Source organism: Spirochaeta isovalerica (assembly GCF_014207565.1).
GTDB lineage: Bacteria > Spirochaetota > Spirochaetia > DSM-2461 > DSM-2461 > Spirochaeta_F > Spirochaeta_F isovalerica.
On the sequence record NZ_JACHGJ010000009.1, the window covers coordinates 1 to 57,671 of the forward strand.

The 57,671-nt window shown below is 47.1% G+C and carries 46 protein-coding genes and 1 tRNA gene (1 of these 47 running past the window's edge); 15 read left to right on the top strand and 32 right to left on the bottom strand.

Going from position 1 to position 57,671, the window contains the following annotated elements:
* Window positions 1-226: 226 nt before the first annotated feature.
* Window positions 227-2,149, bottom strand: a complete 1,923-nt coding sequence (locus tag HNR50_RS18195; protein WP_184748229.1) for an AAA family ATPase — start codon at window positions 2,147-2,149, stop codon at window positions 227-229.
* Window positions 2,150-2,339: 190 nt separating this feature from the next.
* A complete protein-coding gene (locus HNR50_RS18200) occupies window positions 2,340-3,509 on the bottom strand; it encodes an MFS transporter (RefSeq protein WP_184748230.1) in 1,170 nt (389 codons plus the stop codon).
* A 518-nt stretch (window positions 3,510-4,027) separates the two neighbouring features.
* Here HNR50_RS18200 and HNR50_RS18205 point away from each other — a divergent pair.
* A complete protein-coding gene (locus HNR50_RS18205) occupies window positions 4,028-5,362 on the top strand; it encodes an integron integrase (RefSeq protein WP_184748231.1) in 1,335 nt (444 codons plus the stop codon).
* Here the strand turns inward: HNR50_RS18205 and HNR50_RS18210 are convergent.
* Both HNR50_RS18210 and HNR50_RS18215 read right to left on the bottom strand, forming a co-directional pair.
* A complete protein-coding gene (locus tag HNR50_RS18210; RefSeq protein WP_184748232.1) occupies window positions 5,259-6,503 on the bottom strand; it encodes a cation:proton antiporter in 1,245 nt (414 codons plus the stop codon). The genes HNR50_RS18205 and HNR50_RS18210 overlap by 104 nt on opposite strands.
* 9 nt (window positions 6,504-6,512) lie before the next feature.
* Window positions 6,513-7,442 carry a sensor domain-containing diguanylate cyclase gene (locus tag HNR50_RS18215; protein ID WP_184748233.1) on the bottom strand — a complete coding sequence of 310 codons (930 nt, stop codon included), beginning with the start codon at window positions 7,440-7,442 and terminating at the stop codon, window positions 6,513-6,515.
* 21 nt (window positions 7,443-7,463) lie between these two features.
* Between HNR50_RS18215 and HNR50_RS18220 the strand changes: the two genes are divergently transcribed.
* The 9 genes from HNR50_RS18220 (at window position 7,464) to HNR50_RS18260 (ending at window position 17,164) form a co-directional block, all read left to right on the top strand.
* Window positions 7,464-9,404, top strand: coding sequence for a histidine kinase (locus HNR50_RS18220; protein ID WP_184748234.1), 1,941 nt, complete (start codon window positions 7,464-7,466; stop codon window positions 9,402-9,404).
* Entirely contained in the window at window positions 9,401-10,117 is a 717-nt protein-coding gene (locus HNR50_RS18225) for a response regulator transcription factor (RefSeq protein WP_184748235.1), read from the top strand. The genes HNR50_RS18220 and HNR50_RS18225 overlap by 4 nt, the downstream gene beginning before the upstream one ends.
* 91 nt (window positions 10,118-10,208) lie before the next feature.
* Window positions 10,209-11,222 (top strand): rhamnose ABC transporter substrate-binding protein, encoded by a 1,014-nt coding sequence (gene rhaS, locus HNR50_RS18230; RefSeq protein ID WP_184748236.1) that lies wholly within the window; start codon window positions 10,209-10,211, stop codon window positions 11,220-11,222.
* A gap of 124 nt (window positions 11,223-11,346) precedes the next feature.
* Complete coding sequence (locus HNR50_RS18235) at window positions 11,347-12,849, top strand: sugar ABC transporter ATP-binding protein (protein WP_184748237.1); 1,503 nt, start codon at window positions 11,347-11,349, stop codon at window positions 12,847-12,849.
* Window positions 12,846-13,826 carry an ABC transporter permease gene (locus HNR50_RS18240; RefSeq protein WP_184748238.1) on the top strand — a complete coding sequence of 327 codons (981 nt, stop codon included), beginning with the start codon at window positions 12,846-12,848 and terminating at the stop codon, window positions 13,824-13,826. Before HNR50_RS18235 ends, HNR50_RS18240 begins: the two co-directional genes overlap by 4 nt.
* A 3-nt stretch (window positions 13,827-13,829) precedes the next feature.
* Window positions 13,830-14,873, top strand: a complete 1,044-nt coding sequence (locus tag HNR50_RS18245; protein ID WP_184748239.1) for an ABC transporter permease — start codon at window positions 13,830-13,832, stop codon at window positions 14,871-14,873.
* Between the two features lie 4 nt (window positions 14,874-14,877).
* The gene (gene rhaM, locus HNR50_RS18250) at window positions 14,878-15,192 is read left to right on the top strand and encodes an L-rhamnose mutarotase (RefSeq protein WP_184748240.1); all 315 of its coding nucleotides are present in this window, start codon (window positions 14,878-14,880) and stop codon (window positions 15,190-15,192) included.
* Window positions 15,193-15,295: 103 nt separating this feature from the next.
* Window positions 15,296-16,012, top strand: coding sequence for a substrate-binding periplasmic protein (locus HNR50_RS18255; RefSeq protein WP_184748241.1), 717 nt, complete (start codon window positions 15,296-15,298; stop codon window positions 16,010-16,012).
* 159 nt (window positions 16,013-16,171) lie between these two features.
* On the top strand, window positions 16,172-17,164 hold the full coding sequence (locus tag HNR50_RS18260; protein ID WP_184748242.1) for a DUF6144 family protein: 993 nt from the start codon (window positions 16,172-16,174) through the stop codon (window positions 17,162-17,164).
* Here HNR50_RS18260 and HNR50_RS18265 read toward each other — a convergent pair.
* Genes HNR50_RS18265 through HNR50_RS18275 form a run of 3 tightly spaced genes read right to left on the bottom strand, consistent with a single transcriptional unit; the run spans window position 17,127 to window position 20,249 of the window.
* The gene (locus tag HNR50_RS18265) at window positions 17,127-17,984 is read right to left on the bottom strand and encodes a TrmB family transcriptional regulator (RefSeq protein ID WP_184748243.1); all 858 of its coding nucleotides are present in this window, start codon (window positions 17,982-17,984) and stop codon (window positions 17,127-17,129) included. The two genes, HNR50_RS18260 and HNR50_RS18265, sit on opposite strands and share 38 nt — an antisense overlap.
* Before the next feature lie 6 nt (window positions 17,985-17,990).
* Window positions 17,991-19,100, bottom strand: coding sequence for a TFIIB-type zinc ribbon-containing protein (locus tag HNR50_RS18270; RefSeq protein ID WP_184748244.1), 1,110 nt, complete (start codon window positions 19,098-19,100; stop codon window positions 17,991-17,993).
* A gap of 39 nt (window positions 19,101-19,139) precedes the next feature.
* The gene (locus HNR50_RS18275) at window positions 19,140-20,249 is read right to left on the bottom strand and encodes an SPFH domain-containing protein (protein WP_184748245.1); all 1,110 of its coding nucleotides are present in this window, start codon (window positions 20,247-20,249) and stop codon (window positions 19,140-19,142) included.
* Between the two features lie 324 nt (window positions 20,250-20,573).
* Between HNR50_RS18275 and ilvA the strand changes: the two genes are divergently transcribed.
* Window positions 20,574-22,097 carry a threonine ammonia-lyase, biosynthetic gene (gene ilvA / locus HNR50_RS18280; protein WP_246434092.1) on the top strand — a complete coding sequence of 508 codons (1,524 nt, stop codon included), beginning with the start codon at window positions 20,574-20,576 and terminating at the stop codon, window positions 22,095-22,097.
* Here ilvA and HNR50_RS18285 read toward each other — a convergent pair.
* From HNR50_RS18285 to HNR50_RS18295, 3 genes are read right to left on the bottom strand one after another with little or no spacing between them, the layout of a single operon-like run.
* On the bottom strand, window positions 22,083-23,285 hold the full coding sequence (locus HNR50_RS18285) for an anaerobic sulfatase maturase (RefSeq protein WP_184748247.1): 1,203 nt from the start codon (window positions 23,283-23,285) through the stop codon (window positions 22,083-22,085). The two genes, ilvA and HNR50_RS18285, sit on opposite strands and share 15 nt — an antisense overlap.
* 4 nt (window positions 23,286-23,289) lie before the next feature.
* Window positions 23,290-23,712 (bottom strand): PGPGW domain-containing protein, encoded by a 423-nt coding sequence (locus HNR50_RS22650; protein ID WP_184748248.1) that lies wholly within the window; start codon window positions 23,710-23,712, stop codon window positions 23,290-23,292.
* 4 nt (window positions 23,713-23,716) lie between these two features.
* Window positions 23,717-24,799 carry an aldo/keto reductase gene (locus HNR50_RS18295; RefSeq protein ID WP_184748249.1) on the bottom strand — a complete coding sequence of 361 codons (1,083 nt, stop codon included), beginning with the start codon at window positions 24,797-24,799 and terminating at the stop codon, window positions 23,717-23,719.
* Between the two features lie 93 nt (window positions 24,800-24,892).
* On the opposite strand from HNR50_RS18295, the gene HNR50_RS18300 reads away from it, so the two are divergent.
* Window positions 24,893-25,600, top strand: a complete 708-nt coding sequence (locus tag HNR50_RS18300) for a hypothetical protein (protein WP_184748250.1) — start codon at window positions 24,893-24,895, stop codon at window positions 25,598-25,600.
* 23 nt (window positions 25,601-25,623) lie between these two features.
* Here the strand turns inward: HNR50_RS18300 and HNR50_RS18305 are convergent, their stop codons facing one another.
* The 7 genes from HNR50_RS18305 to HNR50_RS18335 all read right to left on the bottom strand — a co-directional run bounded on the left by HNR50_RS18305 (window position 25,624) and on the right by HNR50_RS18335 (window position 39,352).
* Window positions 25,624-25,821, bottom strand: coding sequence for a hypothetical protein (locus HNR50_RS18305; protein ID WP_184748251.1), 198 nt, complete (start codon window positions 25,819-25,821; stop codon window positions 25,624-25,626).
* 83 nt (window positions 25,822-25,904) lie between these two features.
* Window positions 25,905-27,572 (bottom strand): GGDEF domain-containing protein, encoded by a 1,668-nt coding sequence (locus HNR50_RS18310; RefSeq protein WP_184748252.1) that lies wholly within the window; start codon window positions 27,570-27,572, stop codon window positions 25,905-25,907.
* A 119-nt stretch (window positions 27,573-27,691) separates the two neighbouring features.
* Entirely contained in the window at window positions 27,692-28,465 is a 774-nt protein-coding gene (locus tag HNR50_RS18315; RefSeq protein WP_184748253.1) for a DUF898 family protein, read from the bottom strand.
* Window positions 28,466-29,011: 546 nt separating this feature from the next.
* Window positions 29,012-30,499: a trypsin-like peptidase domain-containing protein gene (locus HNR50_RS22800; RefSeq protein ID WP_184748254.1), complete on the bottom strand. Its 1,488-nt coding sequence runs from the start codon at window positions 30,497-30,499 to the stop codon at window positions 29,012-29,014.
* Window positions 30,500-30,532: 33 nt separating this feature from the next.
* A complete protein-coding gene (locus HNR50_RS18325; protein WP_184748255.1) occupies window positions 30,533-32,728 on the bottom strand; it encodes a transglycosylase domain-containing protein in 2,196 nt (731 codons plus the stop codon).
* Complete coding sequence (locus HNR50_RS18330; protein ID WP_184748256.1) at window positions 32,715-38,624, bottom strand: Ig-like domain-containing alpha-2-macroglobulin family protein; 5,910 nt, start codon at window positions 38,622-38,624, stop codon at window positions 32,715-32,717. Before HNR50_RS18330 ends, HNR50_RS18325 begins: the two co-directional genes overlap by 14 nt.
* Window positions 38,625-38,638: 14 nt before the next feature.
* Window positions 38,639-39,352, bottom strand: a complete 714-nt coding sequence (locus HNR50_RS18335; protein ID WP_184748257.1) for a class I SAM-dependent methyltransferase — start codon at window positions 39,350-39,352, stop codon at window positions 38,639-38,641.
* 34 nt (window positions 39,353-39,386) lie between these two features.
* On the opposite strand from HNR50_RS18335, the gene HNR50_RS18340 reads away from it, so the two are divergent.
* Window positions 39,387-40,352, top strand: a complete 966-nt coding sequence (locus HNR50_RS18340) for a M15 family metallopeptidase (RefSeq protein WP_184748258.1) — start codon at window positions 39,387-39,389, stop codon at window positions 40,350-40,352.
* Here the strand turns inward: HNR50_RS18340 and HNR50_RS18345 are convergent.
* From HNR50_RS18345 to HNR50_RS18355, 3 genes are all read right to left on the bottom strand, one after another.
* Window positions 40,349-40,573 (bottom strand): hypothetical protein, encoded by a 225-nt coding sequence (locus tag HNR50_RS18345; RefSeq protein WP_184748259.1) that lies wholly within the window; start codon window positions 40,571-40,573, stop codon window positions 40,349-40,351. The genes HNR50_RS18340 and HNR50_RS18345 overlap by 4 nt on opposite strands.
* 75 nt (window positions 40,574-40,648) lie before the next feature.
* Window positions 40,649-41,686, bottom strand: a complete 1,038-nt coding sequence (locus HNR50_RS18350; protein ID WP_184748260.1) for an MraY family glycosyltransferase — start codon at window positions 41,684-41,686, stop codon at window positions 40,649-40,651.
* A 270-nt stretch (window positions 41,687-41,956) separates the two neighbouring features.
* A tRNA-Pro gene (locus HNR50_RS18355) sits at window positions 41,957-42,028 on the bottom strand.
* Between the two features lie 183 nt (window positions 42,029-42,211).
* On the opposite strand from HNR50_RS18355, the gene HNR50_RS18360 reads away from it, so the two are divergent.
* Window positions 42,212-43,153 carry a calcium/sodium antiporter gene (locus HNR50_RS18360; protein WP_184748261.1) on the top strand — a complete coding sequence of 314 codons (942 nt, stop codon included), beginning with the start codon at window positions 42,212-42,214 and terminating at the stop codon, window positions 43,151-43,153.
* Here HNR50_RS18360 and HNR50_RS18365 read toward each other — a convergent pair.
* Window positions 43,109-43,852, bottom strand: a complete 744-nt coding sequence (locus HNR50_RS18365; protein ID WP_184748262.1) for an arginyltransferase — start codon at window positions 43,850-43,852, stop codon at window positions 43,109-43,111. The two genes, HNR50_RS18360 and HNR50_RS18365, sit on opposite strands and share 45 nt — an antisense overlap.
* 36 nt (window positions 43,853-43,888) lie before the next feature.
* On the opposite strand from HNR50_RS18365, the gene HNR50_RS18370 reads away from it, so the two are divergent.
* Window positions 43,889-45,994, top strand: coding sequence for a peptidase U32 family protein (locus tag HNR50_RS18370; protein ID WP_184748263.1), 2,106 nt, complete (start codon window positions 43,889-43,891; stop codon window positions 45,992-45,994).
* On the opposite strand, the gene HNR50_RS18375 is transcribed toward HNR50_RS18370, so the two are convergent.
* From HNR50_RS18375 to moaA, 11 genes are all read right to left on the bottom strand, one after another.
* A complete protein-coding gene (locus tag HNR50_RS18375) occupies window positions 45,982-47,730 on the bottom strand; it encodes a tetratricopeptide repeat protein (RefSeq protein ID WP_184748264.1) in 1,749 nt (582 codons plus the stop codon). The genes HNR50_RS18370 and HNR50_RS18375 overlap by 13 nt on opposite strands.
* A 2-nt stretch (window positions 47,731-47,732) precedes the next feature.
* Window positions 47,733-49,796: a transglutaminase-like domain-containing protein gene (locus tag HNR50_RS18380; RefSeq protein WP_184748265.1), complete on the bottom strand. Its 2,064-nt coding sequence runs from the start codon at window positions 49,794-49,796 to the stop codon at window positions 47,733-47,735.
* Complete coding sequence (locus HNR50_RS18385; protein ID WP_184748266.1) at window positions 49,780-50,919, bottom strand: DUF58 domain-containing protein; 1,140 nt, start codon at window positions 50,917-50,919, stop codon at window positions 49,780-49,782. The genes HNR50_RS18380 and HNR50_RS18385 overlap by 17 nt, the downstream gene beginning before the upstream one ends.
* 105 nt (window positions 50,920-51,024) lie before the next feature.
* Window positions 51,025-51,963: an AAA family ATPase gene (locus HNR50_RS18390; protein ID WP_184748267.1), complete on the bottom strand. Its 939-nt coding sequence runs from the start codon at window positions 51,961-51,963 to the stop codon at window positions 51,025-51,027.
* Window positions 51,953-54,205, bottom strand: a complete 2,253-nt coding sequence (ptsP, locus tag HNR50_RS18395) for a phosphoenolpyruvate--protein phosphotransferase (protein ID WP_184748268.1) — start codon at window positions 54,203-54,205, stop codon at window positions 51,953-51,955. The genes HNR50_RS18390 and ptsP overlap by 11 nt, the downstream gene beginning before the upstream one ends.
* Before the next feature lie 23 nt (window positions 54,206-54,228).
* Window positions 54,229-55,041 carry a pyrroline-5-carboxylate reductase gene (gene proC, locus HNR50_RS18400; RefSeq protein ID WP_184748269.1) on the bottom strand — a complete coding sequence of 271 codons (813 nt, stop codon included), beginning with the start codon at window positions 55,039-55,041 and terminating at the stop codon, window positions 54,229-54,231.
* A 12-nt stretch (window positions 55,042-55,053) separates the two neighbouring features.
* Window positions 55,054-55,293, bottom strand: a complete 240-nt coding sequence (locus HNR50_RS18405; RefSeq protein ID WP_184748270.1) for a hypothetical protein — start codon at window positions 55,291-55,293, stop codon at window positions 55,054-55,056.
* Window positions 55,286-55,843, bottom strand: coding sequence for a tetratricopeptide repeat protein (locus HNR50_RS18410; protein WP_184748271.1), 558 nt, complete (start codon window positions 55,841-55,843; stop codon window positions 55,286-55,288). The genes HNR50_RS18405 and HNR50_RS18410 overlap by 8 nt, the downstream gene beginning before the upstream one ends.
* Before the next feature lie 103 nt (window positions 55,844-55,946).
* Window positions 55,947-56,435: a MogA/MoaB family molybdenum cofactor biosynthesis protein gene (locus HNR50_RS18415; protein WP_221439931.1), complete on the bottom strand. Its 489-nt coding sequence runs from the start codon at window positions 56,433-56,435 to the stop codon at window positions 55,947-55,949.
* A complete protein-coding gene (moaC, locus tag HNR50_RS18420) occupies window positions 56,425-56,922 on the bottom strand; it encodes a cyclic pyranopterin monophosphate synthase MoaC (RefSeq protein WP_281389149.1) in 498 nt (165 codons plus the stop codon). Before moaC ends, HNR50_RS18415 begins: the two co-directional genes overlap by 11 nt.
* A protein-coding gene (gene moaA / locus HNR50_RS18425; protein ID WP_184748274.1) for a GTP 3',8-cyclase MoaA crosses the window boundary here: on the bottom strand, window positions 56,912-57,671 show its 3' portion. The gene runs 227 nt beyond the window's last position; the window shows 760 of its 987 coding nt (coding positions 228-987); its start codon lies beyond the right edge, outside the window; it ends in the stop codon at window positions 56,912-56,914. The genes moaC and moaA overlap by 11 nt, the downstream gene beginning before the upstream one ends.

The following is a 57,671-nucleotide window of genomic DNA, read 5'->3' on the forward strand; positions in this document are numbered from 1 at the left end:
TTTTATTGAGTTTCATACAAGACTCCCTGAGATGATATAGATTAATTATATATTAGCATATAATTTTCCGAATTTGTATAATTTTGAAATATAACGTCGCCATAACGAGCCGACTCGCTTCTGTAGCGCAGCGGAAGAATTGGCGCTGCATTTGCCTCAGAGCGAAGCGGCGAGCAGATGCTGTGCCAAAGACTCGGTCTCTGTTCATGGCTTTGTTATATAGAGTTTACATATCAATCCCTTTTATTTGAAAGAGATGAAGTATTTTTCTTATTGTCATTGATAATTTATTACTTGGTTCATTGGATATATATTTAAGATAAGGAGTCGTACTATCATTAGGTAAATTATAATTACTACGTAATTTTGAAATAATTATATTTAGTGCAATTTTACCATCAACAACTGATGTCGGATCTTCGTCCCATTTTGTTTCCCACTGAGATTTGCTATTATATACTGTATTATCTATAAAAGTATCATTCAATTCTGTTTTTAAACCAGTTTGAATAATTGATTCCCAATCTGTTTCGGACTTTATTGTTTTAAGATTCAGGATTTTACCGACATGTTTTTTTATTTTATCTTCTATATTTAATAATGCCAGTTTTTTAATGCTAATATCTTTATTATCATCAATTACAGAATTTATTATTGTTTCAATATCTTCCAGTTTAATATCATCTTCTTCCAAACCATAAGCATTTCTATTATTATAGATCCAATTATAAATTGACTCAGCATCTATAAGAGAATTCTCCAATTCATGCATATCAATGCATAGAAATGAGTTAATAAAAAAAGGTTCATCAATTTGCTTCAATTCTTCAATAGAGTCAATACTATCACCATCAACTAAGAATACGACCTTTGTATCAGAAAGTTCATTTTTAACATCCTGGATATTCTTGTATATTTTGATAACTTCATCACAAGAGCCTGCAGATCGTATTTCAATACCATTTAACGCAGAAATCTTTTTGAAAAGTTGCTTATCAGTATCACCTTCAACATAAAGAATATATTGATTATACTGGCTAATATCATATTTTATAAATGAATCATTGATATCATTATTTATAAGTTTACTTACACCTTCATTTATAATGAAATTCTCACCTTCTTTTTCATTGAGTCGCATTAAATATTTGGAATGGGTTAAAAAAATGAAAGTATTAAATTTTATACTTTTGTAATATTTTTCGGACTTCAGAGGTATTTTTACATTTCTAGTTTTCATATACTCAAATAAGTTGTCTTGTTTTGTAAATGAAATAAACTCAATATACAATTTGCGAAGTAATTCTTCATGAAAATGATTTTCAAATTCATCAAGACAGATTATTGAAAATTTTTGTAAATAAATAAGATGAAAAATAGTCAGTAAAGTAGCTTTTTCTCCTGCACTAAAATTTCTTATATCATAATTTTGACCTGATTCAGACTTACCCATAATAAAGAATTCATTCATTGAGTTGTTAGCACTAATTTTTTGAAATCTACTTTTTGGAAACATTAGTTTAAAGATATTAAATGCTGTTTGAAATTGATGATTTCTACTTGGTTTATGTGGAGATATTCTTTCATAAATATGATTTTCAATTATTGTGATATATGCGTTTTTATAAATTTCTTCAGGAAAAAAGAGTGCATCTATAATTCCATTGTTCTTTTTATTATTAATTCTTGCTTTATCAATTCCATAAGTTGTTTCATCAGCTGTTTTATATGGTAATATATATAAAAAAAGAGAATCAGGCTCATCTACATTCCAATATTCACTGATTTTCCCTTCAGAATCATTTGTTTTAAATTCAGGAATATATGAGTCACCATTTTTTTTAGCTTTTAATTCTAAATAATACTCTATAGCATCAATACTATATGTAAATTTTATAGATGCTTTTTTATTATGAAAATAATCATTAAATTCATAACTGACTAATTTTTCAATTTCAGAAAAATTATCATGATCTGATAAATCACTATTTTGATATATATAAACTTGTTCAATGAAGTGGAGGGCTTTAAATAGTGTTGATTTACCACAACCATTTTTTCCTGCAATACACTGTATTTTGTCAGATAGATCAACATTCAGTTTACGGAATCGTTTTACATTTACTATTTCAATATTGATATATTTCATTCTGCCCTCATTTTTATAGTAATATTAGTATACAAATATCTTATTTTAAACAATTTTTCTATATAACATCGCCATAACCTGTTTTCCGTAAATGGCGAGAATCCTGCCTGCGTAGCAGAACAAGCAGGATTCTTGACATAGGAAAATCTGGTTCATGGCTTTGTTCTACAGCGATTTATTTTATTGTTTATTATTCATAATCAACAGTTGCTCGAAAAGTAGTTTCTGAATGTAATTTAATAAATACAATTATAATCGCTAAAATAAATAAAATTGAACCTGATAAATAAAAACTTATTCCAATCCCCCAAATATCCCAAACTGCTCCAATTAGGATTTGACCCAATATTCCGGATATTGAGATAAATATTCTGAATTTAGAAAGCGATTTTCCTATATTTGTAAATAGTGATTTATTGATATGATCATCTGTGTAAATTGTTGTAATATTTGATATCAGTTCGAAAGTGAACCACAATGTAATGATTACTATTAAATTATTAATATTCATCATAGCGATGAGTAAAATAGCTTGAATTAGAAAATTAGTTATTAACATGTTTTTAACAGCAAAAGAACTGAATAATTTATAGACTTTTACTGCTATAAGATTTGAAACACCATATACGATAAAAAATACAACGCCTACATCTTGGATTTTTAAATTATGAGCATCATTTAGGAAAATCACGAATCTATTGATTATTAATGCAATACCAAAAGCTTCTAATGAGTAGATAAAGGTATACTTTTTCAAATTCGTAATATCAATTTGGCTTTCAGTATCTCTTTTCAGCTTCTGTTTTACATTTTTGAGAGAAAATAGAAAAACTGTTGAGATCAGTTCAATCAAACCTGATACAATAAAAATTAAAGGTATATTGTGAGTAAAGATATATAAATATATTAGAGTGAAACCTCCAATTGAAGCTCCGATGGTTCCATACATATTTATTTTTGCAATAAAGGATTTATAATTGTCTTCGGGAATAACTTCTCTATAATAGGGAGTAAGTGAAGTCTGATATATCTTGGCAAAAAGAGATTTAAAGAAAATAAATATATACAATATGTATATACTGTCGAAAACTCCATAGCATGATAGGAAAATAGCAGAACCAATATTTCCAATAATTATTAATTTAACACGATGTACTTTATCACTCAGCGAAGAGAAATAATAGTCAATAACTGTATTTACGATTGCAGGAATTATAAATGCTAATGCTACTGTGAGCATACTTTCTGTTTTATTCCAAACAAGAAAAGATAGAAAAATGAAAATCACGCCTTGGTCAAAGTTACCTAAAAAAACATGCCGGTGTAAAGAACTTATGGTTTTATTTGTTTCTATACTCAATGTGCGGATTCCCCCGAGATTAGTATATCTTTATATTAACACATATACTTTATTATTAAACATATTATTTATTTCTAATTTATTATATCTTTTCAAACTTTCCATTTGGAATTTTCTATGGTTACCATCGGAGGTTAAATTCTCCAATAATAAATTCTTTGCAAGCTTTCTATTTTTATTTTCTATATTGTTAATTATTAAACAATAATATCAATTCAATAAAACGGAGACTATTTCATTCTTACTGATTCTATTTTATTTAACCATAAATCCTTATTTCCGCCGCTGGCGGATTATTATGTTCTGAATTTGTTACCAGAATACACAAAGCATAAAAAATCATCGATCATATCTTGGATCTGTAGAACATAACTTATTATCCAGTTCTCTGAATTTTTGCCCCTAAGCCTATATTCACACGCATATTCTTAAAAATCAAACATTTATCTTGCAATAATTCTGCATAACACTTAACATATGTGTTGTTATATTGAATCTGTATAATAATTGGAGTTTTTATGAACCTTGAGGTTTTTCTCATCCGAAAATGCGGTGTTAATAATAAGAAAGTGTCATATTACTTGCGATGGATAAACAAATTCCAGATTTTTTCAAGATATAACTCTGATTCAAATGATATCTGGAAATTCCAGCAATCCCTAATTGGTCATTACGCCGACTGGCAGATTGAGCAGGCAGCAGAGGCTGCTAAGTTTTTTTTATATTACAGATCAAGCGTCAGTAACATTGATGTAAGCCGGGCTATAAACAACAGGGAGAACTCTGATTCATGGCTGAAGCTATCAAATCAGTATAGAGACGCTCTCAGATTAAAACACCGCTCCTTTCAGACAGAAAAAGCATATCTAAACTGGATACGGTCTTTTAGTTTTTATCTTAAGAAAAAAGATCCCGAGAGTCTGTCAAATTCAGATTTCAAGGATTTCCTTACCTACCTCGCCGTTGAGAAAGGTGTATCCTCATCAACCCAGAATCAGGCATTCAATGCTTTGCTTTTCCTTTATAAATTCATTCTCAATATTGAAGTAACAGATATGGAATGTGCACTCAGATCTTCCAGGGTTCAACGGCTGCCAGTTGTTCTTTCCCAAAGAGAGATAAGAGGAATTTTTGAGAACCTCTCATATCCTTTTAATCTGATGTGTTCGCTAATATATGGCGGTGGATTGAGGCTTGAAGAATGCCTTTCCCTTCGTTTAAAGGATCTGGATTTGGAGAAGGGTATCATAACTGTCGTTATGGGTAAGGGAAACAAGGATCGGCAGACCATGCTGCCGGCTTCTGTACAGGATTCCTTAAAAAAGCATCTTGCTTCTGTAAAAGCTTTGTATAACAAAGACAGAATTAACGATAATCCGGGTGTCCAGATTCCTGTTTCTCTGAAAAGAAAATACCCGAATGCAGATAAAGAGTGGGGGTGGTACTGGGTTTTCCCTTCAAATTCGCTTTGCAAAGATCCCTATTCTATGAATTTGTGTCGCTATCATCGACATCCGTCATCTCTGCAGAAGACTTTTAAAGAAGCTCTCAGGATGTCCGGTGTACCTAAAAAGGCATCAGTCCATACATTGAGGCACAGTTTTGCGACACACCTGCTGGAAGCCGGGTATGATATCAGAACAATTCAGGAATTATTGGGTCACAGTTCTCTGCAGACAACAATGATTTATACTCATGTAGCCGGTAAGAATAAATTGGGCATTATCAGTCCTATGGACAGGGATGATATTATCTGCGAGTCCCGTCCTCTTCCCTACGGTCGTGTCCCTCTTCCGGACTGTCCTCAGCCGGAAGTTCAACTTCAAGAAGCTGCGGTCCGAACTGCCGTATAAGAATAAGCCCCAATGGTGCAGTAAAAACAATAGCCATAACGGCATAAGCCAGGATCTCCTCACCGTGAGCAATTCCCGCTGCCAGGGGGACAGATCCCATAGCTGCTTGAACGGTTGCTTTCGGGAGATAGGAAAAAACGCAAAACCATCGCTCTTTCCAGGAGACGGGTGCAAATAAAACGGAAAATAGAACGCCGGCGGATCGGGCGATCAACCCCAGAAAGATAATAAGCAATCCTTTCAATCCCGCATCGAGTGCAACAGAGATATCAACTGACATACCGATGAGGACAAAAAGAAGGATTTCGGCAAAGACCCAGGCTTTATTGAGATTGTAGGCCAGTTCATGAGCGGCTCTTTCTGATTTTTCCAGCAGGATAAATCCCGTGGTCATAACACCAAGTAGAGCGGCAAGATGCAGCCAGTCGCCGACCTGTACGAGTAGTATCGCCGTCCCCAGAAGGAGTAGTGTTTTTTCTGTAGCCCGGATTCTCTCATGGTTCCGGTTGAAATACCAGACGAGAAAAAATCCGACGATCAGCCCGACGGCAACACCACCTCCGATAGAGAGAGGTATTTGAGCTACCGATTTCAATAGAGAAACGTCGTTTCCTCCGGCGACTCCCAGGAAGATGGTAAATATGGTAATGGCAAAAACATCATCCATAGATGCCCCCGCCAGGATCATGGTGGGGATATCGTTCTTTTTACCGAATCCCCTTTCTTTAAGGTCAAGCATGGACGGGACGACAACAGCCGGCGATACGGCAGCGAGAAGAAATGCGGCGACTCCTGCCACAGCCAGTTCGAACCCTGCGATTTTATGAAAAAGGAACATGAGAAAAAAACCTTCAGACAGGCAGGGAATAAATGAGAGCAGAACTGCCGGCAGGCCCACTTTTTTCAATGTTGCCCTGCTGATTCCCAATCCCGCTCTCAACAATATGACAATCAGGGCAAGGGATTTGAAAAAGGGAGAGATTTCCCAGATCACTTCGGGAAAAACAGACCTGTAAAAATAGGATAAGGCTATTCCGAGTAGAGTCATGCCCAGAACGGAAGGGAGTCCCATTCTGGTGAAAAGCTTTCCTGTAAGCCATCCGCCAATAAGAATCAGAACAATCAGAAAGTTTAGGGTCATACTTACATACTATGACAGAACGGTCTGGTTTCGTCCTGCGTTTTTTCCTCTATAAAGTGCAATATCCGCCAGATTTATACATTCTTCAATAGTCTGGTTCTCTCGATACCGGGATACGCCGAGTGTAATAGAAACGGGTATATTTTCATTTTTATATATGAATTTATGGTCAAGGACGGCCAGTCTGAGCTTCTCTGCTGAGATTTCACCGCCTTCAGCTTCTGTTTCCGGGAGGAGAATGAGAAACTCTTCTCCTCCCCATCGGCAGCATAAATCCTGTTCCCGAAGTTTGGTTTTGAAGATTTCCGAAATTGCGACGAGAACATAATCTCCGCATTCATGGCCATATTTGTCGTTTATTCCTTTAAAAAGATCAATATCGAGGAGAATAAGCGAAAAAGACTTACCTCTTCTGGTGCTCCTGACAGCTTCAATGTGAATTTCTTCAAGCATTTTTCTTCTGTTAAAGAGCCCTGTTAAAGAATCTGTTCCGGCTAACTCCCTCAAGAGGTTTTCATATTTTTTCCTTTCCGAAACATCTCTGACTATACTGAAAAAATACTGAGGATTTCCCTTCTTATCCGTAACAAGCGTAACATCGTTTTCCCCATATAACAGCGTTCCGTCTTTTTTCTTGAACACCCGCTCGTAGATGGGAAGATGCTTTCCCTGAGCCAGCGCTTTTTTAACGATCAGGCTTTCGCCCACTTCATGTTCGGCAATAAACAAATCAGCTCTTTTCCCTTCGATTTCGCTTTTCTCATAACCGAGCATTTCTGCAGCTCTCTGATTGACTTCACGATGGGTCCCATCCATATTGATGAGAAAGACAGCGTCATTTGTCCTGTCGAACAGAGCATTATATCGTTTTTCAGTTTCTTCCAGTTTCCTTATCCGCTCAAGAAGCTGACTGATTTCTTCCCGGGTATACTCTTTCATATTAAATATATTATATGTCAAATGGCATCTAACTTGCCAACAAGCCTATCCGCCCTTATCATATCCTCTATGAAGATCCGCTTTAAACTCGTTCTGCTGGCTTTTATCTATATAACCTGCATCGGGACAATTTCATTGATGGCAATAAGCAGCCGTATAAGAGGCGATAAGATTCAGGCTTCGCTCGATCTCGGCGTGGAATTGCAGCTGCGTTCCCGCGATGTTCAAAGCCATATGAAAGATATCGTTTTCGATCTGTTTGCACCAAAGGTCTATAATCAACTGCGTTCCCTGACGTTCTCTCCCCGCTCCGCTGTTACGTTGACCCAGTGGAAGGAATCTTTGCGGGATTACAATAGAACGTTCGAACAGTTTATGGAACTGGACCATTTCTATAAAAGCGGAGATTCTCTTATCAGAGACCAGTACCTGACCGCTATTACAATGAATGAAAGAGCAAACGATATGCTTACCCGTATGGAGGAGAGGTTAATCCTGCTCCGAGGCCAATACAGGACTGTTGATAATCTGTACAATCAAATGCAGAAGGATGAATCTCTCATCCCCTTTTTTACGGAATTCCAGGAAACCTCCTATTACTTCAAAAATAATTTTGAAAGTTTCATGAATTACTTTATCGGATCTCTTAAGAAAGAGGGGGTTCGAATTCAAAGGGAGCTGAATGTTTTTCTCATCGTTACCATTGGCATTACCCTGATTCTTTCCGTACTTTTCACATTACTTCTTTCCAGAGATCTGGTTAATAAGCTGAGAGTTGTCGAAAGTTCGCTAAGACAGGTCGCGAAGGGAAATTTCTCAGTCAAAGTCGATATCAAATCCAATGATGAGTTTGGGGAGTTCTCTTCCACTCTCAATGAATTGCTGGCGGAACTGAAAGAAAACGTCAACAGCATTCTCAATCTGACCAGAGATATCGGAGGAAATATTGCTGACAACTCCGATATCCGGGATCTCTATGGTATTGTGGCTACTGCCGTCGTAGAAGATACGAGCGCCGATTCCGTTCTGATACTTCGTTCTGATAGAGAAGCCGGTTATACCATAGAAGCTGAGAAAGGTCAGTCCCTTGATGATTATGAGAAGGAGAGAATCCTGGGCCATTTCTCTGAAAAAGTTCTGAGGCGTCAGACTCAGGTTCTGCTCAACGAGGCTTCCGATGTTCTCGGTTGCCCGGAAGTCCGCACCCTTTTCGCGGTGCCTCTTCTTCTCGACGGAAAATCCTTCGGATATCTGGTTTCCATGAAGCGCGGACAGAACGAGGCATTTTCCGATCTGGGAATCACGCGCCTGGCGACCTTCGCCGAATACGCCTCTCTTACAATCAATAATTATTTTCAGCTTCAGGAACTCCTCGAAATCCGCGATGCCCGGTATCAGGCTCTCCAGTCCCAGGTTCAGCCCCATTTTCTTTACAATATTCTTGGGGTCATACTCGGTTTAAACCGGACGGGAGAGCAGGAAAAGATAACAGAGACTGTTACGGCATTAAAAAATATGCTCCGTTACATTCAGTCCCAGAACAACTGGACTTCCCTGGAAGAGGAGTGCCAGTTTATCGAGCAGTACTGTCTCCTTCAGAAAATCCGTTTCGGTGATCGCTTCAATTACAAAATTTCCATCGATGATATTTCCCGGCACATTCAGATACCCCGCCTTCTGCTCCAGCCCTTAGTGGAGAATTCCGTTATTCACGGGATTGAGCCTATGGAAAAAGATGGCAGCCTGGAACTGATTTGCGAAGGAATCCGTTTCCATGGAGAATACAGCTCCAGTCTGACAATTAAAGATAACGGCATGGGATTTGATACTTCGGAAATGGATAAAAAATCGAATGTCGGATTAATGAACGTCCAGCAGAGATTGAAAATAGCCTTTCCCGAATCTGTTTTCCAGATGGAAAGCACTATCGGAGAAGGCACCACGGTAAGGATATCCCTATGAAGATACTCATAGCCGATGATGAGATATATGTGCGGGTTGAATTGAGGTCTCTACTTGAAGACCTGGTCCCCAGCGCCGAAATAATCGAAGCAGGAAACGGGACGGAACTGGACAATGCCCTGCAGGAGGATTATTTCAATCTTGTATTTCTGGATATCCGTATGCCGGGAGCCTCGGGTCTCGAGGTCCTGGAAAAAAACTTTAAAAGGCATCAGAACACGGTGTTTATAATTGTTTCCGGTTATTCGGACTTTGAATATGCCCGGAAAGCCTTGCGTCTCGATGTTACGGAATATATGCTGAAGCCTGTTGACCGGAAAGAGCTGTCTGAAGTTCTGGGTAGAGTCATTCCTCTGGTTGAACTCCATCGCTCAGAAGAGAAAGATATATCTTCAAGGCTCATTCGGGATGCTGAAACCATCATCTACAAGCGCTACAAAGAAGTGATCGGCGTCGCCCAGATTGCCGACGAGCTGCATGTGTCACCCAACTATCTCAGCTCCCAGTTTAAAAAACAGAAGGGAATGACCCTTACGAGTTACATTACCGATCTTCGTCTGAAAACAGCCTCGGAGATGCTTAAGCTTCCGGGGGCCAATATAAAAAACATTTCCGAATCCCTGGGATACCAGAGCAGCCGCCATTTTGCAAGGCTTTTCAAAGAGAAGTTCGGATGTACACCTTCGGAGTATTCGGAAATGAGCCGAGTGTAGAATTTTGCACCTTTCCGTAGATTCCCGTCCTATCCCGTTTCAAAATAGCGGTGGTAGAATTCACTTATCAAAACAAAAAAGGAAGTGTCAGATGAAGAAAATTTTAACACTGGTTTTAGCTCTTTCTCTTACTGCCGGATTGATGGCAAGCGGTCAGCAGTCTGAACCGAAAGGCGATCAGCCTTTGAAAATCGTTCTTTTGGTAAAAAGTCTCGGTAACGGATTCTTTGAAGCTGTTGCCGATGGCGGTAAAGAAGCGGCAGCTGAACTCGGAAATGTAGAATCCATCTACCAGGGTCCAAGTACAGCAACGGCAGAAGGTCAGATCGATATAATCGAATCTCTTATCGCTCAGAAAGTAGACGGAATCGCAATTTCCGCTAACGACAGAGACGCCCTAATCCCCGTAACCAAAAAAGCTATGGCCGCTGGAATCAAAGTCATATCTTTCGACTCGGGTATCGCTCCTGCCGGTAGAATTGTGGACCTCATCCCCTCTGATGCCGAACTGATCGGACGCCAGCAGGTTCAGCTTATCGCCGAACTGACAGGATACAAAGGACAGATCGGTATTCTTTCCGCGACATCCCAGGCGACAAACCAGAACCTCTGGATCGAGTGGATGTTCGAAGAAATCAAAGATCCCAAATATAAAGATATGGAAATCGTAGAAGTTGTTTACGGCGATGACGCGGCAGACAAGAGCTATCGCGAAGCAGTGGGCCTTATGCAGAAGTATCCCGGATTGGCCGGAATTATTTCACCCACGACTGTTGGTGTTCTCGCGGCTTCCAAAGCGATCGAAGACGAAGGCATGAAAGGCAAAGTACAGATTACCGGTCTCGGACTCCCCTCTGAAATGCAGCACTACGTGGAAAACGGAACCTGCGGACAGATGGCTCTCTGGAACCCTGTTGACCTCGGATATACCTCCACGATGATCCTCGAAGCCCTGATTACAGGAAAAGTTGACGGTAACGTAGGAGACAAAATCTCTGTAGGCAGAATGGGAACAGTTACGGTCGGCAAAGACGGCGTATCCATTATGGGCACACCTTTCGTATTCAACAAAGACAACATAGCCACTTACGCGGCAATGTTCTAAGAGCTCCTTAATTTTCAAGCATAATTTAATGTACGGGATGTCCGGTTTCATAACCGGGCGATCCCTGTTTTTACTCTTTATATATTGCGTCATCAGGTGGAGAATATCCTGAAGGGGGAAGATTTTGTCAGAGAATATATTGGAATTGAGAGGAATAACCAAATACTTTCCGGGGATCAAGGCGCTTGATGGTATCGATCTGAATATTCGGGAAGGAGAAGTTCACGCCCTGATCGGAGAAAACGGTGCGGGGAAATCGACACTGGTTAAGATCCTGACCGGCGTTTACACTCCCACTGCGGGCAAACTGATCTACGATGGTCAGGACGTGTCCTTCCGCAACGCCCTGGAAGCCCAGGAAATGGGCATTACGGCCATCCATCAGGAAGCCTCCATGTTTCCTGAATTATCGGTGGCGGAAAACATTTTCATGGGGCATCACATTAAAGAAAAAGGGGCTCTCAACTGGAAGGCCATGAGGCATCAGACCCTTGAGCTGATGAAAAAGATGGAAATAGACATCAATCCCGATACCCCTGTAAAAAGTCTGGGAGTGGCCCAGCGGCATATGGTGGAAATAGCCAAAGCTCTGTCCATCGATGCCAAAGTCGTGATTATGGACGAGCCGACTTCGGCGCTGACCCTGCGGGAAGTGGAAGAGCTGTACACCATAGTCAGACAGCTTAAAAAAGAAAATAAAGCTATCATCTTCATCTCCCATAAATTCGAGGAGATTCAGGAAATCTGTGACAGCTTCACAGTTCTGAGAGATGGAAAATATATCGGAGAAGGAAAGGTCGCCGATACGAGCATCGACGAAATCGTTACCATGATGGTCGGACGAAGCCTTGATCAGATGTTCCCCAAGAAGGAAGCACATATTGGAGAGACCGTACTGAAAGTTGACAATCTGACCCGCTACGGAAGCTTCCGGGACATTTCCTTCGAGCTGAAAAAGGGCGAGATCCTGGGTTTTTTCGGCCTGGTCGGCGCGGGAAGAACCGAAGTTATGCGCACAATTTTCGGAATAGATAAAAAGGACGAGGGAACCGTGCTTCTTAAGGGAAAGGAGCTGAAAATTCACTCCCCGGCTCAGGCCATGAGAAAAGGTCTGGCCTATGTCCCCGAAGACAGACAGACCCAGGGCGTGATTCTGGAACAGAGTCTGACCCGCAATATTACACTGCCCATTATCGATAAAATCAGCAAACTGGGAAAAGTGAGCCGCAAGAAAGAGAAGCAGGCGACGGGAACCTACGGACGGATGATGGAAATCAAGGCTGCGGGATGGCACGTCAACGCCGATACGCTTTCGGGAGGGAACCAGCAGAAAGTGGTTCTGGCCAAATGGCTGGCCACGGAACCGGAGATACTCATTCTCGACGAGCCGACGAAAGGGATCGATGTGGCGACCAAAGCGGCGGTCCACGAATTCGTCTCCGAAATGGCCGGAAAGGGACTGGCGGTTATCATGGTGTCCTCCGAGCTGCCGGAGATCCTGGGGATGAGCGACCGCATTATTATCATGCACGAAGGGGAAAAAACCGGAGAATTGTCCCGGGCGGAAGCCACTTCGGATAAAGTTATCAAAGCCGCCACAGGACACAGGGAGGAAGTACGCTCATGAACGCGTTAAAAGAGATGTTGAAGAAAAGGGAAGCGACTCTGATCCTTCTTATCGTAGTTCTGGCCGTTGCCGTCAGCACCAGGGCTCCGGGTTTTTTGAAAGGCGATAATATTTCCCGCATCGTCAACGATACGTCGATTCTGATCATGGTTGGCATCGGTCAGTTTTTTGTCATTCTGACGGGAGGAATCGATCTGTCGGTCGGTTCGGTAATAGCTTTTTCGGGAATGGCGGCCGCCATGATGAACCAGAGTTCGCCGGGAACACCGGTCATATTAATTTTGCTGGCGGGAATGGCCATAGGCCTTCTTCTCGGTTTGTTTAACGGTGTCATCGTGGCTTACGGCAAAGTGCCGCCTATAATCGCCACTCTGGGTACCATGAGTATTTTCAGAGGTTTTACTTTTGTTCTCAGCAAAGGCCAGTGGGTCACCGCCCACGAAATGTCTGAGTCCTACATGAGCATACCTCACGGTCATTTTCTGGGATTGAGCAATCTCATCTGGTCGGCAGTTCTAGTCAGCGTCCTCCTCTTCTTTTTCAGCCGGTATACGCGTAGCGGAAGGGAGATATATGCGATCGGGGGAAATAAGACCGCTGCGAAGTTTGTCGGTGTCAGCGAAAAGAAAGTGAATCTTATCATCTTTTCCATGAGCGGACTCCTTTCCGGGCTGGCAGGAGTCATGTGGACGGCCCGATATGCGGCGGCTGTTAACGAAACGGCCACCGGTTTCGAACTGATGACCGTGGCAGCCTGCGTTCTCGGAGGAGTGAATATAGCCGGAGGAGCCGGTGCGGTACCGGGAGTGATTCTGGGAGCCCTGTTCCTCGGAATCATAAACAACGCCCTTCCGGTCGTCAACTTTTCACCCTTTTACCAGATGTTCATACAGGGCTTTATCGTTCTGGCCGCCATGTTTATCAACACAATAATGGATAAGCGGAGCGAGAAAAAAATGCTGAAGAGGAGAGCCTGAGATATGGAAATTGATAAAACTCTAGCCAGTTCTGATCGACTGGTGGACGAAAATAAAAGGTTGATTTCGAAAATCGGAAGTCTGCTGGCCCGTTGGGAAGGAATTCTCGTACTAATTATCATTGGTATGGTTATCGTATTTTCCAATATTACGCCCTACTTTCTCGATTATTTTAATCTTATGAACGCCACGTTCACTTTTATGGAAAAAGCGGTTCTCGCCCTGCCGATTATATTTATCATTCTCAGCGGTGATATCGATATTTCCGGAGCGGCCATTATCGCTCTATCGTCGTTTTCCATGGGATTTGCCTCTTCCCATGGCGCCGGAACCGCACAGGTCGTGATAACAGGATTGGCTGTCGGGGCTCTCGCGGGAGCGTTCAATGCCGTTTTCATCATAAACTTCGGTATTCCCGCCATTGCTGTGACCCTGGCGACGCAGTCCTTTTTCAGAGGAATTTCCCAGGCGATACTGGAAGACCAGGCTTACACTCACTATCCCGAATCATTCAGCTATTTCGGTCAGGGTTATATTCCGGGAACGATTATCCCCTTCGAATTGATATTCTTTCTCGTTCTGGCAGGCATCTTCGCTTATGTCCTCCACTTCACCTCTTACGGGCGCAAGCTTTATGCTATCGGCAACAGCGCTACGGCTGCCCGGTTTTCCGGTGTGCCAGTAAACCGTATCCGCTTTACCAATTTTGTTCTTCACGGCCTTTTTGCCGGTATCGTCGCGGTTCTTCTCACATCCCGTATCGGCAGCACCAGGCCGAACATTGCCAACGGTTGGGAACTGGAAGCCATAACTCTGGTCGTTCTCGGCGGCGTTTCCATTACGGGAGGAAAGGGAAGCATTGTCGGTGTTATCCTCTCCATCTTCCTGATCGGCTACCTGAAGTTCGGAATGGGTCTGATCAATCTTTCGGCCAAAGTCATGATTATAACAACGGGATTCCTGCTGATTACAGCTGTTCTGATTCCTGTTATCATAGATGCGGTCGGCAGGAGAAACAAGCTGAAAATGCAGCGGAGAAGAGGATGAACGTATGGAGCGAATCGCTTTTAAGATGAAACTGAAACCGGGCTTTGAAGAGGAGTACCGCAAGCGCCATGACGCCATCTGGCCCGAGCTTATTGATCTTCTCAAAGAGCAGGGCATTGAGGATTACTCCATATTCTGGGATCAGGAGACCAACTATCTGTTCGGGGTCCAGAAAGTTTCAGAAGGTGAAGGAAGCCAGGATCTGGGGAGTAATCCCGTTGTGCAGAAATGGTGGGAATACATGGCGGATATTATGGAGGTAAACGGAGATAATTCACCGGTTACCATTCCATTAAAGGAAGTTTTTTACCTGAAGTAGGAGATTCCGGGAAAAAGAGAGGAGCGGAAAATATCACGGGCATGGATATTTCTTCTCCTCTTTTTTTTTCCCCTTTATATAAAATGTATTACAATTGAGTCAAATGCTGAAAAATGTCTTGCTTATCACTGCACTTGTTTCCGCTTTATTCTCCCTGAACAGTGAACCTCTTACCATCTCAACAATTGAAGGGTCGCCCGTTTCCGATATCTGTTCAATGATAATCAGGGATATTTACGAAAAAGCCGGGTTGGAAATCACTATCGTACCCATGCCTGCCGTACGGGCCACGTCCGAGTCGACGGCGGGGAAGATAGATGGGGAGACACATAGAATTGAGGCATATGGAGATAAACATGAAGAGCTTCTGATCGTCCCCTTCTCCTATTACAGCATTGATACGAATCTTTTTACCCAGCAAAACAACCCCGCGGCAGGAAAAAGCCTGAGCGAACTTTCCGATTACAAATTCGTTATTCTCAAAGGCGTCAGTCAATCACAGGAACTGACCAGAGGATTTCCCCGCGTTCAGGAGTTCGAAGACTCTGAAACGATGATCCGTTTTCTGATGATAAAACGGGCGGACTTTGCCATACTGAGCCGCCTCCATGGTATGGAGGTTCTGAAAAAGTTGAGGGCTGACGACATCATTCCTCTGGAACCGCCTGTTGATGAAACACGACTCTATCATTATGTCCATAAAAAGCACGGAGATCTCGTTCCCCTGCTGATGAAGACCATGAAGGAAATGGAACAATCGGGAGAACTGGCGGAAATTATCCGGCGGGCAGAAGAAGAAGTAACGGGAACCGACTGGTAGGAACCGGCGTTCTTTTTGTCAACGTCGGAGACAGATCCCACGGTTACCGACATTTCGATAATCTGGAGGGAATCGACCTTCCCCCTATGGATTATCAATTGAGAAAGAGGATGTCTCATTTTTCTTGACACCGCCCTGCCGGAGTTTTATAGTAAATTTATGGATACATTAGTTATAAAAGACTACTACGAAAAAGCAGGTCATTCAAAAGAGGATGGAATTAAAGCTGTTTCTGTCGTCGATTCTTTCCAGAACCGGTCGTCGGGAGAGATCGCCTCACTGGGGAAATGCTCTGTCAAAGAGATGAAATCCTATATTGCCGCCCTGACAGATCAAGGGAAGTGCGACACTTTTTCTCTTCTTGCTCTGGCACGAGCAGCCTATTTATCGGGCAACAGGGAACTTTACATCTATTTTACGCAAATCCTTGAAAGAGAAAACATCATCAGTAATCTCCGGTCACATATGGAAACCGTTCTGGGTGTGGATATAGCCGGTCAGATTTTCGACAGCCTGACAAATCCTGCAACAGGCGCCCCTCCGGAAGAAGCGGTTCAATGGACGCAGAATCTTATAGACAAAATGGATGAAACACTGAGCGACGAGGAATGCCGTACAGCCCTGACAGCCAATGCCCATGGAATCCCCCCCGAAGCTTTTACAAATGAGGCTGAGTTGTTCAATAAAGCCCCCGGTCTGGAAGCCTATCTTGCCGATGCTCATAAAAGATCGGTAGCCACGCTACAGGAACATGCCGATACGGGGAAAGTCTGGTTTGAACAGATTATAACCCAGCCTGTTGTCGATTTTGTCGCTTCCCATAAAGAAGTGCTGGGAGGCGTTCTGGAAGAGAGTAAAATCTACTGGACCAAAATTCCCTACGATACGGTTGCCTGGCTCAATGAAAAGGAAAGCGATAAAAAGCGCTACTACGCCTGTCATTGCCCTATGGCACGGGAAGTCCTGCTGCACGAAGGCGAGACGATTCCCGGGAAATGGTGCAACTGCACAGCCGGATTCGTCCAGCAGAGATTCAACGCCATTTTCGGAGAAACGGTAAAGGTGGACCTTCTCGAATCGGTACTGGCGGGAGATGAGCGCTGCCGCTTTGCGATCAATGTTCCGGAGAAGTTTTTATCCCGTAACGCTTAAAGAAATTCCTGACTCCCGGAAGCTCCTCGGCGAGAAGAGATTTATGCTCACGCAGAAAAGATTTCAATTCAGAGCGAGTCTGTTCGCTCAGGAGTTCGCTCTGCTCCATCTCAAGAAACAGGATATTCCGGCTGAGACTGTTAAAAATCATAAGACTGAGATAGACATGATTTCCGAACAGAGCTTCGATCACCTCTGAATAATCATTCCTGAAATTGGAAATCATAAAAACTTTCCCGTCTGCCGCGATATCGAAGGCCCTCTCGGGAACGGCTCTCCAGATTTCCGCATCGGCTTCCGAGTAGTAGACCCGGCAGCCTTCCAGTACAAGAGGGCTGTAGGTATAGACAAGAATATCCACCCCTTCCCGTCCTCTCCTGGCAATTAAATCCTTCAACTCCCCAAGGACTTCTTCGAAGCCTACAATGACGACAACGCTTTCCGCATCTTCGAGGATCTGAAGAGCCTTCCCCACAGCCTGCTCATAGGAATCGAGCCGCGCGATCCGGTACTCGCTGTTCTTTCTCTCCAGTTTTTTCAAGCCCTCTTTAAGCTCCCGGCTCCGGGATTTGAATTCCATTTCCCTGACATTGAGATATTCCTCAACAGGAACGGGGTGAATCAATTGCGTTCCGGCGCTTTTATCCATCCGCACGAGCCCTTTATGTTCAAGACTCCTCAGCGCTTTGTAGATATTGGCGGTCGGTTTGTTGAGATTATGGGACAGACGGTACCCCGTAATGCCAGGCTCTCCCAGAAGGGCGATGTAGACCGCCGCTTCCAGACGGGAGAGTCCGAAATCCATCAGTTTATCAATCATATACTATCAGCTGTTTCCCTTGAAGTAGAGATAAGCCAGTACTCCGGCGGCAATGAGAGCGCCGAAGCCGAGGACCGCCAGGGTGATTTTAACTGCTGACCAGGGCCTGTTCCCCTGCACTTCACCGGTTCGGGCATTAACCATGAAGTTATAGACCTTGTCCTTGAATTTATAGGCGCTGATCCAAACGGGCAGAAGTATATGCTTGAAGGTAATGTCATCATAGGAACTGCTTTTCGATGAGATGCGCTGCTCGTCACCGCCGATATCCCGCCTAATGGTTCTATCTATGACCGGAGCCATTCTTTCCTTGGCCTTGCCGAAGCCTTCCTCCAGATTGACCGAATAGCTTTCCACCTGGAAGCCCGAGAGATAATCTTCTTTGAAAGGGACCAGGTTCTCCAGATCCCAGGGCTCCAGAGCTTCGGTGTATTTGGGAAGCATATTGCCGGAACCGCAGATCAGTATATCGTCAAAGCTGTTTCTGACCGTACCTGAAGCGAAGGACCAGCGCGTATGGCGGACCTGACGGGTTTTGGTTACAGTTTTGCCGTCCACCTGTTCCGTGTAGGTTTCGGTGGTGTAGTAGTAATCGCCCCGCTGGCCTCTGTAGCTCGTCGTCGTTTCCGAATCATATGTCCAGTAGGGTGAGTACATTCCCCTCAAGCCGTCCATTCTGGCGAATTCCTTGAGCTTGTTGGGAGCGAACCATCGCTTCTTCAGCCAGACTTTAAAGTTTTCAGCTGCTTCCTTTTTGCTGATCTTAAAGGGCAGAAGAGACTGGGGGGCGATTTCCTTGACCGACCGGGTCTGCCCCGATAGATGGGTTCCGCAGAAAACGCATTCTCCCGCTGTTTTATTTTCGCCCAGACTGACTATAGCCCCGCAGTTATCACACTTTACGGAGACCATATCAAGAGTTGCGGCTCCGTTCAGGTTTTCCTCCATCTTCCGGAGTTGGCTCAGATAATCATTTTCTGTTATTTCAACCGTTTCATCAGTTTCAATGGTATTTTCCGTACCGCAGTAGGGGCACTTCAGGGCATTCTGTCCCGGTTCGAATTTTAAATCGGCCCCGCAGTTGCTGCAGGGAAATTGGCCTGTATTTTCACTCATGATGCTTCCTTCCTTTTTTAAAGAAATATATTCAATCCCCTATTGCGGCGGCAGTGGAGGCGGGACCTGTCCGAATAGGGAACTGAGGTCTCCGACCGATCCCGCGGCGGTCCAGGCCGCCATGCCGTTCTTCCAGACCAGAGACTCTCTTGTCAGCTCTCCGGAAGCGGCTTTCTGAGCCAGCACACTGAGATCGAAGGGGCCGGTCTGCTGCCCGTTGACGGCCACATAATACTGAACACCCGGCGGTACCGGAGGAGGTCCGCCGGCCGGTGCCCCCTGATTCATCTGTTGCTGATTCATGGCCTGACCCATCTGGTTGGCCATGGCGAAACCCATGCCCATTCCGATTCCGCCCGATGCGGTACCGCTCGGATTATTAGCGGCCGCTTCCATGGCATTGGCCGCCTGAAACTGGCTGTACTGGTTGAGATTTCCCAGAATTCCCATACTGGATCTCTTGTCCAGGGCTTCTTCCACAGCAGGAGGCAGAGAGATATTTTCCACCAGCAGTTTGACGAGCTCCAGTCCGTATTCGCCGAACTCGCCGCCGATCTTGCCTTCCATAAACTTGCCCAGCTCATCGTAATTGGCCGCCAGATCCAGAGCAGGTATTTTGCTCTCGCCCAGAGCATCGGTAAACCGGGAAACGACGATATTTCTCAACTGGCCGACAACTTCATCGGTGGTAAAATCCCCGTCGGTTCCCACAACTTCCTTAAGAAAAAGGGACGGATCGGTGACCCGGATGGAATAGGATCCGAAAGCTCTCAGACGAATGGGACCGAATTCCGCATCGCGGAGCATAATGGGGTTCTGGGTTCCCCACTTGAGATCGGTGAATCGCTTGGTGTTGACAAAGTAGACTTCCGCCTTGAAGGGGCTGTTGAAACCGTGAGCCCACCCTTTTAAGGTGGAGAGAATCGGAAGATTCGCTGTGGTCAGTTCATACATACCCGGCTGAAAAACATCGGCCAGCTTTCCTTCATTAATGAATACGGCAGCCTGTGACTCACGAACAGTCAGTTTCGCTCCGTTTTTAATCTCGTTGCCGTAGCGCTCGAACCGGTAGACAATGGTATCGCTGCTGTCATCAGTCCATTCAATGATATCAATAAATTCGCCTTTAATCTTGTCGAATAGTCCCATTACATCTTATCTCCTGCTTAATATGTATTATCCAATCGAAAGGCGGAAACCGAAAACAGAGGTGAACTGACGGCGGATGACCTGACGAAAAGAAAAGCCGCGGATATGGCGGTCATATTTATTCTATATCAGCACAGACCAAACATCAAAAAAAAAAAAAGCCCCCCTCCGCAAGGGGACTTTAAGCATGAGTAAAAAACAATTAGATTATTTTTTATCTATAATAATATACCCTTTTAAAATAATGAAGAGATCTCCTGTTTTTTTTGCAAAATGACTAAAAAAAAATCCCGGGAGTTGCGGCAAAGGGGAAGTTTCACAATAATGAAAGCCATGAAGACCGATTATATTCGAAGAATCCTGAGTGCGCCGGTATACGATGCCGCCGTGGAAACCCCCATCGACAATGCTCCTTTCCTCTCCGAAAGGCTGGGAAACCGTATTCTGATAAAAAGAGAAGATCTCCAGCCTGTTCATTCTTTTAAGATCCGGGGAGCCTACAACAAAATGGTTCAGCTAACCGCAAATGAAAGGAATAGAGGAGTTATCGCCGCTTCCGCGGGGAATCATGCCCAGGGCGTGGCGCTGGCTGCGGGCAAACTGGGTATCGATGCGACGATCGTAATGCCGGTAACAACGCCTGGAATAAAGGTTGAGTCAGTCAAAAAACTGGGAGGACGGGTTATTCTCCATGGAGATACCTTCAATGAAGCGTACAATAAAGCAGCCGAACTGATGGCGGAAAAGGATCTGACATTTATCCACCCCTACGATGATCCCGACGTCATTGCCGGGCAGGGAACGGTGGCCATGGAAATTCTGAGCCGCAGCGCCGAATCTCCCGATGCCGTATTTGTACCTGTCGGCGGAGGCGGTCTTCTCGCCGGCATGTCGGTCTATATCAAATTTCTCAATCCCCGGATAAAGGTTTTCGGCGTGGAAGCGGAAGATTCAGCCTGCCTCAAGGCGGCTCTCGATGTAGGAGAACGGGTGAAACTCGATGAGGTGGGTATATTCGCCGACGGGGTGGCGGTCAATATGATCGGAGAGGAAACCTTCAGGGTAATCCGGGAAAACATAGACGGAGTCATTACCGTGACAACCGATGAAATCTGCGCGGCGATCAAAGACATCTACGACGATACCCGTTCCATCACAGAACCGGCAGGAGCCCTGGCTGTTGCAGGACTGAAGAAATACGTCGATGAAAACTCTGTAGAAAACAAGACTCTCCTCGCCGTCAACAGCGGAGCCAATATAAACTTCGACAGATTGCGCCATATTTCGGAACGGACGGAAATCGGAGAAAAGCGCGAGGCCATTTTCGCAGTGGAAATTCCCGAAGAACCCGGTTCCTTCAAGCGTTTCTGTACGGCCCTGAAAAAAAGGAATATCACAGAATTCAATTACCGCTACGCCGATAAAAGGAAAGCTCTAGTTTTCGTGGGCATACAACTGGAGAACCCCAGAGAAGGCCGGAAGCTGATCAGAGAAACTCTGGAAGAGCAGAATTACGTGGTGGACGATCTTTCAGACGATGAAATCGCCAAGATTCATATTCGCCATATGGTGGGAGGCCGCGCGCCGGAAGTGGAGAACGAAAAGCTTTTCAGTTTCGCTTTTCCCGAAAGACCGGGCGCCCTGATGAACTTTCTCAACGGGCTGGGGCAGAACTGGAACATATCCCTCTTTCATTACCGGAATCACGGCGCGGCTTACGGCCGGGTACTCGCGGGGCTCCAGGTGGATGACAGCGAAATGAAAGACGTGAGAAATTATTTATCCCGGCTCGGATACGGTTACAGAGAGATAAGCGACAACAGAGCCTACAGCTTATTTCTCAAGTAAGCTGTCCGCCATAGCCATGAGATCAGTCAGCGGCCGTCCTTGAGACACCAGTGTCCGGGCGGTTTTGATAAATGGCTGTATATGGGTGAAGAACTTTTTGTAGCCCCGGCAGAGATAATTCTGCCCCTTGTCAAAGCGGTGTTTCGGGCAGCCTCCGTAACAGAGATTCAGGACGGGACAGCTGTGGCATTCATTGCTCAGTCCTGTCTCCTTAACCATGCCGAAGCGGATCTGTTGTTCCGAATTAAACAGTTCGGCCGGGTTATCATCGAGAATATTCCCGATTTTATACCGGGGATAGACAAAGTGATCGCAGGAATAGACATCTCCGTTATGCTCCACGATTCCGGCATTGCCGCATCTGGGGGCGAACTGACAGACTCCGGAGACGCCGTTTATAGCAGCGCTGAAAGCCCATTCGAAATTCATAACAAAAATCCGTCCCACATCATGTCTGATCCATCTGTCAAAAATGGCGATCAGAAAGTCCCCGTATGTTTCCGGTTCGACTGACCAGCCGGTTACTTCCGTTTCGGAATCATCACCCTGTCCCGGTACGCCGAGCTGGAGCCCTAGTTCGTGAGCTCCGCTATCGCCTTCCCGTTCCACAATGGGAATAAACTGTATGAATTCCACGCCGGCCTTCTTAAAAAAATCGTAGACCTTCAAAGGTTCCCGGCTGTTTCTGTCGTTAACCGTTGTCAGGATATTGTATTCGACACCGAATCGGCGGAATAAATCCATGGCTCTTTTCACTTTGAGAAAGGTCGGCTTATCCCCTTTATTGCGCCTGTACCTATCGTGCAATTCTCCGGGACCATCCAGACTGAGTCCGACGAGAAAATGATTCTTCGCGAGGAAACGGCACCACTCCTCATTTATCAGAGTTCCGTTCGTCTGAAGGGCATTGGTGATTTTCTTCCCCTTGTTGTGCTTCTTCTGAAGTTTCACGGCCTTTCGGAAAAAATCCAGTCCGGCAATAGTCGGCTCGCCGCCCTGCCAGGCGAAATTCACATCAGGGCCCTTCTGGGAGGCTATGTACTTTTGCGTATAGGCTTCCAGGATTTCATCACTCATTTGAGTCTGTCCGGAACGGAAGAGATTTTCCTTTTCCAGATAAAAGCAATAGGTGCAATTGAGGTTGCAGGCCGGTCCGGCCGGCTTGGCCATTAGATGAAAATTGTCCATGGCGCTATGATATCACCTGTTCCCATTCATGAAAATGGTTTCGGTGCCCCTTATCCCGGATCCAGTTCAACCCCTTCATGACTTTTTTATTCGATGCCAGGCGCAGTTCGATTCGCCTTTTGCCGGGGAAATTCATAACGGACAAGCCCGCTATGATAGTGAGGATTCCCTGGCCGGGAACAAATAACATTATGATTCCCATAATAAGCAGAAAAGCCCCCGCCAGATTTTTGAGAACCAGAAGAATGAAACGGAAGCCTCTTTTCTGTCGGTTTATAAATCCATCGGCCCTGTCCCCGACAAAATAATCCTCCGGCAATCTGACAATGACAACCGGTAAAATCAGAATGGTCAGAAAGAATGCGGCTAGAGAGACTAAGCCCAGCCACCAGAAATCCCGGAATATCTCAAGAAGAGAGGCAATCACAGAGTTAACCCTTTACAGCCTTTTTCAAGTCCTCGAATCTCTCCATTATGGGCAGTTTCTGGGTACAGGCTCTTTCGCACTTGAGACAGCGGGTGCATTTATCCAGTTCGGCAATATCCGTACCCCAATGCCATTTCAATCGGTCACCCACGGCTTCTGCTCCTTTCAGCTTGAGATGGTTCCAGGTTTCCATAAAGCTCCAGACCGGAATGCCCTCGGGGCAGACATTGCAGTACATACAGGAGGTACAGAGCTGATTGAACTCCGATTCGACCCGCTTGCGGATATAGGCTATCTGATCCTCACCATAGGGTTTGAATTTCTCTACGGAGGCAACAGCCGATTCCACATCGGCGATATTGCGGAACCCCACAAGAGAAACGGTAATACGGGGATCGGAAAGGAGGAAGTGGAGCGCCGCATCGACCATAGTCTGGTTTTCGCCGACTTTGAGGAAGCCGAACTGATCTTCGTTCTGGGGAATAACTCCTCCGCCCAGAGGATTCATAACCACGACTCCCATATCTCTTTTGACAGCTGCTTCAATCCCCTCCTGGCGGAATGGAAAATTAATGACTGAGTAGCCGAGAGTGACTCCTTCGAAAATCCCCTCTTCAATCACATCCCTGATATGGGGACCGGGAAGATGAGTGGAAAAAACGGCATGGCGGATAAGGCCTTCCTCTTTAGCTTTCAGAATTGCCTGTACCGCCCCTTTCTTTTTTCTGTTCTCCCAGTCTTTTTTTGTCAGTACGTACCAGCAGTTATAATAATCGATCGTATCGACGTTCAGCCGCTTCAAGGATGTTTCCAGTTGTTCCCTCAACTCTCCTCCGTCGGCCCGGGACGATTTCGTGGATATGGTGAAGGGATTCCCGCTCTTTTTCATCTCTTTGATGGCTTCGCCCATAATAATTTCCGATTTATCTTTGCAGTATCCGGGAGCCGTATCGAAATAGGTAATACCCAGTTCAAAAGCGCGGAGAACCGTTTCCGCTGATCTGGCTATATTATCGGGATCTTCAATTCTCATTCCTCCGAAACCCAACGCCGCTGTTTTTCTGCCTTTGTAAGTTCTGTATTCCATAAATCTCTCCCGCAAGTTTTTAATGTACCTATCAATGATAGTGAAATTTTGATTTTCTCGCAAATAATGCTAAAATTCCAGAAGGAGGCGCCAATGAAAGCCCGACGAATGACTCTTTTAATTCTTTTTGCAGGGATCCTGCTCTCAACATCAGATGCCCGGGCCCTTAAAGCCGCAGTGTCTCCGGAACCGGGAAACAGATTAAGCGAGTTTTTTATGGTTCTCTCCCGGAAAAGCGGAATTGCCATAGAACCGGTGCCTTTATTGCCCGAAGAGTTTGCTGATGCCTTAAGCGAAGGAATCGTCGATCTGGCCGTTCTGCCCGACACGGAGAGAGACCGGGAATCGGGAGAGATTCAGATGCCCCTCTGGGGATCGCCTGTGGTTCTCATGTCGGGCAATGACATGAGAATAGAAGAGCGCAACATAATGGATTTAAAGACAATCGGTGTGTTTATAGAGGACGAACCTCTGCTTGAGAGAGAGGTTATCGACAGATTCAGCCTGGACCCCAGAATACAGAGGGTCAGGCATTATGATATTCTCGTGCGGATAATGGCAACCGGCCGGGTATCGGCCATTATGATCCCCTTAAGGGATTTTGAACGAAGCATAGAGGAGTTAAACCAGGACAAAGATTCTTTCGGCCAGCCTTTTCCCGTTGGCTTCAAGGAAGATTTTTTGTTTCTGTCACGGATGAACACTGATCGAACAGCTCCTTCAATGGACAGAATCAGAAAAGCGGTGGAAGAGATGCGGCTCGGGGGGATTCTGGAAGAGCTGAGTAGAATCGCCCGTTGAAAGGGCTTCGCCCCCCCTGCCTGTTAAACAGCGACCGCAGCCTCTTCAGGCGTAATATAACCGGTTCGGAGACACATTTCGAACATCTCTTTTTTCATAGTCTCTTTTTTATGTTCTTTATATCCATCGTAATCTCTGGTTACAAGAAGAGACAGGACTTCCGTATTCTCATCGAGTACAACTACAGTTGCTCCAGGTGTGCCTTTAATCTGATATTTCATGATATATTCTCCCGATAATGCTGGATCGCCTCCGGCAATCCCTGATCTTGTTGATTTCATTATCGGAATTAATAAAAAGGGGTTTATAGAGAAATTGAGTCTCTTGTAATTTTTGCTCGATAAAGGGCTTTATCAGCGACTTTCAGGGCTTCGGATATACTCTGGCCTTCATGCTCGGAAACACCGATACTGCAGCTGAAGCTGACCCGTTCCCGGTCGTTATTGATAACGATATCATTTATCCTGGTCTTTAATTCATCGGCGATGACCAGAGCCCCTTCCTCACGGCAGTGCGGCAGAAAAATAACAAACTCATCTCCTCCGAGCCGGATGCAGTAATCTTCATCGCGGATAAGCTGGAGACAGACCTGAACCACCTCTTTCAGAATTCGGTCTCCGCAGAAATGTCCGTAGTTGTCATTTATATTCTTGAAATGATCCAGGTCGATAAGAAGGAGCGAGAAATATTCGCAATAGAGGTTTTCTATATTCTGCAGAACGCGCCGGTTAAAGGCGCCGGTCAGAGCATCGATCATGGTTTTCCTCATGGCAAGCTCAACTTTCTTCCTTTCCTCCTTCAGCGCTGAATAAAAATTCAGCGAATCGCCGACGACAGTCAAAGTCAGGGAAATAATGAAAAAATTCACTCCGTAATGAAAGAAGAGAATCGATTCACCAAAGGAATGATATGCCCCTATATCATGAACCATGATAACGCCGGTGAAAGTCAAACCGGCCAGCATGACGAGATTGGTTTTCTTCTCCCACTGGGAAAGATAAAGCCAGATGCTATCAAGGAGAATAAAAGCGTAGACCCAGTTGACCCGTCCGTAGCGGATTTCATGCTGAATCGAATCGGGAGGGCAGGTCAGGATATAGAGCGCGGCGCCGCCGAACAGTGCCATCGATATAATTCCCGGTATATCGATTTTGTTTTTCATATGAATATTGATTCCCGCCAGAACGAAAACCGGAGAGATAAAGGAGAAGGAAACGATAATTTTTTTGAAAAGGACATAATCTACAGGAAGCAGCTCTATATACTGATAGTCGAGCATATAGGCCGCCAGGACAAACAAACCTATTCCGAGAAATGTTTTAGACAGCCCCTCTCTGCCGATGCGGACTCCCATTAAGATGAGAATAAACCCGAGAGCAATGATATTGCCTATAATGAGAAGAATGGAATAATTGCTGAAAAACTGAAGAGCGAAGAGCTTGTAGCCATGGCTGCGGATGTCTGTTATATAGGGGGTGGAGTGAATGCCCAGCTTGTAGAGAGATAAAACATCGAGCCGGATCCTGTTCCTTCCCCTTTGCAGAATCTCTTCGGGGATTCTGACAACGTGGGACGTATTCCAGCGGGAACTTCTCCCCCTCTCCATATCACCGTATACTGCAAGTGTTCTGTCATTGATAAAAATCCTGACACCGTTCCCTTCCATAGCGGGAATGACCAGAACCGGATCCTGATAGTCTCCGAAATAGAGAAAATCATTTGTCAGACTGTATAGACCGGAAGGGAATTTTTCCCGGTCATCCATGAGTATGACGGTGTTGGAAGGACCGCTGTAAACTGTTTCGCCCTCTCTGGAAAAGCTCCAATTGTCCTTGAGACTGATAGACCCTGAGGGAGTCTGATAAATTTCATTGACATTGTACATGAATAAATTGGCTACGAAGAGAAAACAGATGACGACAATGATATTGTAAATGACTCTTTCTACATCGAGATTATTCATCGTACCCATAATAGCAGTATTTCCGGATTTTATATAAGAAAAGATCCTAAAAAACGGTCATATTTGATAAAAAACGGACCCTGCCGTTCCGGTTAAGAAAAGAAGGGTCCTGTTTTCGAACAAAGAGGTCAGACTGCGGCTGAGCTTTCGCCAATTGACACATGTCCGCAAATATATGACATGAGTTCCATTTCATACCAGGCCAGATAAATTCCCAGCGTAATCGCCGAGAGGACAACACCTTTGAGAATAATAGAGAACAGCTCTCCTCCTGTTCCGTCGAAACCGAATTTCTCTCCTTCATAAGAGAGTTCGCTATAGAGGTAGGAATAAATTTTAACCAGAGCCCATGGGGTATAAATACCCAGAGTAACAGTAATGAGCAGAACCTGAACGATAAGCAGGCTGAAGTATTGCGCCCCGTCGCCGCCGAATTCGAAGTGAACGCCTTTATAGGAGACATGACCGGCATAATAACGGTAGATTTTTATAGCTGCCCAGGGACCGTAAATCCCCAGGGTTATACAGGTGAGCAGATACTGGATAATAAGAAGGCTGAATAGTGATGCTCCATCGGCATCAAATGCAAAAGCTTCTCCGTCCAGCTCTGTCTTTTCAGCTATATAGCCGACGATCCTGACTATTGCCCAGGGAGAATAGATCCCGAAAGTGATGACAGTCAGCAGGACCTGAACGATAAGCAGACTGAAAAACTCTCCGCCTTCTCCTTTGAACTCGAATTTCTTTCCGTCGAGAGTCAGATTATCCATGAGATACTTATCGATTTTTACAAGAGCCCAGGAATAGTAAATTCCCAATGTGATAACTGTGAGCAGTCCCTGAATCAGTATGAGACTGAAAAATTCACCGCCCTTTCCTTCGAATTTGAAACGACCTTTCATAAACTTCTCCTATATTTTTTTTGGCGGGCGCTTACCGCCCAGAGTAAAGTCAATCCGCATAATGTCGATTTCATATAGAGACTTAAACCCTTCGATGGTTTTGCATCATAGAGAGACAGCACTCTCAGGAAGAGTCTTTTTTTTCTTTGATAATAATCTGCCAATAAAAGAATTGAACCGGAGACGCCCCAAACGGCAAAGGGTATTCCCGCCAGACCGATTCTTCCACTCCCGTGGACAAATATGAACGCTCCGGCAGGGACCAGCAGAAGAAATAGAAAAGCCGGTATATTTATGATGAGAAAATCGGATAAGCGGATTCGATCGGATTTCATATCTTATGGAAATTTTAGTTTAACTCTTCCTGTAATGCAAATAATCTCTGATGTTGACAGACAAAGTAAGAATAACTGTTACCAGAAAAACTATCATAACTGACACATCGACAAACCGGGGGTCGAGATCAGCTCCCGTCAGCTCGAGAATGAGAAAGTGTATATAAGAACAGGAACGGATCGGCCGGTCCGCAAACCAGCTGACATCAATCTATTCTCCCAGAATCTTCATCCACTCTTCCGGTATCAGAGACAAAGGATGTATATAGGCTATCTGCCCGCCGTCATCGGATATGACCGACATGGGAAACCCGACGAGCTCATAACTGCTGTTAAAAGCGGCTCCCCCCGAATTGCCCCCGTTGATTTCTCCGTCGGTTTTAATCAGATAACCGTAATCAGTCCTGTTGAAACCGCTGACCAGACCTCTTGTCAGGGAGATGGAAACCCGGGATCCTTCTCCGCCTATCTGGGGATACCCGAGGAACCTCAGCTCCTGGCCGATTTTTACAGGCCGATCCTCCGCCAGAAAGAAAAAGGGAAAGTTATAGCCTTCCGGAAGATCCTGGCCGTAAAGACCTTCTGAAATTTTGAGAAAAGCCAGGTCCTCATCATGGCGGATGTCTATCAGTTCTGCTTTGAAAAGTACTCTCGGAGGGTCATAGGGAGAGAGATTCAGAGCGACATATAACTCATTGGCGATCTCCCCGCTACCGGTGGTAATAACATGAAGCCCTGTAATGATATGCCCCCGGGGCGAGACGAGACACCCCGATCCGGAACCCGATTCGGTAGAAATCTCGACCGTGCTGTAGAGAGCCCGGTCCAGAGGTGTGTCCCATCGGGGCAGTTCGGGATAAGCCATCAGGATTTCCGGCGGTTTTGCTGTCCGGGAGACGATAATGGAAAATTCATCAGTCAGGTCATCTTCAATCATATCGAAAACGGAAATATAATAGCGGCCCGGTTTAAGGGGGCGGGGAGCGGTGCTGTCGATGACAAGAGATTCCTCTCCCAGGTAACTTTCACGGAGGTAATCTGCATTTTCCGGCGACATGGGGATATTCCCGTGGGAAACATACATATCGAGGTCCATTGTTGTTCCGAACAGATCGATGCGGAGCGCCTCTTCATTCCCCGTTAGATCAACGGCAAAGAGCTTCATCATACCTTCGCCCGAGGAGAGAGAGGATTTGACAGGCTGATCCGGAATGAGAACCACCGGTTCATCGAGAGTTTCCAGATTGACAGTCAGTCCGAAGGGAATCCGGTTTGATTCTTTGTTCCCGATAAGGGGAAGCCTCTCAAGGGGATAGACGATGTCGATATAGTACACACCTGTCTGCAGGGGGACGGAGGACATGCGCGAAAGATTGATGGATTCATTGTACAGCTCGAGAGTGCTGGCGAAATCGACCTCATCGTAATTGGCGATTTCTCTGTCAAAATTGACATAGATGTCCAGATCGGCCGGGGAATTCTCTATTTGAATATCCATGGCGAAAACATTATCGGCGACTCTGATTTTAAAAGTCTTGTAACTGTAGGAGATCTGCTCTCCCGTCAGATCAATGGCGCTGCTGATTCTCCGTCCCGGCTGAATAAAGCCTCCGGAATTTCTCTTATCCCAGGCCTGAAGAGGGGCAATGAGAAAAGTGACAAGAAAAATCGTCATTATATATTTTACCGGTTTACTCACCTTTTGCTTCTCCTGTTTCAATGATAATCCAATTTATTTGACAATGACTGTCGCCCGGTCTATCTCTCCGCCGCCTTCCGCCCGGAGAACCAGAGCCCCTCTCTTTACCTTCTCGAACCAGGTGAAAGGCGCCTGCTGCCGCGTCACTTCGATATCATTAATATATAGCGAAACCTCATATCTCCCAAGGATCCTCACGGCAATGGCCTGGGAATCGTCGGGCAGCGTCGGATCGAGATAAAAGAGAGCACCATCCCCGGGTTGCGATATCTTCACTCCTTCCGCGGTCGGAGCGATCAGGAAATCCTGATGATAAATCGAAGCCCATCGGCCGTATTCGGCGGGAAGGACCGTCCCATCGGCAGTATGCCAGCTGCACGAACCGGGAACCTGATCGACGGGGAAGAACTGATCAATGGAATAGGGACAGTGAGGGCCAGCCAGATCACCGCTCAGTGGACAGATCTGCCGGTGAATAAAATTGTCCGCCCCGGAAAAAGCATCAGCTTTGTGAAAATCCCTGAGAAGCGAAACGACGATCTGCGCGGGATAGGAGCTACCCGGAGAACCGATGACCGTATCCCCCGAAAAATTCCCCATCCACACGCCGACAGTCAGGTCATCGGTAGACCCGAGCGCCCAGATATTATTGAACTGATTGGAAGTCCCGGTCTTGAATGCCGCATCGAAACCAACTTCCAGAGGATTGTTGCGCCCGAACCCGAGGATTCTGTTCCGGTTGTCCGAGAGGATCGCACGGATGAGCCGGGCCACCTCGCTGCGGTAAACCGAACGGCCTTCGGGAACGGGCCGATCATTGTCAAACCGGAGAGGAATAAAATTTCCCTCACGGTTGAAAAGGGAAAACCCCTGAACCAGTTCCCAGAGCGAGACCTCCCCGTTTCCCAGAGCCAGCCCCACGCCGAGATTTTCACTATTCGACAGAGAATCGAAACCGGCATTGACCAGTTTCTCCAGAAAGGGCATAACCCCGACCCGCTCCAATAAATAAACCGCCGGAACATTGAGAGAAGATCCCAGAGCGACGCTCAGCCGAACCGGACCGTTGTACCGTTCGTTGTAGTTCTCCGGAATATAAATTTCCCTGGAACCGAACTCCATCGGTATATCGGGCAGCGGCGTTGAAGGCCCGAACCCCGACTCAATGGCTTTCCCGTAAAGAAAGGGCTTGAGGGTCGATCCGGGCTGGCGAAGGATTCTCACGCCGTCGATTTGACCGTTCAGCTCGTCGTTATGGAAATCTGCCGAACCGATGTAGGAGAGAATGCCTCCCGTTCTGTTGTCGATGACAAGTACGGCTCCGTTGGATATTCTGTTTTTATCGGTCTGTTCCAGAATATCTCGCAGATAGGATTCTGCGCCTTTCTGCATCTCCTGATCCAGTGTCGTATAGAGAGGCGCCCCTCTCCTCCACTGCTCTTCCGTCAGTTTCTCCCGCACCATATTGGTAAAATGGTTATAGGAGGATGGCCAGGCAGTATCCCGGTTTTCCAGCCCGCCGTATATCCTGTCTAGGTATTCAGAAGAAATGTCTCCCTTGATTCTGGGTATGGTTCTCTCGACAGCATCCCTGTTCGCAGCGGGATTTTTCAGCGGATTGAAATCCTCGGGTCGCCGGGGGATCATCATAAGGACCAGAATTTCCTCCCGGTTCAGCTCACCGGCCTCTTTTCCCAGAAAATAACGGGCGGCACTCTGCAGACCCTCCACATTGGAACCGAAAGGGAGATGATTCAGATACAATTCGAGAATTTCCCCTTTGCTAAGTCTCAGCTCCAGGCGCAGTGAATTGAAGATCTCGTAGATTTTCCCCGGAATCCCCTGCCGGTCAGGCTCCATCAATCCCGAAAGCTGCATGGTTATCGTCGAACCGCCGGACTGGATCTCGCCGCTCCGGGCATACTGCCAGGTTGCCCTGATCAAAGAGAGGAGGTCAAAGCCGGGATGAAAGTAGAACCGGCGGTCCTCACTCTGCAGAACGGTCGAGATCTGATCCCGGCTCAAATCTTCGACGGAAAGATGCTGGCGCCGCAATCCATCTTCGAGAGGGAGGACAGCGATCAGTTCATTCTGTGCGCTGTAGAGGGGAATGCTGTACCGGCAATCGAGAAAATCCTTCAGGCCGGGAACCGGCGACAGCCGAAGCGCTGCTGCCAGCACCGCGACTGCCGATAAGGCAATGAGAAGTTTTTTCTTAGTGGATGACAATGAGCCGCCCTCTGTCCCGTCCGAAAACTTCCGGCTCGAAAAGCAGTTCCGCTCCCGCAGGGGGAGTCGGGTAGATTCCCGGAGTGGTACAGCGGAAGAGGAAAGAGACCTCTCTCTGGCCGTAGTAGAGAAAATCCCAGGAATAGCGTATCTCATTGTCGAAAATCAGCTGGTTCGGCGCGAAGGGATAGAAATCCCCGTTTATGATATAGCCTTCGCCGATATAGGAGTCTTCATCGCCGTACTGCGACTCCCTTGTCCAGCGCTCGCTGTTGGTTCCTCCCCCGTTGAGATAGGACGATGTTGTCGAGAAACTGGGATCGACTATTTCAGCCCCGCTCGGAACGGGAACGGTCAGATTCACATAGCTGCGGCTCTTCGATGTACCCAGCAATACGCGCATGCGGTAGGTTTCACCCAGCATCAGTTCATTGTTGGTGATCTCTTCCCCTTCAAGCGTTTCAATCGTCGAAAAGACCGAGATTCCCTCGTCGCGGAGCGGCGCCGATTCATTGGGCAGGGCGTATTTCAGCGTTGTCGTGTAATAGAGGTTCCCTTCGCCGGTTTTTCTGAACTGGAGGCTTGATGCTTCATTCTGTCCGGCCACGGGGATGATCTCTTTAAACAGATCGAAGACTTTTTCCTCCGGTCCGCGGGAGTATCCTTCAAAGCGGCTCTTCATCATTGAATCTTCATTGATAACCACTTCAGCCGCGAATTTTGTGTCTTCGGGACCTTCCAGAGCGACCAGATCATTCAGAGCCAGAGCCATCCACATCCTGTCGTGGGCGCTGATCCAGTTCCGGCTGTTCTTCTGCCTGTTAAGACTGAAGGTGTACCGGCTAAGAATATCGTCCTCCTCCCCGGTCATAACAGCCAGGCGGAGCAGATGGGAAAGCTGCTGATACAGGGAGTCGAAGTAGAACCTCGCCTCATAGGTTTCCCGGATATCCACGCTCTGTGCGCCCATGGAAACGAAATTCTTGATTCTTTTGTAGATCTTCCCGACTTCCGCGTCCCTGCCTTCAAGCTTATAGGCATATGCCACAAGAGCGTATCCGCTGATACCGAGCTCATCATCCATTGCCATAAGCTCGTCAGTCCGCGCTTCGTCGGCTCTGCCGCCCAGGGCGTTAATGTAGTTCAGATACACATTGTAGTAGAGATCGCTCCGGTTCCGCGCCGCATAGTTGTTCACGTAGGCGATAAGCTTTTTCTCACTGACCACAGTCTGGAATTCGGCGTTTTGTTTCTTCAGGATTTCCAGCATATGCAGAGAAAGGAGCGACAGCCAGGGATTACTCCGGACATTGGCCATATAGGAGGATGTGGCGATACCGCCGTCATCGCGTTGTCTGTTTCTCAGGTATTTGAGAAACCGGACAAGCTTTTCTTTGGCATCGTTTTCAAAATCAGCCCCCATGACTTTGACGGTTCGGGGAGCTACGATGCCGGGCAAAGCGCTGTAGAGATAATCGAACGTATTGTCGTAGACCCGGTGGCCGTTCAGCGAAATCAGCTGGTCCCTCAGGAAAGGAGCCCGGCTGGAATCGATAGAGAATCCGAGAGAACCGTAGGATTGGCCGATATTATTGGGAATGATCAGCGCTTCCTCCGCCATCTGGGCATCTCTGCCGACCGTTCCCGTCGTAGTGAAAGCTTCTCTGAGTATGGGCTGCTCCACCATCATGGTCTGAACCAGTTCCTCATCGAGGACATCGGAGAGAATTGTGAATACAACCTCTCCCGATCCCTGTTTTTTCGCTTCCAGAATATAGGGAACTTCCATGCTCCGTCCCGCCGGAACGATAACTGTTTTTTCCTTTTCTCCGGGAAGATTGATCAGATCCGATTCGGCCTTGACCGTCACTTCATGATCCCGCCCGTCTATGTTGGTGATGACCACTCCCGCAAAGGACGTGTCACGGACCCTCATGCGCCGGGGCATGGCCGTTCTCACGTTGAGGGGATTGCGGACGAAAAGCTCATCTTCCAGATAGCCGATCCGGTCGCCTTTCAGGGCGATAACCGTGGACCTGTATGTCGTCAGAGTGTCGGGCCAGTCTATGGGGATGTTCACCTCACCGTTTTCATCGGTAACCAGGAACGGCTCGAACACGGCGAGAGGAGAAAAGTCGTCCCGGCGCTGCAGTTTGCCGTCCTCACCGTCTCCTCCTACCAGATTGGACACATCGTAGGTAACCGGGGCCAGCAGGAGCCGTCTCGAATCATCCCCCGCTCCGTAAAGCCGGAAATTCCAGGGGCTGTAGAAGTATTCCAGAGGATTGGGAATGTGATAGTTGATCAGGTCGAGAACGCCTCGGTCCACCGCCAGATAGGTAATTTCCGCACCGGCTACAGGAGATCCGTTTCTCGTGACTTTAACCGTTACCTCACCCTTTTCTCCGGGTCTGTAAACCGCTTTGTCGGAGGAAACCTGAACATCCAGCTCCCGCGATGCGGTTGATATGTTGAGAGTCGCCGCACCGAAGATCCCCTTGGGCTTTCCGAAATCGGGATCGAAATAGGATGCCGGTTGATCAGTTCTGGGCATAAAGGAAGTGAGGGTGACATACATCCTGGGGACCCACTCCTCCCGGATTTCCACTTCGATGAAAGGATCGGCCGGATCGATATCGATCAGTTTTTCCTCGAGGATTCCCTCCCGTTCGATCGTCATCAGGTATTTCCCTTTTTCCAGAGGCGATTTGACCAGAATCCGCGCTGTGTCTCCCGGGAAGTAGAGCTCCTGCTCCACATCGAGGGTGATATCTTCGGCGTTGTTCCCGGCCCACCGGACCCAGGAACCGCCGCTGACATAAAACTCAAGGTCTGTTATAACTTCATTGTCTTTCCGGTCCCGGCTGCTGATCCGCAGACGGTAGCTTCCCGCTTGTGTCGGCGTATACGTCCAGGAAAGCCGTCCGTTCTTCCATAAAGATTCATCGCTGTGCAGAGTCTCCTCAACCCATTCGTAACGGGTGTTGATCCGGCCGCCCACGCTGTTCTGCTGAACCGCTTTCCAGGAGCCTTTAATGACCTCAATCTGAGCGCTGCCGTCCGAAGGAGCGAGTTCCCCCTCGGGACTGACCTGTACGAAACGGAATTGCATTTCCCGGTCCACGGCGACGAAACGCCTCCAACGGCCGGCGCTTCCGTCATCGATCGACGCCCCGATGTAATAGAACGCGGGGTGAACGACCGCCGAATCGGCGACGCTCACCGTCTGCCGGTCTATATCTTCGACTGTTGCCTCCGCCACGTATCGGTAGGCCATGCCCTTGATGCTGTGATCGCCCGTTTCCACGGACAGCATGGCCGAACCGTCAACGCTGAGCTTGTCTTCACCGGAGGAAATGACATTTTCTCTCAGCCAGCCCACTGTCGGACCGAATACAGAATACTGCCAGTCCTTTCCGGGAGGGCTGTAGTGAACCGGCTTTCTCGTCCAGAAACTGCTCACGTCTCCGCCGGCCATAGAGCCGCCCGAAAGATAGGACGCTTTCAGGGACATGGTGATTTTATCGCCGGTGTAGTATTTTCTATCGGGAGCGTTAAGTTCAGCCTGGAAATTGAGCCTACGGAAGAAAGCGACTTTCACCCTTTCCTCGAAGGTCTTCCCCTGCCTTTCATAAATGACTCTCAGATCCACGGGATCGAAATCGGCGGGAATGTCCCAGGTTTCATAAAATCCGCCCGATTCTGTCGTCCTGCCGTTCCAGCTGGCAATGGTTTTGGAATCGTATCCCCGCACTTCCTTGACCGTAATGGAATAGGGCCCTTCATAGGGAGAGAACTCTCCTAAATACTGATTCCAGTCCATGCCGCGGAGAGTGATCGTTTCTCCCGGCTTGTAGAGCCCTCTGTCGGAGAAGAAGAAAACTCTGGGGACAGTATCCTCTGCATAGACAGGAGAAGAGCTGCTGATACCGAAGCGCCATCCCGTCTGGGTGTTGCGGACCGGGAGATCGACCCGGTCGCCGTTCAATTCCGCCTTTATATTGATCTCGAATTGATAGCGGTTGCTTTTATAGAAAAACCGGGCCATATCGCCGCTGTTCAGCTCGATAAGGGCAAAGCCGTCGCTGTCGGTCTGTACCGTACCATAAAGGCCGTTCAATCCGGAAAGGGAAACTGTCGCGCCCTCCGCCGGCATGCCCGACGAGAGATGGTTGACCCAGATAAGGAATTTATTCCATGAATAGCGGGTGCTGATAGCCAGATCGGTCACCTGCACATTCATATTGCGTTTGTTCTGCCGGACTTTGGCTTCGTTGCGCCAGTTGATGTAATTCTCTTCGAAATTCCACTGAAGATTGACAACCCCGTATTTTCCGTTCAAATAGGGCGTCAGATCGACCAGCTTGTAATTGGCTTCATTTCGCTTGGCGGTCTCAAATCCGGGATCCTGAGGTACTCCATTGATGGAAAAAGTCCCTTTCTGAATATTCTGATATTCGTAAATCAGAAGTGGATCGAACCGGGCTTCCAGGCTTCTGAATCCGTCTGATCCGGGAAAGCGGGAATACTCGGCCGCCTTCGGCACTTCAACGGTCACGATTTTTTCCGCTTCCAGAGATCGGCCGTAAACATCCTCAATCCCGGCGCCGAGGGTCACAGTGTATTCCGATTCATACTGAACCGGCAGATCAGCCAGCCTCACCGTATGATCATAAACTTCAATATGATCTTTCAGATCAATCCCTTCAAAAGAAGTGGAGACATTGCCGTAAACCGTATCTTTGTTGACCGGATGGGAAAACTCCAGAAAAACGGGGTTCTGAACTCCGTCCGGATCGGCGGGAAAGCTGTAGCTGTAGCGGGAATAACTGGAGTAGCCGAAGGGGGAGAGCGTTCTGTACGTCAGCTCCTGGAGCTCTTCCCTGGGGCTCGACTGCTCATTGGCTCTGGCTCCGGAAAGAAGCTCTACCCGGATTTCGCTGTTGAAAGGCGTCTCACCTTCAAACGTCGCCAGGACCATGCGTTTGAGCGTATCGCTATGCCAGTTCTCGTGCTCTTCCGGAAGGGCGCTGACTTTGACATCGTACTCGCGGTAATCATCTTTTACTGTAATATAGCCGTCGAGTGCCAGGGCATCCACTTCCTGATTAAAAGTGAGAATGATGCTGTTTGTTTTGGATGGCGGAACCTCTCTTGTTGAATCGTACAGGTCATCGAGAGTCCCGAATGCCATAGATAGAATTTCGACAAACTCATTATGGAAAACGAAAGAATAGTCGAGAGGAAGAGCTTTACCGAAAATAGACTCGGTTCCCTCATTGATTGTCACGGTAAAATCGCGGGTGCGGTGTATCGGTTCGTCCGGCTCGAATGTAAGCATTTTGGTCCCCATCCACCGGAACGTGCCCTTCACCGCCGGATCGATGGACATGATGGGGCTTTCGGTCAGAGGCGCTCCGAGCCGGCTGACCGGAACCATGGGCTGATTGAAAAGAACATAGATCGTAGGCCGCCGCATCTCCATGGGCAATTCTCCCGAGGGGCCGAAATCAACGATCTTCAGAGGTCCCGCCGAACCGGAGGAAACGAGCCTGGACATATCCACATCGGAAGGATTGAAATAATTGATCGTGAGAGATGAAAAATCGAAAGCCTTTTTAAGCTGGTCAGAACTTCCTGAAACAGTCTCTGAAAAAAGCCGGTTCATCGCGGCCGAATCGACTTTGGACAAACGGGACCGGGCCAGCAGTTCCGCATCACCGAGAAGCGGCGCAGCGGGATCGATATCTGCATCATCGGGAGAAACAAGGAGCTCATCCTGATTTGTTACGACAGGACCGGTATCCTGAATCGTCTCCTCAACGGGACTTTCCCCTCCCTTTCCGCAGGAAACAAGAATGTTTATCGTTATCAGCGCAATAATCAGCTTTTTCATTTTCAATCCTTAATTTATTTTGTGCAGATGATCTCAAGACGGGAAGCCGGAGCGAAACCGTCTCTATTCAGTTTTTCCAAAAGGGCTTCGCCTTTTTCGATCAGGGCTTCGGAGTGTTCCAGTTTCTCCGCTCTTTCTTTATACATTTCAAAAGCTCCGCTAATCTGTCTGACAGTTTCCTCATCGTGAATTTTCTCGTCATCTCCGTCGAACTGTTCGAATTCAAATGAGGAAACCGGAAGCGTATGAAGAAAAGAGAGAAGCTCGTCTCTTGTCATAGTCCTCTCATGATAGGTTCCCAGGGCGCTGTCAATCTCTCCCCACCAGTGATGAAAGCCGGTATGGATTCTCTGCGACGGTCTTTCGTCGGCAGAGTGAAACATTTCCGAAATGATAAGCAGACCTTCGGGCTTCAGAACCCTGAGTGCTTCCGAGAGGACCAGATCTCTGTTTCTGAAGTGATGCAGAGAGTTGGAAATAGAAACCACATCAAATGAACCGTCATCAAAATCCAGGGATTCGCAATCCATGGGAATGAAGGAAATGCGGCTGTCCCTTTCCTCCTTTCCGGCCATGTCCAGAGCCTTCTGATTCAAATCAATGCCCAGGGCTTTTTCATAGTCTTTGAAAAGAGGACAGATGTGATCGAGAAATCCACCCCTCCCCGTTGCCAGATCGAGTATGGAACCCACTTTGAGATTGTTCAGTTTTTTATAAATTTCCATCATGTTTTCCATTATATATAAATTATAATAAGAGTATATGAAAAAATCTCTCCTTCCGCTTTTCACAATTCTTATTGCCGGTTCCTGTTTCAGTACCGGAAGCACATCGCCCTCTGGACCGCCCGATGATATGTCTGCCATTTCATCTATAGAGGAGCCCCAGCCTCCTCCCTCTGCCGGACCGGTAACCGGAGAAACAGGAACCGAACCGTTCCCTCCCAACAGGATCATTACCGCCTTGAAAGAAGCATATCCCGATAAAATCAAAGAAATCACCTATAAGAACAACGACTGGGCCATCAAAGTTTATGACCGGTGGCTTTACTGGGCCGATGGCCGGCTTCTTCCCGAAGAGGAGATTTACAGCAGAGAGGAATACAGCCCCCACCTCTTCTACCGGTACCCCGCAAAGCTTCCTTCGTTCAGCAAACCGGATAGCGAAAGTGCAGAGAGAATCGACAGCATAATTGACCAGCGGAAAGAAAACCCCATTTTGCGAAACCCGGCCTTTCTGAATGGTCTCTGGAGAATATGGGACAGGGATACAAGCTGGAAACGGGTAAAGACTACTTTTTTTCTGGGATACAAACTTCAAATCCACCGGGACCTGCTTGAAGATCTGGCTCGCGTGGAAGAGGAAATCCAGAGAAGGATGCTTGTCGACAGGGAACTGGCCGCCTTTGTCCGGACCCTGAGCCGGATCGACGGTTACAACTGGAGGCAGATAGCCGATACGGACACGCTCAGCGTACACTCCTACGGCATAGCAATCGATCTGATTCTCAACCGGACCGGTGGCAAACAGATCTACTGGCTCTGGACGCTTAACAGCGGAGAAAAATTCTATGATATTCCATATAATAAACGATTCAGCCCTCCCGAATCCTTTATTGAAGCATTCGAAAAAGAGGGCTTTGTCTGGGGTGGGAAATGGCTTTTCTATGATACCATTCACTTTGAATACAGACCGGAGATCATGATTCTCAACGATCTGAATAACTAGTTCCTGGCAGCGACGGTCCGTCTGGCCGACATGGTCAGCTGAGGCTCGGTTCTCCGCTTTAAGGGGATTCCGCAATGACGGCATTTGGGGACAAGCTCCGCACAGGTGGGACAAACATAATAGTATTTGTCACAGTGAAAGCAGTAATAGCGCTTCGCTGTAGCGGCGAACACTCTCGCACAGTTGTCACAGGTCGCTTCAACTATGTGTTTTCTCTCCATGGATCAACTCCTTTTTTGTCGTTGTTACATTATCGATCCACAGTAAAAAAAAACGTATAGGCCGTTTGGTATAATCTATCGGACTTTGAATATGAGAATGAGAACTCCGAATGTAATAACCAGCTGTAAAATGAGAAACTTGATCATAATCTGGGTGGGAGACCAGTTGTAATTCTCTTTCATATGGTCGTGGAGAGGAAATCTGATATTTTTGAATATGTGAATATTGAGAAAACGTTTCAGTGCGATTTTGATCAGACCGGTTCCACCATTTATAAAGAGAACCGTGGAAATCAGGAAATAGAGAAAGGGATTTCCGGTTTTCAGAATGATGATGCCTATGGCGAATCCCAATCCTCTCGATCCGGCGTCGCCCATAAGAATGGCACTAGGGTAGGCGTTATACCAGAGATAGGCGAAAAGCGAAGCGACGATAGAGAACGCCGCTATAGACCAGTTGGCTCCGTCGGCGATAAATGGAACAAGCAGGTATTCAGATATTTTAATATTGCCGAGTATAAAGTAGAGCAGAATAGCCAGAGAACCGATACTGAGCAGCACCAGTATTCCCGAAAGACCGTCCACCCCATCGGAACAGTTTGTCGTATTGATCGACACCCAGAGAACCAGCGTATAGATGATAAACTGAATGATAGTGTGCTCGATAAGCACATTCTTGAAAAAGGGAACCCAGATCGTCACATCTCCCCATAGAATGAGAACGGCCGCTCCGGCCATGGAGACGAGAAGATCAAAAGCCGCTTTCCTGTATTCGCCCCACTCCGAAGCGCTCCTGTCATCAAAAAAACCGAAGATCATCGCCGCCGATATGAGCATCGTGCTCAGGTAGAGGTCCCAGTCGAAGCTGTTGAATATGAGTACTGAAAAGAGATGCACGGTGAGAAAAATAACGCCTGCCCCGGTCGGTTTTCCTTTGGACAAAGCCCCGTCGACGCTGAGGAGCTTACCTCTGTCCCTCGGGAGCCTGGAGCTCAGTTTTTTCAGAAAAAACAGATTGACGATGAAGCTGAAATAAAAAGACAGCATGATTTTTACAGAGAAGTATTGAAAGATGGGATAATTCAGTATCCCGGATAACCAGTCATAGAGCATCGAAGCGATTCTCTCCCGTTTTTAACTTTTATATTTGATTTCAGCCCTAATGAAAAAAAGGTCAGTCCGGCTAAAGCCGGTCTGGTTTCTTCAAATTCGGATTTGGCCACCATCCGCCGTCTCCTGGCGGCTCATTCCGGCCCCCTGGTTTCGCTAAAAGGGCATCCATGCCCTTTTGCCCTCAAATGATCGGGCCGCTGCACCAGTTCAAATCCTCTCAGTCCTAATGAAAAAAAGGTCAGTCCGGCTAAAGCCGGTCTGACCTTTTTATCGGGCTGAGAGGATTTGAACCTCCGACCTCATCGTCCCGAACGACGCGCGCTCCCCCTGCGCTACAGCCCGATATCATTTGATACAAATGTACTTTATCCACGGGTTTGACTTATGTCAAGAAGAGCTGTTGCTTTAATCCGAATTCCTTGATCCGGCAAAGCGGAGGAATTCTCGGGAATCTGACTCAGCCGGCTATGTATACAGGCGTTTTTTTTACTATAATAAGATAAAAATCCTTCCTGAGGAAAAAAAATGATTATTCTTTGGATAGCTGTTTTTGCAGCTTCTCTTGCCCTTCTTATATTTTCTTCCGACTGGTTCATCGATGCAGCTGACAAGATCGGTTTTTACTTTAAAATTCCCAGTTTTGTTATCGGCGTCATCATTGTCGGATTCGGCACGTCGCTTCCCGAACTGGCGTCCTCGGTGGCGTCTGTTCTCAAAGGCAATTCAGAAATTGTCATCGGTAACGTAATCGGCTCCAATATTACCAATATTTTTCTGGTATTGGGCGTAGGGGCTTTCGTCGGGAAACAGTTCAAACTGGATTTCGACATCATGAAATCCGATGTTCCCTTTCTCATTGCCTCGGCCGTCCTGGTCAGCCTCATGGTCATAGACAGGAACTATTCCCTTCCCGAAGCCCTTATCAGCATCGCCCTTCTCATAGTTTATATCTACACATCCTTAAAAAGCGGCACACTCGATCAGGAACTGCATGAATTTGAGGAAAAACACGAACACAATCTGTCAATTTTCACATGGGTCATGCTCATTGCTTCTCCGGCGCTTATTGCTCTGGGGGCCACATGGACAGTCAATTCAGTTATCAAAATTTCTGAAATGATAGGAATAGGCACGGAAATAATCGCCCTTTCGGCTGTAGCTCTGGGAACGTCCCTTCCGGAAGTTATGGTTACTTTCCAGGCGGCCCGGAAAGGCAATCCGGAGATGGCTGTCGGAAATGTGATCGGTTCCAATATATTCAACACACTGGCCGTTATGGGATTTTCAGCTTTTTTCGGAAAACTCGCCATACCGCAGGAAATCGTCTCCTTCCATGTTCCCCTCTTTCTGGGTGCGACAGTTATCATGGTTGTCATAGCGTCTGACAAAAAGGTATTCCGATTCGAAGGCGTTATTCTTCTTTTATTCTACATCTTCTTTCTGGGGAATACTTTCGGAGTCATTTGATATAGAATCGTCCCCGTCAGACCATGTTCCGGCTTCCCAGCTGTAGGTTTGATAGGGGCTGAAATTCCCCTTGTACGCCATACTGTGATTTTCCCTGATCCAGTATCCCAGATTGTAGTAATCCAACCCCAGTTCCGTTGCTATTTCTATTTCCTTCATGATGCTGAAAATTCCCGGACTGTATGAAGAGTAATCGGGGTCATAAACAAAATAGACACTGCTGAGGGCGTGGAGCGCAATATCTATAAATCCTACGGCCGCAAGTCTTCCGTCAATGTAATATTCCGATTGCGCCGATGGAACTGCCGCTGTAAAAAAACTTTCCTGGAAATGATCCTGATCGCTGTCCTGACCGAATTTAACCAGCGAGTGCTTTTTATATATTTGAAAGATCTCATCGCTGTAACGGGGCGGGGAAAGCCGAACCGCCGTGGATTCATTTTTTCTCAAGATACGTCTCTGGCTTTTTGACGGTTTGAAATCGGAACAGACTGTTCTGATGGGTATGCACTTGCGGCATCCCCGGCAGGCGGGGCGGAAGAAATAGAGCCCGAAGCGTCTCCAGCCGGCTGAAAGAAATTCATCAAATTCTCTTTCGTTCATTTGATAGGCAAAGAAGTACTCCTGTATAAATTCTTCCCCCTCGATATACGGACATTTGACGGGATCCGATATGTTGGGCTCTTTCAGTAAAATCATATTATAAAAGTACAGTGTTTAAAGTAGAATGAGAATATGAAGAAACCGGAAATTCTGGCGCCGGGCGGTGGTTTCAATTCGGCGCTGCACGCCTATGAAGCGGGAGCCGATGCGGTTTACGCCGGAATGAGCGCTTTTTCCGCTCGGAAAGGGGCGGTAAATTTTACAAACGATCAGCTCAGACGGCTGAAAAGTTATGCTGTAGAGCACAATAAGAAGATTTATATAGCTATAAATACAGTCCTGAAGCAACAGGAGCTGGAACAGATTATCATTCTTCTTCACAGTTTATCGGATATACAGATAGACGGGATCATTCTCCAGGATCCGGGACTGGCCTATATTCTGGAAAAATATTTTCCCGCTATGGAGAGGCACGCGTCCACGCAGATGGCTGTTCACAACAGCCAGGGTGTATCGGCCCTGAAAGATGCGGGATTTAAAAGGATCATCCTCTCCCGAGAGCTGAGCCTGTCGGAGATTGAAAAGATTCGGCGGGATCATGAAGATGTGGAGCTCGAAGTCTTCATCCACGGAGCCATGTGCTATAGTTTTTCGGGAATCTGCCTCGCATCGGGCCGCCTTCTGGGAAGATCAGGCAACCGGGGAGAATGCGGACAGATTTGCCGGACCTGGTTCGACGGAGAGAAAGGACACAGTTTTTCTTTTTCGGCTAATGATATGAAGGGGGGCGAGGCTGTCATAGAACTGACGCAGATGGGCATAGACTCTCTGAAAATCGAAGGAAGGCTGAAAAGCCCCGAGTATGTTTCGCACACGGTCCGCTATTACCGCGATCTTCTGGACCGGAATGACAGAAGTGCGATCCGGAAAGAGGAAGACCTCTCAGCCATAGCCTTTTCCAGAGAACAGACAGCAGCCTTTTTCAACAACCGGAAAGGGGAGAATATGGTGGGGAACCTCTATCCCGGACACAGGGGAATCTCTGCCGGCCATGTTCTGTCTTCCGGCAAAGGCATTTTCCATTTGAAGAGCCGGATCCCCCTTTCGGACAGAGACGGGCTTCTGCTCTTCCTGAAAAACGAACCTCAGCAGTTCGCCCTGAAAAGTCCCGGAAAGAAACACAGTTTTAAATCCGGCGAATCAGTTCCCGTATTATTCAACCGCAGCGTTTCACCGGGGACGGAAATTTATCTCGTCTCCCGTCACGATATGACCTTGAAAGAGTATAGAGAGGAAAGCTATAAACCCTGGAAAACACCGGTTCCGCTGAAAGTTGAAATGTCTGACAGCAAACTGGTTATAAAAGCGGCTCTTTCTGGACAGGAGTTCACCTATGAGGAAGAAGTTGAGATACAGGAATCAACCGGAGGAAAAGACTTCAGAGAAATCCTGACTGAGAGTTTTTCCAAAAGCGGAGAATCAGATTTCCGCTTGTCATCACTGGAGTTGACGAACTTGTCCGATCTGGGAGACAGAGAGATTTTCCTGCCTCTTTCCCGTTTAAAAAAAATCAGACAGAATTTTTTTAAAAACCTCGATATGAGAGCCTCACAAATCTACAGAGAGTCCGCTTCCCGGAAAACCGGAGACATTGATGCAGAGTATACCGGTAACCCTTTCGCTGTTTTTCCGGGGTCGATTCCCGGCAGACAATCTATGTCACCATCGCCCTCTCCGGTTCCTTTCGGTCCCGGAGAGGACAATTTTTTCCCGGTCCCGCCCCTTCAGTTTTCCGATTCAGACTTTGAAAAGATCAGAGAGACAGTTGATCGTATGCTAGAGATTACTGCCGGTCCGGTTGTGCTGGGACTCAACAATCCCGGACACCTCTCTCTGGTGAAAGAATACGGACAAAACGAAAGGGTCTATTTTTTTACAGACTATTGCACCTACACAGCCAACAAAGCCGCTGTCTTATTCTACCGGACCCGCATAAAGCGATTGATATATTCGACCTATTGGATTGAAGATAAAGAAGGGCAGCTGCCGCCGTTGTTTAAACTCGACAGCTCTTTTAATCCCCACCTTTTCCTCAGCCGCATATGCTATCGCCTTCATAACGATTTCGGAACCTGCAGGGACTGCCGCAAGGATTACCATTATTCTTTAAATCAGAGAGACAGAGAGTTTACTGTTGTCGTAAAAAACTGCCTGACATGGCTTTTTCAGAAGCGGTAGAGATACAGCGAGTTAAAGACGGACATAATCAGGTTGCGATAATAATTCCGGTTCAGAGATTCCTCTTCTCCCTTCCCTTCATAAATGATTTCGCCTGAAGGATCGAGAAGGAACCAGCTCCAATCCGTCTCTGCCCCTTGAATGATCAGTTTATTGGAATAGCCCCCGCCGCTTTTCAGAGAAACCTCAAATCCGGTTTTCTTAAGAAACCGTTTGATTTTCCTTTCCGAGGCTTCTCCGCTCACTTCCAGCACCAAGGGAAGCCCCAAACCGTGCTGCATGAGGTAGCCGCTGTTCAGCTCATACAGTTTGTTGAGTCTGTTCCGCCGGATATCGCTCCTGCTCCTTTTTTCCAGACGGATCAGATGGTGAAGAGTCTCCATGACCGGTTCGGCTTCCCATTGGGGACGGAAGAGAGAAATGGCCTCGGCAAGGAGGTCGTAATCATCGCTTTCCCGCCCTTTTTCGAGCATATACCAGGGCGCAGCTTTATCTGTCAGCCTCAGTTCGAAGTCTTCGCAGAGCTCAATGTACTTCATAAAGGTCGGCCGGTTGCCAATCGCAGCCCGGGTGTAAGCCCACCAGCTGTTCAGATCACTTTTCCCCGCATTATTATCCCCCACGGTCTGGGCCGCGCGACGGTAAATCTGGTCGTGATAGAATCCGAGAATCCCGTATCGGATACGGTCATAAATCGCTTTTAAGCCATCGGAAAAACCGTAAGTCAATCTGCGTTTCTCATATTCCGCTTTCCCCTTGTAAATATCCCTCAGAGGTCCGTGAATATCCATATCATACTGGTTTTTATCAGTCCCGAAATAATACATCCAGCTCATATCGCGGCGATTGTAAACATCATTGATGTAAGCCAGAGCCTTATCGAGATGGCCGGTTTTCTGATAGAGCACACCCAGAGAGATCCGGGAAAGCGGCGTATCGTCCAGAGCTTCCGCTTTCAGGTATTCGTCTTCCGCTTCGCTGTAGCGTCCGGCGAGCTGAAGAACTTCCCCTCTGGCCAGGTGTCCGCTCGCCCGGTCCCGGGCATCGAGCGACTCGCCGGTGTATTCGAGAGATGTCTCGTAATTGTAAAAGGAGTACTCCAGCAGAGAAAGGTTGTACAAAGCCACGGAGGCGAAATATCGGGCATTATCATTCAGGGCGTCTTCAATCGACATAAGATAATACTTCTTTGACTTTTCATAGTCGTACATATCGGAGTAAACCGTTCCCAATGTTATGGCATAGTTCCGGTGAAAGGATTTCTCCATTTCAGAGAGAAGCAGTTCTTCGCTCTCCTTCAGCCTGTGAACTTTATAATAGAGCCAGGAAAGATCATCGACAGCCCGCCTGTGGTAAGATTCAACATCAATGAGCCGTTCATAGTATTCTATGGCTTGATCATTTTCATTGAGCCGCGCCAGGGTCGAGCCCATGTTGTAGATGATGGAACCTCTGTCGGGCTCAATATCCTCCGCCTGTCTGTACGCATCGAGAGCCAGGGAATAGAGATCCTTATCGTAGTACAGATCTCCCACTTTTTCCGCGAGCCGGAAGGATTCGGGGAACAAGGCTCTTCCCTCGTTGAGAAGGGTAAGGGCGTACTCGAAGTTTTCCTTATCGATGGCCTCCTGGGCCTGAATGTAATACCACTCCTCATCGGCGGTTCCCTCTTCCTGACCGGAAAGGAGAGGTGAGAGCATCAAGAAGATATAAAGCAGAATGAGTTTACTTTTCACGGCTAAAGGTTCCTCACAAATGGCAGAAAAAAATGGAGAATTCTGCGTAAGGGTGACAGGATATGTCTGTATTCCTCTATAATCCGCTGTCTCAGTTTTTTCATTTCGGAGAGATCATCCTGAGAAAACTCCTGAGAATAAAGAGATTTTAAATAGAGCGATGTCAATTCGGGAAACGAAACCCCATAGTTCTTTTTCAGCCTCAGGGCGTAATCGCTGACAGTCTCCCTGTAAGGCTTCCGTTCAAATGAGAGAAGGTGCCTCAGTTCTCTGTAGATATGTCCCGCCTTGCGCCTGACCGGCTTCTGCAAAAAGTAAAGGATTCTGTAGAGTTTGTGATAAAAAAGAAGGACAGAAATGTATACTGACGCTACAAGGAAAGGCCAGTACACTCTGAAAAAGCGCAGGATCTGTTCTCCGACAGCTCCCGATTCACTATTCCGGTCCGCATTGTCCACCGGTTCGGCAAGGTTTTCAGCTATCAGCTCGTTATCGAGAATTTCTTCTATCAAAGAGCTGAATTCATCGATGGTGAAGCCTGCAAAAGGATACTGTTCTCCGGGATACATTGTTGAGGAAGTGGGATCGAATTCCATCCATCCGTATTCCTCGAAATACACCTCCACCCAGGCATGGGCCTGATCCGCCCTGACTGGATAAAAGTTCAGGACTGACACATCGGGATCGACCCAGAACCCCACGGCTACTCTGGCGGGAATGCCGATACTGCGGCACATGAGAGCCATGGAAAAGGCGAAATAGGAACAATAGCCTTTCTTGGTCTCCTCGAGGAACCACGATAGCTGATCACCGTCGGGAGCCACTCCCGGCTTCAGGGAATAAAAATAATTTTCATGAAAGTATCTCTCGATCGCTGCCGTCTTCAGCAAAGAGCCGGGAATGTTTTCCGTTATCTCCCGGGCCATTTCTTCGATTGCGTCGTTAGAGCCTCTGTACGTGTAGTGCTCCCTGTCCCCTTCGGCCATAAAGACAGAAGGATCAATTTCCCTGATGGGCCTGGTGTTGACCAGAGCTTCTGTCCGGTAGATCCGGACAAAAGAGGAGTCGTCCCAATTGTAAACGGGCTGAACATTGACCGGATAGTTAAGAGAGATAAATGCCGCGGGATCGATGTTGACCAGGAACAGTTCCTGATTCACTTTCTCCCGGTTTCTGAAGGCGGGGTCTTCATATTCGGTATAGCGTGTCGGAACTTTATCAGGAGGATTGGACTTATCCTTGTCATGGCGGTAAAAGCCCTGCCCGTCTTCATAACCAGAGAGAACATAGCGCCTGAGCAACAGCCTTTCTGCCGGCCCTTCTTTCCGAAACATGAGAACCAGATCATCGCTCATGGATATTTCCGTTTCCAGCTTTATGTATTCAGAAAAATCAAAGCGGAACAAAGAGGATTTCAAAAGCCCTCCTCCTCCTGCGACCGAGCCTTCCTCATATTCCCGCCAGAGAGGCAGGAGCATAAAAAACAGCATGGGAAGAAGGACAAGGAGGAAAGGGATGGTCTCACGGAGCACATCTCTGCCTCTTTTCAGAAGAGACCGTTCCCGGGCGACAGCCAGATAGAGGACCAGTAATTCGAGAAAGAGAAAAACAAGGGCGAATACAGCCAGCCAGAACGGTTCGGGAACAAGGCTGACCCGGTAGTTTCCCTGAGACCGGAATAAGACGAAAAGGATAATTCCATTTACAAGAACTTCGTATCTCCCGAATCGCCGATGGGTCAGAGAGAGCCATGTAAGCAGGGAGAAGAGGTATACCGGAAGAAGGGTGAAATAAAAGCTCATATCGAAAGAAATCTGCAAAAATGAGGGACTGATCTGCTGAAAAGCAATGACAAACAGCCGGATTAGCCAGGGCCAGAGAAGCAGAAGGAAAAAAGAGAAAGCCCCCCTGAGTCTGAGACGAACCAGGCTCCAGGCCAGAAGAAGAGAGAAAAAATAGGCGGCAGCCAGAAAAGGAAAGCTGACGACATCCTCCAGATATTTCCCGAATATGATAAGGAGAAAAAGCTGAAGAAGTATCCGGAGTAAGTTATAGAGTACCGGCATGGATTTTTCCCCTTCCCTCTTTTTGCAAATAGGATATGTTTTCATTGTATAGGTATTCCAGCCTGTCTCTCTCTCTTTTCCCGGCCAGTATTGATGAAATCTCACCGTTGCGCAAAAGCAGAGTCTTCAATAGAAATGATTTACCCGCAGCGCTCCGTCCTGAAAAGAGATAGATCTTTGTTTCTTTTTTCCTCTTGCGGGGTAACCCCGTAAGGGACGCGGATCCGGGATGAGCTATGACATAGAGATATTCCGATTCGGGAAGTCCCGGAGGCGGACTCTCCGGAGAGAGAGCCGCCAGGGCTTTCAACAGCTTGTCCGGTTTTTCAGAATCATAGACCAATGGCTTTTTTTCAGAAATGTGAATCAGCACGCGGGAGCCTTTTTCTGCAAATCGCCTGATCAGAGCCAGCATACCGTCTATAAGCTCATCGGTGTAAAAAGATGCGCGGCTCATGGAGGCAACCGCCTCAGAATCAGCAAAAAGACAGAGTTCAGCTTCGCCGGAAGGGGGCGGAGTCTCTTCTCCTATGCGAAGAAACATTTCGCCCGTCGAGGCATACATTTTCCAGTTGATACGTCTCGCATCATCTCCGGGATAATACTTGCGGACTTCCAGCAGTTCATCGGTACGGATCCTGGCCGGATCATCCGTGGCGGAGGCTCCACCGGAAACGACCTGGTCTTTTTCGAAATCCGACCCGTTGAGTTTCGGATAAACATATAGTGTTGCGGGATCGCCCCGATAGAGGGGAAGTGAAAAAAAACCGAAAAGGTCCTCCAGAACCAACCTGCCGGAAAAGCCCCGATATACTCCTCTCTGAGCCAGAGGGAAAACCAGATCAGTCAGACGGCCTTTCCTTCCGGGGGAGACAGATGCCGAGAGGCTCCGTTTCCCTTCTTCCCAGATCAAAGATGTTTTCCATAAAATCCGGAAACCGGGAAACAGCAGAGGAACCGGGATTTCAAGTGGAACGGAAAAACGTTCCCCTGCATTTACCGACAAAGGAAGCGGACAGTCAGGAGGATTTCTCCTGTATGCGCGCCGGAGTATGAAAACCTGAAGGAGAGAGAGTATAAGCAGGAGGATAAAGAGAAAACAAACCGAAGCTCCCCAGATCATGGAAACAGCTTCCTTCCGTTCCCTTCCGGACAGAAATATAATCAGAGGGACAAAAAAAAAGCTGCGGAGCCCGGAGATAGGGGGAGTTTTTTCAGGAATGAAAACTTACTGAGGAATTTTCTGTATTTCAACAGCCGTAACCTCCTCAATCAGCGATTCAGCGGATTTCTTTACATTTTTCAGCCGAATGCGGTGTGCGAAAACCAGCGGGGCCAGATCGGCAATATCCTGATCGATCACATAATCCCGTCCGGACACCAGAGCGAAGGCCCTGCAGGCTTTGATTAGCATAAGAGATCCGCGGGGAGACACGCCCATCTGGACGGAGCTGTGGTTTCTGGTTCTCTCGGCGATTGAAACGGCACAGCGGATCAGTTTGTCATCGCAATATACCGATTTTGCCGCGTCAATAAGATCATTGAGTTCCTCGGGGCGGCAAATGGGAGTGAGTTCTTCCAGACTGGTTGCCGACGGATCGGTTTTAATAATCTCGAACTCGCTTTCGCTATCGGGGTAGCCAATGGAAAGCTTCATGAGAAACCGGTCTTTCTGAGCCTCCGGAAGAGGATAGGTTCCCTCGAATTCAATGGGGTTTTCCGTCGCGGCGACAAAAAAGAGCCCTTCGAAGGGATAGGTCATCGTTCCGATGGTCACCTGTTTTTCCGCCATGACCTCGAGAAGAGCCGACTGCACTTTCGGAGTGGTTCTGTTAATTTCATCAGCCAGAATGATATTGGCGAATACAGGCCCTTTTTTCAGCACAAATGAAGCGCTGACGGGATCCCAGACTTCCACTCCGGTAATATCGTAAGGGAGCAGATCGGGGGTAAACTGAATTCGTTTAAAATCGAGGCTTCCGATAATCCGGGAGAGAGTTTTTACAGCTGTGGTTTTCCCCGTGCCGGGAAGATCTTCCACAAGGACATGGCCTTCCGCCAGAAGAGCGGTTATCAACAATTTGAGAAAATCGTTCTTTCCCTTTATGACCCGGCCCATTGCGGAAATGAGACGGTGCGTCAGTTCCGTTGCCTGCTCAAATTCCATGGCTTTCAAAATACTCTTTGACTTCACTGACAAGCCCCTTTTCCAGCAATGCCTCAGCTTTGGCCGCGGCCTCAACTGTATCGATCTTCTCAATTCTTTTCTGCACTTCCGGGATTTTCGCCGGATTCATGCTGAATTTTCTGAATCCTAGACCTATGAGAATCTCAATCAGCTTCTCATCTCCCGCAATATTGCCGCAGATGGATACATCGCATTTCTTCAGAGCCGCACCGTCGGCAATTTTTTTCAGGGCTCTTAAAATGGCCGGGTGCTGTGCCGTATACAACCATGCGACATGATCGTTGGAGCGGTCAACGCCGATCATATATTGAACCAGGTCATTTGTCCCCACAGAGACAAAATCAGCCATTTCGCAGATTTCCTCTATAACCATCACCGCCGACGGAAGTTCGATCATAACGCCTATTTCCGGCTTCTTATTATATTTCAAACCATCCCTCTTTAGATCCTTAAGGCACTTGTCGACCACTTTTCTCGCTGCGATAAGATCATCGACCGATGAAATGAGGGGAAACATAATCCGCAGGTTGCTTCCCGCTCCAGCCCGCAGCATCGCTTTGAGCTGGGTCTGGAATATCTTTTCATTTTTCAGAAGAAAGCGGATGGCCCTCAAACCGAGAAAGGGGTTCTCCTCTTCAATATCCTTCATATAGGAGAGAATCTTGTCTCCTCCGATATCGAGTGTCCTGAGGGTCATTTCCTCTCCGGGAGCTCTTTCGATAAGCTTTTTATAGATCTGGAACTGTTCCTCCTCTGAAGGGAAGTTGTCCCTGATGATAAAGGGGAATTCGCTTCGGTACAGACCGATTCCCTCGGCTTTGAAGAGAGTGGCGTTTTTTAAATCGCTCAGCAGATTGATATTGGCCAGCAATCTGATTCTCTTCTTATCGGCCGTGTAAGTCTGTTCGCCGATTGAAGAAATTTCCTCCTCGGATATCCGATCACTCTGATTATGCCTTTTGTATTTCCTGACCGTTCCGGCGTCGGGATTGACGAAAATGTGGCCTTCGTTGGCGTCAATTATCAGATGGGAGTTTTCCTGAATATCAAAAATCTGCTTGTTGTCCGTAAAGACGATCGGAACGCCGAGAGATTTCGCCAGTATGGTGATATGGGCAGTCGCTCCACCGCCGAAGAGTACCAGGCCTTCGGCGTTCTGGGCGGTTATCTTAATCAGTTCCGATGGCAGAAGCTCGCGTGCCACGATGATCTGTCCGCTGTAATCTCCCTCTTCATGCTCTTCAACCCGCAGGTTTCGCAAAAGCCTGTGACCCAGGTCTTTTATGTCCTGAACCTTCTCCTGAAGGCGGGGGTTGTTGCTCCCCTTGAATATGGTTATATATTTGTTGACTATCGCGATTATGGAATCAACCGGAGAATCCCCTCCGTTGATCATATTGGCCATTTCACCGGAAAAGCTCGAATCGCTGAGCATGAGCAGATGGGTGCTGAATATCATGGACGCCACATCGGAGTGCTCGACCTCCATCTGCTCCTGCAGATCTTCAACCTGCCGGACAGTCGAATTCAGAGAGGCTTCAAAATCTTCAATCGATTCTCCGTAGTCGATATCTCCTGCTTCGAGGAAAACCGTTTCCGGACTGTCGCCCAGGATAAGAGCCTTACCGGTGGCGATTCCCGACCCCGAGGCGATGCCCCGGATATGAAGAGGACCTGTGATCCTCTTATTTTCGATCTTCCGGCTCTCTCTCAGGCTTATAAGCAGCTTGGCATTTTCCAGAGTGGTCGCCAGCTGCGATGCGATGGCCTTAACGGCCATCTGGTCGTTGATATTGAAGAAATCTTCAATTTTGTGTTCCAGAACAAGTACGCCTATCTTCGAAAGACCGCTGAGGATGGGCGCGGCCAGAAAAGAGTGGTAAACTTCTTCCCCGAAGCCCAGGACTTTTTTATAATTGGGGTTTTTCAAACCCTCGCTCTCTATGATGATGTTCTCATCCATGAGAGCCTGTCCGGTCAGCCCCTCTCCCGGTTTCAACCGGAGTTTTCCGATAAAATCCCGGTTCAGCCCTTCCGTCGCTTCGAGCACAAGCTCTCCGCTGATATCATCGAGAAGAAATATGGAACAGCTGTCGCAGTTCATATGCGCAGCGATGGTGCTGGTAACCTTGGACAGGAATCCCTGCACATTGGTTTTTTCTTTAAAGAGGCTGGACAGTTCGCTTATGCTGCATATCAGTTCGACATTATCTTTTTTCATTCGCGATTAATTTTAGTGCAATATCAGCCCTTTGTCATTTCTTTTGACTTGAGGGCGCAGTTATTCATGGCTTCTATTACCGTAGAGCGGAAAGCTCCTTTCTCCAGAGTGCGCACGGCTTCTATGGTTGTGCCTCCGGGCGAGCAGACCGCGTCTTTCAATTCTCCGGGATGGGTTCCCGTTTCCCGAACCATTTTTGCCGCTCCCAGAACGGCCTGGGAAGCCATGCGGTATGCCTGAGCCCGGGGCAGCCCCTGGAGGACGGCCGCATCGGCCATGGCTTCGATAAACAGGAAGACATAGGCTGGCGAACTGCCGCTGACGGCGATGACGCTGTGGAAATATTCCTCTCCAATCTTTTCCACTATGCCGAAGCTTTCCAGTACGGGGATGATTTCTCTTTCCTCGCTTTCCGAAACATGGCTGTTGCAGCAATAGGCTGTCACGCCTTCGCCGACAAGGGCAGGTGTATTGGGCATGGTCCGGACGATTTTCACGTCCTTCCCGAACATGGTCTCAGCCTGTGAGATCGTAACGCCAGCGGCGATTGTAACTATTATTTTGCTTTCGTCGACAAGAGGGGCAATTTCCTCTATAACGGCCTTATAGATATGGGGCTTTACGGCGAGGATAATGATATCCGCCCCTTTGACAGTGCTGCTGTTGTCCGTCGAACAGCTGATACCCGGCCACCGGGTTTCAGCTCCAGAGAGAGAGTCCCCGTTTCTGTCGCTTACCAGAATGGCTTCGGCTTTAACCGTACCGCGGGATATCAATCCCCCGATCATGGCACTTCCCATATTGCCCGTGCCGATGAATCCGATTTTCTTATTCATATGCAATCCTCACTACTCAACGGAAACTCCCTCGATATTATCTATAAATACAGGAATTCCGAATATTTCATCTTCTGTAATATAATCGTTGAATTCACCCTGGATCTCTCCCAGTCCCGCATGATATTCCCGGATCTTTCTATATAAAACCATGGGCATGACAACCCTTCTGGCTTTTTTTCCTTTCTCCTGGAGCTTCAGTTTATCTCTGTAAATGTTAACAATAAGCTCTTCCGGCCGGATATCAGTCATTTCGTCTCTTCTCGTATTGTTCTCTTGCTTCATAGCTTTTGCGCCGATCTCCCAGTTCTTCCCAGGTGTCTGCCAGATTGTACCATGCATCGGCATTCTCCCCGTCATATTTGACCGAAGCCTGAAAGCAATTGCAGGCGTCCTTCATGTTACCACCCGTAAAGTTGAGAACTCCGAGGTTGTTCCAGGCGGCGGAGCTGTTCTGATTCAGCTTAAGAGCCTGTTTAAGGCAACGCTCAGCGCTTTCTCTCTCACCCTGTTTGTAATATACAAGACCGAGTTCGTTCCAGTATTCATCGTTTTCACTTTTTAACTTAATGGCCCTGTTGAGAGAGAGGACCGCCTCTTCAAGACGATTTACATGTTCATAGACCAGCGCGATATTAAAATGGAAAAGCGGATTGGAATCATCCAGCGAGATAGCTTCGGAAAAGGACTCAAGAGCTTTATCATACAAACCGGCCCGGGTGTAATCGATCCCTTTGTTATTGAGATAGGCTTCAACGTCGTCCAGTGTCGACCTCCCGATAAAAAAGCCGGTTTTACCCAAAAAACCGGCTACTATAAAAACGAGGAAAGTAAATGAAAAGCTTCCTTATTATATATTATAGAGAAAAAAACGGAAAAGCACAGGGCGTTTATACAAATATTTGTTATTTATGATCCAAATTTATACTTTTAAGCATATGGAGAGCATGTTCCAGCACAGGTTCGAGAATATCCATCCCTTCGGCTGCGGCTTTGGGACTTCCGGCCAGATTGATGATGAGAGTTTCTTTGCAGATACCTGAAACACCTCTGGAGAGAACGGCTCGTTTTGTGAATTTCATTCCCTCGAAGCGGATCAGTTCCGCCAGACCGGGCATGGGCCGTTCGATGACATCCATCGAGGCTTCGGGCGTTATATCCCGCGGCGCCGCTCCTGTTCCGCCGGTCGTAAGGATCAGGTCAGCCGAACCGGACAGACAGATTTCTTTTAACCTGGAGGATATCATAGTCCTGTCATCGGGAAGAATTTGCACCTCAGCCGTTTCGAATCCCATTTCTTCGAGCTTCAATTTGAGAATGGGACCGCTTTTATCCTCCCTCTCTCCGGCATATCCTTTATCGCTGATTGTCAGAATAGTTGCTTTATAGGGCATTTTCATTCCTCCATGAACCGCTTTTGCCCCCTTCTTTGGAAATAACGCGGATAGCGCCGATTTCCATGGTGTGCTCGACAGCCTTGCACATATCGAAAATAGTCAGCGCCGCTGTGGAAACAGCCTGCAGGGCTTCCATTTCAACACCGGTTTTACCGGTCAGCGCCGCCTCTCCATAGATTTCAATTTTCGACTCCTCGTCATTGATATGAAAATCGACTTTTACAGATGTAAGCAGCAGAGGGTGGCACATGGGAATAAGGGCATGAGTCTGCTTGGCAGCCATGATTCCGGCGACCCTGGCGACGGCGAGAACATCGCCTTTTTTCATAGCGTTATTTTTCACAAGCTCCAGAGTTTCCCTTTTCATCCTGATCTCTCCCGATGCCCGGGCCACTCTTCTCGTATCATCTTTATGACCCACATCGACCATTTTTGCCTTACCGGCCTCATCGGTATGGGTCAGCTCATTCTTCTCATCCGCCAATTTTCGACATCCCCCTGGTGCTTTCAAAAATATCGCTGTCCAGAAAGTGCCCTTTGGGCTTTCTATCGACAGCATATGTCAATATGCTTTCCAGATCGCGTTCTGAAAGACCTGATCTGAGAGCTGATTTCAAATCGATTTCCTCGTTGGAGAGGAGGCAGGGTTTCAGTTTTCCATCAGCTGTCAATCTCAATCTGTTGCAGCGGCCGCAAAAATGATTGCTGACAGGGGTTATGAAACCTATGACCGGACCATCTTCGCCAAAACGGGAATGTTCAGAGGGCCCGAACCCGGCGAACAATGCCGATTCATCTCCATCTGGTTTGACAGGAGATCCGTATTCTCCGGTAATGATCCCCTTAATCTCTTCCGCGGAAACAAAATCCTCTCTGCTATAGCTGCCGAAAGGCATTTGCTCGATAAAGCGGAGAATGACTTTTTTCTCCTGTGCAAAACGGACTAAATTCAGAATTTCATCGTCATTTGTCCCTCTCATTATCACCGAATTTAGTTTAACGGGATTCAGACCTGCTTTTACGGCGGCATCGATACCGGAGATGACTTTATCAAGGCCGTCTCGTCTGGTAATATTGAGAAATTTCTCTCTATTGACCGTATCGAGGCTGATATTCACTCTATCAAGCCCCCGTTCCTTCAATTCCTCAGCCATTTCCCCGAGAAGAAACCCGTTGGTAGTCATTGAAATACTGTTTATGCCGTCGATCGATTTAAGATCCCGGATTAATCCG

Excerpts from the sequence above, each read along its gene's own strand:
- HNR50_RS18195 (WP_184748229.1), bottom strand. The coding sequence starts at position 2,149 with ATGAAATATATCAATATTGAAATAGTAAATGTAAAACGATTCCGTAAA.
- HNR50_RS18205 (WP_184748231.1), top strand. The coding sequence starts at position 4,028 with ATGAACCTTGAGGTTTTTCTCATCCGAAAATGCGGTGTTAATAATAAG.
- HNR50_RS18210 (WP_184748232.1), bottom strand. The coding sequence starts at position 6,503 with ATGACCCTAAACTTTCTGATTGTTCTGATTCTTATTGGCGGATGGCTT.
- HNR50_RS18215 (WP_184748233.1), bottom strand. The coding sequence starts at position 7,442 with ATGAAAGAGTATACCCGGGAAGAAATCAGTCAGCTTCTTGAGCGGATA.
- HNR50_RS18220 (WP_184748234.1), top strand. The coding sequence starts at position 7,464 with ATGGCATCTAACTTGCCAACAAGCCTATCCGCCCTTATCATATCCTCT.
- HNR50_RS18225 (WP_184748235.1), top strand. The coding sequence starts at position 9,401 with ATGAAGATACTCATAGCCGATGATGAGATATATGTGCGGGTTGAATTG.
- rhaS (WP_184748236.1), top strand. The coding sequence starts at position 10,209 with ATGAAGAAAATTTTAACACTGGTTTTAGCTCTTTCTCTTACTGCCGGA.
- HNR50_RS18240 (WP_184748238.1), top strand. The coding sequence starts at position 12,846 with ATGAACGCGTTAAAAGAGATGTTGAAGAAAAGGGAAGCGACTCTGATC.
- HNR50_RS18245 (WP_184748239.1), top strand. The coding sequence starts at position 13,830 with ATGGAAATTGATAAAACTCTAGCCAGTTCTGATCGACTGGTGGACGAA.
- rhaM (WP_184748240.1), top strand. The coding sequence starts at position 14,878 with ATGGAGCGAATCGCTTTTAAGATGAAACTGAAACCGGGCTTTGAAGAG.
- HNR50_RS18255 (WP_184748241.1), top strand. The coding sequence starts at position 15,296 with ATGCTGAAAAATGTCTTGCTTATCACTGCACTTGTTTCCGCTTTATTC.
- HNR50_RS18260 (WP_184748242.1), top strand. The coding sequence starts at position 16,172 with ATGGATACATTAGTTATAAAAGACTACTACGAAAAAGCAGGTCATTCA.
- HNR50_RS18265 (WP_184748243.1), bottom strand. The coding sequence starts at position 17,984 with ATGATTGATAAACTGATGGATTTCGGACTCTCCCGTCTGGAAGCGGCG.
- HNR50_RS18270 (WP_184748244.1), bottom strand. The coding sequence starts at position 19,100 with ATGAGTGAAAATACAGGCCAATTTCCCTGCAGCAACTGCGGGGCCGAT.
- HNR50_RS18275 (WP_184748245.1), bottom strand. The coding sequence starts at position 20,249 with ATGGGACTATTCGACAAGATTAAAGGCGAATTTATTGATATCATTGAA.
- ilvA (WP_246434092.1), top strand. The coding sequence starts at position 20,574 with ATGAAAGCCATGAAGACCGATTATATTCGAAGAATCCTGAGTGCGCCG.
- HNR50_RS18285 (WP_184748247.1), bottom strand. The coding sequence starts at position 23,285 with ATGGACAATTTTCATCTAATGGCCAAGCCGGCCGGACCGGCCTGCAAC.
- HNR50_RS18295 (WP_184748249.1), bottom strand. The coding sequence starts at position 24,799 with ATGGAATACAGAACTTACAAAGGCAGAAAAACAGCGGCGTTGGGTTTC.
- HNR50_RS18300 (WP_184748250.1), top strand. The coding sequence starts at position 24,893 with ATGAAAGCCCGACGAATGACTCTTTTAATTCTTTTTGCAGGGATCCTG.
- HNR50_RS18305 (WP_184748251.1), bottom strand. The coding sequence starts at position 25,821 with ATGAAATATCAGATTAAAGGCACACCTGGAGCAACTGTAGTTGTACTC.
- HNR50_RS18310 (WP_184748252.1), bottom strand. The coding sequence starts at position 27,572 with ATGGGTACGATGAATAATCTCGATGTAGAAAGAGTCATTTACAATATC.
- HNR50_RS18315 (WP_184748253.1), bottom strand. The coding sequence starts at position 28,465 with ATGAAAGGTCGTTTCAAATTCGAAGGAAAGGGCGGTGAATTTTTCAGT.
- HNR50_RS18330 (WP_184748256.1), bottom strand. The coding sequence starts at position 38,624 with ATGAAAAAGCTGATTATTGCGCTGATAACGATAAACATTCTTGTTTCC.
- HNR50_RS18335 (WP_184748257.1), bottom strand. The coding sequence starts at position 39,352 with ATGATGGAAATTTATAAAAAACTGAACAATCTCAAAGTGGGTTCCATA.
- HNR50_RS18340 (WP_184748258.1), top strand. The coding sequence starts at position 39,387 with ATGAAAAAATCTCTCCTTCCGCTTTTCACAATTCTTATTGCCGGTTCC.
- HNR50_RS18345 (WP_184748259.1), bottom strand. The coding sequence starts at position 40,573 with ATGGAGAGAAAACACATAGTTGAAGCGACCTGTGACAACTGTGCGAGA.
- HNR50_RS18350 (WP_184748260.1), bottom strand. The coding sequence starts at position 41,686 with ATGCTCTATGACTGGTTATCCGGGATACTGAATTATCCCATCTTTCAA.
- HNR50_RS18360 (WP_184748261.1), top strand. The coding sequence starts at position 42,212 with ATGATTATTCTTTGGATAGCTGTTTTTGCAGCTTCTCTTGCCCTTCTT.
- HNR50_RS18365 (WP_184748262.1), bottom strand. The coding sequence starts at position 43,852 with ATGATTTTACTGAAAGAGCCCAACATATCGGATCCCGTCAAATGTCCG.
- HNR50_RS18370 (WP_184748263.1), top strand. The coding sequence starts at position 43,889 with ATGAAGAAACCGGAAATTCTGGCGCCGGGCGGTGGTTTCAATTCGGCG.
- HNR50_RS18380 (WP_184748265.1), bottom strand. The coding sequence starts at position 49,796 with ATGCCGGTACTCTATAACTTACTCCGGATACTTCTTCAGCTTTTTCTC.
- HNR50_RS18385 (WP_184748266.1), bottom strand. The coding sequence starts at position 50,919 with ATGATCTGGGGAGCTTCGGTTTGTTTTCTCTTTATCCTCCTGCTTATA.
- HNR50_RS18390 (WP_184748267.1), bottom strand. The coding sequence starts at position 51,963 with ATGGAATTTGAGCAGGCAACGGAACTGACGCACCGTCTCATTTCCGCA.
- ptsP (WP_184748268.1), bottom strand. The coding sequence starts at position 54,205 with ATGAAAAAAGATAATGTCGAACTGATATGCAGCATAAGCGAACTGTCC.
- proC (WP_184748269.1), bottom strand. The coding sequence starts at position 55,041 with ATGAATAAGAAAATCGGATTCATCGGCACGGGCAATATGGGAAGTGCC.
- HNR50_RS18405 (WP_184748270.1), bottom strand. The coding sequence starts at position 55,293 with ATGACTGATATCCGGCCGGAAGAGCTTATTGTTAACATTTACAGAGAT.
- HNR50_RS18415 (WP_221439931.1), bottom strand. The coding sequence starts at position 56,435 with ATGCCCTATAAAGCAACTATTCTGACAATCAGCGATAAAGGATATGCC.